A 57,671-nucleotide genomic window follows, 5' to 3' on the forward strand; every position below is an offset into this window, starting at 1 on the left:
ATGCAAAGTACAAATGTAAACAAGGGCTGTTATACTTTCAAACGTTTCAAAACGTACTAAATCTGATACTAAATCTGAACCATCGTCATATATGCCGTGTAAAATATTTACATCACTGCTCTCTGGATAGCCCTGAAGACGTCTCGCAATACTGTCACAATTAGCTACATAGTGATCTAAAAAGTCTTGGTCAATTATTTTTTTAACCCTATCACAAATTTCTTCTACTGCTTGTTTCACCGCTTCTTGAGCACTATCTTCTGATGGAAACATTTCGCTTATTATTGCTGTACCTATTGAAGAACCCAAAGAACTAGCTCCTATTTTTAATATTTTCTGCCAGTTTAACTCGTCATTTATCATAATGAACACTCCTTTATAATTAGAATGCTCACCATCATTTCAGTTTTATACATTTTTTATCCCCTTATGCATTTTGGACACAGTTTAAGATGTTTGGTGTATATCTATATATGAAATTACCAGTGTTTCAAGAATCGGCTTTACCCCTATACGATAGCCCTCTTCAAAAAATAGCTACTGTATTTGCACATGTGGACACGTGGACATTTGTACAAGTTCACATTTACACATGCACAACTGGCACAAAATGAACAAAGGTCTATGCAAAAAATCATTCGATTCATACATTTGGAGTAATAAAACATTGTTTCATCCTCCATAAACAGAACGTTTATTCTTATCATGAACCTTTTGTTTCGTGTTATACAACCATTTAGAATATATTTTTTTATTATCATTATGATACGTGAAATTATTAATTTAATTCTTCAATATTCGACGACTCAACAATATGATATCTCTTAATTTATTAAACTTGTTTTCATTGCTCCATAAATAAAAAAAAGCCTAAACCCTTGTGTGTCAATAGGTTCAAGCTTTTAAATTTATAGGAATACCCTTTGCAACAAGTTGCCATTAGGATAGTGTATCAGCAACTTGTAGCTATTACTATGAATGCTACATTCTTCAAAAATATTACACATTTTTTAGATTTTCTTTATATTATTCTATGCTTTATTTAAAATTATAATTCCATATTTATGAACAAAAGTTTAGATTTATGGAAATTTGGACAAGTTATTATTACCACAAGCTTAATTAGGGGGGATTCCGATGTTTGGGTTAGGAAAAAAAAGAACTCCATTTGGTGAATATTTAGACCGTAGAGGGATTAAACAACAATGGTTAGTACAACGAACCGGATTAAGTAAATCTTTAATAAGTGATTTAGCAAATAAGAAGGATCGAATTCCTACCTTAACATCCGCAACTAAAATCATTAAAACACTAAGGAAATTTGATAAACGTATTGATTATCATGATTTTTGGGACATAAATGCTTAAAACAACTAAAATATATCTTCCATTACAAATGTTCTCATAAACACATTTCGGTTTATAGCATATTGCTCTAACTTTGATTGTCGATAGTCTGATAATGTAAAAAACTTAATTACTGGAACAATAGCATTCTGTCTTTTATAGATATCTGTTATATGGCCATATAACTGTATTTTATGTTCGTTTGCCTTCATATGTTGCATACGATCTATTTCAACAAAATGGGGAACATTATCCTCAAAATACGTTGCGTCAGGAATAATCTGATACCGTTGACCATTAATTGAAAACTCGATAGGTCTTTCTGTTTTCCATTCTGGAAATCCAAGCCACATCCAGCTTTCGTTTCGCATTAATATGTGCTGTAATTGACTACTTTTCTTTACTTCTTTTGTAATGCCTAATAAATCCCGCCCCTTTTTATTTAAATAATATACGTGTTCACGAGCCATTTTTGTAATGTGACAATACGGGTGCAGATCCTTTAATACACGATTTTCATTTCGAATACTCCCTAGACAGTGGATGGCTTGTAATTGCCTCCTAGTTAAAAAATCCAACTTACTTAAAGTGGATAAAATCTAGATTTGTCTCGCTTTCTGTTTGAGTGTTTGATGCCTCATTTTGCTCCACCACCTTATATTGCTTTAGTAACTCCCACATATCTGTATCCTTTAAAAAAGGTACCTGAATTTCTTCTGTACGATCAGTCTTAAATAATGCTCTTCCTGGAAGGGAAGGTAAATCTTCAAGACCTGGTTCATCCAAAGCAACTTGTGAGGCGACCGCCGTTGGTAATCGAAAGCCTATTTTCGCATCAGCGTTTTGTTTAATTTGTCTTGGTAATGTATCAGAAGTAGGATATTGCGTACAAAATATGAGCCGGAATCCTAAACCACCTCCAATTCTTGCGACTTCGGACAACATCTCCTGGCACAAAAATAATACATTACGTTTTTTTTTAGGTAATCCCTGTGTAGGACATAGATTTGCTCCTTCATCTACTATGATGAAGCAACGTTCTCTAATTGATGTGTCTATGATATTGGTAAAATAGGATTTCTTCATCATTTCAATCTGTTTTACCATCTTTTCACGTACTCTTTCCAACATTTCTAATGCCTGTTCCGGGTTTTCAGCGACTTCAACAACTTGGGATAGCTCTTTGTAAGGGCTAAACTCTAGCCCTTCTTTCAAATCAATAATAAAAATTTTCACGTGTTGAGATTGTTGTAAAATTAAACTAGTCATCACATTTTTTAAGAATACTGTCTTTCCAAAACGAGTCATTCCACTTACACACATATGCGGTGTTTTCTCAAAATCATGATATACATATTTATCTAATGCTTTCCCCATCATAACTCTCCATGTATGCTCTTTTAATAGATACTTAGACCAATTCCACATTTCAAGTATTCTTTGGCTAAATACTCGAATATGAAGCTCTCTTTGGTGAAACGATATTTTAACAGGTTTATATAGACCTTCTTCTAATACTTCAGCTAACTTTTGGATTAGTTGACTAGGTACACCAAGTGGTAACTTGTAAACATAATTCATACTTATATCATCTTTAATTTCTTTTATAAAAGTGGGATATTGTAATTCACCTTTATGCTGAACACATACCTTTGTAATTTCAAAAAACGTTGCAATTTTTTTCTTATCATTCGGTCCATTAATTTGGTAAAAATAAGCTACAGTTTTGAACTACCCCCACTTTCACTTCATTTAGAAGAGGAGGATTCCTAAGTAAAGAGTTCTATCGAACTCTAATTTATTAGGCTAGCTCCACAGTCCTTGCGGTTAGAAGCCTTATCGCTTCATTCTTTAGATTGATACTTGCGTTAATATCCCTATCATGTTGTGTACGACAAGAAGGGCATTCCCATTTACGTAGGTTTAGATTTTTAACGTCTTTGTTTTGATATCCACAACAAGAACATAATTGGCTGGAAGCAAATGTTTTCGAAACGACCATGACTTGTTTGCCGTACCATTTTGCTTTGTATTCCAACATGGTTCGAAACTGTGACCATGATACTTCACTAATTGCTTTTGCTAATTTATGATTCTTTAACATATTCGATACTTGCAAATCTTCTATACCGATAACATCGTGGTTTTTGATGACTTCAGTTGAGATTTTGTCCAAGTAATCTTTTCTAGAATTTGCCATGTATTCATGAATTCTAGCCACTTTTACTCGTTGTTTATTCCAGCGAGAAGATCCTTTTGTTCTTCTAGAAAGAACACGCTGTGCTTTCGCCAACTTCTCTTCTAATGATCGAAAAAACTTCGGATTTTTATAGGTTGTCCCATCTGACAAAATGGCGAAATCTTTTAGTCCTACATCCATTCCAATGGAAGATTGTGTTTTCGGAAGTTCTTGTACTTCTGTTTCAACTAACAATGACACAAAGTATCTGCCAGAAGGATTCCGCCTAACTGTAGCATTTACAATACGTCCCTTTACTTCGCGACTCTTGGCAAATCGAACAAGACCTAGTTTCGGCAACTTTATCTTTTTTCCTACAATGGTAATGTTTTCATTTGTTTGTTTTGTGGTGTAAGATTGTACGTTGTTTTTCTTAGATTTGAAACGCGGGGCACTCGTTTGTTTTTTGAAAAAGCGTGTATAAGCATCCGCAAGGTTGCGAACAGACGACTGAATCGCAATACTATCCACTTCTTTTAGCCAAACAAACTCTTTCTTCATGGCAGGAAGTTTGGCAGAGCATGTACCATATGTCAAACCTTTTCCTGTTTTTCTGTATGCATTATCCCATAGAGATAGGAAGTGATTGAATACAAAACGAGCACAGCCAATTGTTTTATTAATTAGGGTTGCTTGTGTTTTATTTGGATAGATACGAAATTTATATGCTTTATTAATCATCATTCCTTTCACCTCCATTTCGGCATGTGTCTATTATACAACAAACATACATTCGATAGATAGTGAAGTAACAGTTTATGTATGTCGAACAATTAAGATGGCTTCCTCCCATCCCTTGTCCGAAGCCAATTCATCTCGCACCTACTCACTTCGCGTTCCTTGAGGAAGGAGCCTTCTTGGCTAAAATGATAAACGTTGCTGGGATTAATAAAAGTGACAACATTCCCTCCATACCTCCTTAAGGTAGTTGAGCCTGTATGGAAGCTTAGAAAAAGCTGTTTAAAATGCGCTATTATAATCATTTTCAACTACCGGATGTAATGCTAGCGTAGAAACACATCTAGAATATCCATTAGAACGTACCAAACGCTCCCAATTAGTAAGCATTTAAGACCCGCACGTAGCAACCAACCTGGAAGATAAAAACCTTTCTTCTTCAGCAATTTTATTCCTAAAACTGAAGCTCCCGTCACGCCATACACAATCCCTAGCTCTCCAATGATAGTCATATTAACCCCATCCTTTTGGTTTAATGGACAAATTCCCTTTATCGTCCTTAAAAAGTTGATATTCATCTAATAGCTGATTCCAGGAGACGGCCAGTTCATCACCATATAGATCCTCTTCGATTTTTTGACTTAAATAACAATACCCTCGGTATTGTCGGTCCAGGTATACTTCATGTCTTCGCATGTGTTCTTGTATAGCACATACGTTTTCTTCATTTTTAGTAGCTTTGTACATTTGTTTCAATGTTCGAGAAGAATACAGATAAGGTGTACTATAAAGCATTTGATATTGATTCATATGTCTTCACCATCCATATAGAATTCTAGATACACTAAATACATATGATAATGATATAAGTTTTCGAATTTGTCCCTAAAAAAATACGTCATTCCTATTTTGGAATGACGTTTGACAGGAATCTTAAATAGGAATGACATGTTGCTATAGCCTTAAAAAATAACTGTGAGGATGGCTATAGATTTATTTTTGAACACACAATGGTATTTAATGAATGCTATAGTTTTGTTAGTTTTTTTATAATCAATTTTTATTTTTATACTATATCAGTTTGTTTATGAATATTAGTTAATAAAATCTAATATAAATATATATCTTATATATATTTAAAATATAAAGATAAAACTTATATAGGACTGAAAAATGTAAGTATATCCTTACTGTAACAAAGCTTTTTAACAGTACATAGCGTAAAAAATCATAAATAGTAGAATTTTACAGCAGAAAAATAAACCATATTAAGCTCTAAAATCTACAAATAATCATAAATGAAACTTAGTATTTCTACATAAAAAATGAAACAAATTAATACATTATTAAACATATTTATTCAATCGTGAAATTTCATATGAATTCACGCACTCTCCACAATTTGATTATAGTTACCCACAAAAGATTCACATTATGTGTTAATTAATCAACATAATCCATATTTAGCACATAACTCACATGAATATTGATGATTTTTGATAGATGAAGGCATATAAGCTATTTATATCAATGATAATTGCACTAAATTACTCACATTATGTGTTATTTATCTACTTATCCACGAAATTTAATTTATTTCTTATGATTTCTTGTAGGTATTTGAATGTATTTAGACAACTCATAACGTCTTCTTACGAAAGTATGTGTGGAAATTGAGATAGATACCATACTATTTTTGTATATGATTGCATAAAAAAAGACTCTATTATGAATAGAATCGAGTATAGTTACTTATTATGAAGAAGGAGTAAAATTCTTTTAAATAAATGGATCAACACGAATAGCCCTCTATCTTGAATTTTTTTCAAAAATAGAGAGCTGATGATGATTAGTTCGCTTCCATTGCTGTCAGTACTTGCTCAGCTGTTGTTACTTGGATACCAGCGCGTATTAACTGTTCAAAGGCACGCATAAATGTAATTAAATTGAAGCTATCTGGTACTTCAATAACACGAAGCTTTTCTTTCGGTAATTTATCTATCTTTTCAATGAACAATTCACGAACATCACTAGGAATAATACGCTCTTTATGCCCTCTTGCTTTTAAGAGTTCACGTATTTCAATTTCTAAAGCCATATAAGCGTTTAGGTTTGTACCTTGTTCATAGGCGTACTTTCTAAACAACGTTTCTTCTTGATACTTTAGATAGTTGCGGTGATACGATTCCTCTGTAACAGGTACAGCAAATTTAGAATTTAGTAATTCATATGTTTTGCGGAACAACTTTTTGATGTTTCGCAGAGAGTACATAGAGAAATGCAATCCGAAATCAAATACAGCTTGTTCTTTTTGTTCTTTTGGAACATGCTGTGTAATAAGCGGATAGATACCTTCTTTAGCAGCTGTATCAAGAATTTTATATTGTGATGTTTGATTTAATAATTTCTTCAGTGTATATACTAACTTGCTTGGATATTCTTCATTACGATCTATCATGTCACGTAAGCTATGAATTACACTTCGAATTTGTCGATTGCATGTATGTTTTAGCACATGAATAAATTTGTTCATGTCTTGTGTAAATTCTCCAATACTCATCTCTTGTAGTACGGATTCAATAAAACGAGCTTTACGAGCATAAGTAAGCTTTGGTGTGAATGGATCACGATACTGTACTTCTCCGCTTTCTTTTGTACATAAGAAATCCGTATGTAAGGATAGATATAGAGTTGTATATCTTTTTTTATTCTTAACCCCTTTTTGTAATTTACAAATTTTGAATAGTGGAGTCCCTGTACATGGTAATGCAGTTGTTAACTCTGTTATAACCGCACGTATCTGATGTGGGTATTTTTTATGTAAGAAGCGGTACATCCCACCAAAATGAGTTCTATTCCCTCTTTCATCTTGTTTGTCTAAGGAACGTTTTAGTGTAGTTTCACTGTGCTGTTGCATTGCCATATCTAAGAATAGTTTCTTAGATGCAATTGATAACTCAAAGAAAGCTTTTGTAAATACCACTGGGCTAATATAAACATATGCATTGGCCTTTTCAGTTTCCTCATTCATAAAATGAGTTAATTTAATTGTATATCGGCCATCTAATTCATTTTCAATCGAAATAATGTTATGTATACTTAATTTCTTTAACGCAATATAGAATTGAGAATGCTGTATGTAAGCAAATTCTTCTTTATACAGTTTGTAATCTTCCCACATCATATGTATTGTTACATTTGGAATGACTCCATTTGTGTAACATTTTTTATGTAGATATAAGAAGACCTCCAGATCTGCGTTTGTAATGCCATATAATTTATGCTTTCTTCCCATTGTTTCCGAAATAGCAGATAGTGTACGACGTGAAAAAGATGGTTTAGCCTGTGCAACGAAGCCATCCACATCGGCAATACGCTCTTCGTATGTCATATGATCAACAATATCCTCAAGGTATGTATCTTTATAGCTGTAGTATTTCTCTTCGAAAGTTTCAACAAGTTTTTGCCAAGACTTCAGTGTTACTAAAACTGCATTTGTGGATTGTCCATTTAGACTACGTTGATTACGAATAATAAATGATTTTCCCATCTTTTTCACCTCCTACCTATAAATCTTGAAATAAATACCAAAAACTATAAAATATATCAATTTTGATTATATCAAATCGAAATTTGATGAAATGCGTCCCTTTAAGAGAAAAAATGAAAAGATGAAACGCCCTTTAATCCCTTGTGTATCAAGGGGTTTCAGGATTCGTTCTTTTTTTTTTATGGACATGATATAGCTATAGATTTTCATATTGGTAGAAAAGATGAAAAATAGAAAAAAAACCTTATAAGCATGATTAAATCAACAATTATATCGATTTTTAAAAAATAAAAAGGGACATGATATGGCTATAAATTTTCATATTAATAATTATGAATTGAATAGGAAAAACTCTTTAAATAGTGATGTTAATGGGCTTTATCTGTAATTTTTCAATTGAAAAAGGGACATGAATTAGCTAGGCGAGTTTTCATGTTCGGTTAAAAAAAGGAACATCATATAGCTATGGATTTTCATGTTGCATAAATACATGAAAATAGAGTTAGAAACGTGTAAATCCTTAATATGAAAGGGTTTATAGGCTTTTTATCTAAAAAGAAAGGGACATCATATAGCTATAAATTTTCATAACTAATAGTATTGCTGTAATAGAAAAGCTTATATATCAAGGTTTAAGCACTTTTAGAAAAAATTTTTCGAGTTAATAAAAAAGGGACACATAATGTTATTTTTGTTTCATGTTTTGTTAAAAAGGGACATGATATGGCTATAAATTTTCATGTTCATGAGTTTGGGATGTTCGAAGTAATCGAAAAATAAAAGCACTAAACAAGACTTGTTAAGCGTAGTTCCCCTTTTGAATATTAGGCATAAAACGATTAAACTTTATTTTCAAGCTAGAGTAACTATGTTTTTAAGGTGAAATTAGAGCAAGGTGAATAAAATGTCGAAAATATAAGAATTTTGTTATTTTTTTGTTGACTTATGTTATTTATAATGTTAAACTCATAACAACAAAGAAAGAGTAAACGAAAACCCTTAGCGATTAAATTGTCAGAATATTCACTTTTTATTGGTTACTCCATGTGATTTTCACGTTTGTGTATTGCTTTTCCACTCTTCTTTGTTCTTCCTTATAAAAGAAAACAACCTGTTTTTATCCAAGTTGTTTTCTCTTATAAAGATTTAATTTTTTTTAACATTTGGGATTACTATTTTAAAAATTATTATTGTTTAGGAGGGATAGCCAATAGCTTGGACACTTAATGAAGAGTTTTTATTACAATGGAGCGGATCCAGAAAGAGGTGAAAAACAAGAAATTTGGATATTAGTTTTTTAACTTTAGAAAAGGAAGAATAAAAATATAGTGGACATACAATTACAATAAAGGAATGCAGTATAGATTATTATACTTGCATTCCTTTGCCATGAAAATGTATGGTGTTAGTGCGTTATATAATATAAAAGTTGTCCTGAATTTTCTACCTATATTTTCTATATTGAATTTTATCAATCCTGTTTACTAGTTCATTTAATGATGATTTGTTTAGGGATTCTCACAGTTATCTTTCCTGGTTATCATAATATGTTTTATCTGCGTATTTTTTATCATTTCCTTTTAGGTAGGCTAAGATTACTTTTGGATTTTTAAGTAAAGCCCAGTCTCCATATGTATCAAATCTTCTGCATGAAGTGATCATTCCATTTTTAATTGTACCGAATTTCTTATTATTTTGCTTTCCCCATTCTTTTAACCGTTTAGCGAAATCTGCATCTTCTGCCATAAGCATGTTTTCATTAAATCCGTTGATTTCCATAAAGTCTTTTTTATAGCACCAAAAAATCCCGACAGATATAGCTCCATACTTAAAAAGTAAGGGGATTATTATTAAAATTGCGGAAAAGAATATTCCTAAAGATATTCTTTCAAACTTCCCAGTTACCCCACCACCAATGTATTTACCTGAAGCTAAATATTTATCTACATTAGATAACATAGACTCTGCCATTTGAGTATCAGCATCTATAGTAATGATTATTTCTCCACTAGCTATTTTAGCCCCTGCATTTCGGATTTTAGACAAATTTTTATCGTTATTTTTTAATGTAATACAATGATAAGATTTTGCTATTTCCTCTGTTTTATCTGTGCAACGATTTAAAACAACTATGACTTCAATTTGATCTTTATATGCTTCTGATGCCTTTGCAATTGAATCTAAACATTTTCTAATGTACTTTTCTTCATTGTGAGCAGGTATTATAATAGAAAACTTCACATCTTTTTTAAAATTGACTCCTGAAGGTTCATTTGTATCAGTCATAATATTCCCCCTTTTTATAAAGTGAATTTTAACTATACATAACATATATTAACATTTTTGAGGTTTTATTAGAGAAAGTAAAAATAAAATTTAATCGTTTTGAAAAAAGATGCCCCGTTTTATCCCTTTGGATTTTACAAATTGATTGAGTCTTGTATAATCAGTTACAGAGCGGGCTATAAGTATGCAAACTAGAGCCTTTAACATGTTAACAACGGAATAGGAATGGGAATATTCTGACTTCATTTCTAGTTTTTATAAAAAGGAACATCATATAGCTAATTATTTTCAAGTTCAGATTAAGAATAACTAAATGTATATAAGGAGCAGAATTTATATGGATGACGTTCTACAATTGTTTAGAGATGCACTATCAATAACGGAACAATTGTATAAACAAGATGAGCAATTGTGGCAAAAATGGGTGTCTTATTATGTTGAGGTTGAAGCAGATAAAAGTAAAATTGTGACTTCAGAATACCTTTCTCCATCATTTTCAATGCTCGTACAGTGGCTAGAGCAACAACAAAGAAAAGGTGTTTCTCCTCTAGATATATATAGAAATATCGATGAATATAGATTAAGCATTGATGAGACAATAGGTGTCTTTATTGAACAAGAGTTTCGTAAAAATCAGACAGTTAGTAATAAAGTGCATACAGCAACAAGTGAATCAAATGTAAGCACATTGAATGAAAACTATTTAGAAGTAAATAACTCCGCAGTATATTATAAGTTAAGGGATGGAATAGCTAAAAATCAATTTGAAGAAGATGAAAACACACGGTTAAAATCATATCCTATTGAAACAAAGGATAGTAATGGAGTGGCACAGCTTTCCTCTCATAAAGATGAAGATCTAAAATTAACGAATATTGAAGAGGCAGCAAGATGGAATACCTTAGTAGATGGTGTAATGAGTAATATGGATGATCTAACTGCAGATTGTTTAGATAGCATCACGATTCAATGGTTGAATGAAGCAAAATCGCCTGATGAATTTATTGATTTTTCATATGAACAAGTTTTAGAGATGTGCAGTATTTCAAAGGCTAAGGCAAATGGTGTTGAATACTACAGGGTAGAAGATAAAATTAAAGTAGCGAAGCGGATTGCGGCCTTAGCAAGTATTTTTATATATCTAAATGATGACAATGAAGTAGTCGTATTAAATGATCGTGCTGAAACAGGTAAGCATTATGAAGTAAAACGTGAGGTAATTAAAAGACTATTCGTATTAGATTCTGTGGTTCTATGGAGAGATAAAAATACAAACGAATACATGGGAATAGAATCATGCCGAATCAAACCGGGGAGTTTCTTATCCGGATACTTATATGGATCTAATAGTACTACCGCATTATTATCAAAAAAGGCACTTGAATATAATAGTTATAGACATAAATATCATAAAAGGTTAATTCGATATTTGACATGGCAATGGAGAATACGTCAAATGTTTTCTAGTTTACAAAGACCTTATTCCATAGGTGGAGATAAAGGTTTGTTAGCAGTTATGGGGATAAACCAGAAACAAAAACCGAATCGTATTCGCGAACAATTAGAAAATGTTCTTATGGATCTAGAAAAAGAAGAGGTAATTTCTCATTGGGAATATGATAATGGTTTAGAAGAAGAAAAACTAACAAAAAAGAATTGGTTTAAAAACTATTATTCACAGTTAGGAATAGTAATATTGCCGCCCAAAGAACTAATTAGTTCAATGGAAAACTTAGCAAAAAAGAAAACAATTGATACGATACATGAGGAAAATCAGCCAATAAAAATTGTGGAAAAACCATTAGATACAACTGAAAATGAACAAGTAATTAGAGAGAAAATAGAGTTTGTGCATATGAAAAAGAATATAACTATGCGAGAGCTTTCACTAGAGATAGGTATATCGCAGCCTACTCTTTCTAGATTTTATAATAAAAAAACAAAACGTCTCTCTAGTGCGGCGAGAAGCAAATTAAATCAATGGTATAAACGACAGTTAATCATTGATAAGATGTAAGTTGAAAATTAAACCTAAAAAAAGAGTCCTATTTCTAGGACTCTTTTTTTAGAGTATTTACATACTAATTACCAAATAAACTTGCCGTATCAAGATCATCATATTCATCATTCAAAACATTTGTTTCAGATTTAGAAACGTCTTCTTTTTTTTCATCTTCATTATCGGGCTTCTCTTCAGAAGTTCCAATTACTTCATTAGGAGATTTAATCTCATTATGGATGTTTTGATCATCATTTTTGATAATGAGTTTTGAATCATTCAATAGGACCCGTTTTACCTCATTTAAAAAATCTTTATCTTGAAGTAAGATCTCTCTTTGCATTTGTTGTTGAATCTTATAATCACCAACATCTTGTAAACCATGTTTATCAATAAAGTAACAGACAAGTTTATATAATGAATCTGCTATATTCCCTTGAGATTCAAACCATTTAAAGAACTCTTCATTCTCAATTTTTTTGAGATTCCAAAAGAAAGATTCTCTTTTCTTGTCAGCCATATTATCTCACCTTTTTTCGAGTAAGAATCTTCTTGATTACTTGCATCCCTCTAGCATTCATATCTACAGCATATTTTTCTGGTATCCATAATAAGTACATACCAACTTGCTCACAATACTCTAATAGTTGATTATATAACTCATCTTTAAAAGTAACACTTCCCCCACCGTATACACATAAAATTTCAGCTTCACTGGCGGTATTGCTTACATACTTTTCACTTGTATCTTCTAAGATAAGTTCAGCTTGTTCTACTTTTGTAATATTAAAGTACCCAGTTGCTTCTTCATAGTATTTATGATCTGGATCTTGAAGGATTTGTGAGAATTGTTGGCGTTTAATGTTTGTTCCACGTTCTTGGTTTAATAGCTTAACAGCTTCTTCTGTAGCATGCCCAACTCCACGTCTTTCGCCGCTACAAGCATCAATGACTGGATTTACACCGACTGTGTATATATACTCAGTTGTTCCATCTCCAATGTCGCTATGTAAGATTTTTTTGTTCTTAAAGAAGGGTTTTTCAACTGTCTCTACTTCAAGTTTGTCTTTATATAGTTTAATAAAATCACTAAACATATCCTCTTCGCCTTCAAGGATTGCATATAAAGGAGGAACGCCTTCCTGGGTAATGTTTGCACTGTTAAATGTTAAGCTGACTGTTACTTGTTCTTCCCCTACATAAACAACTACAACATGATTTGAATTAGTAAAACGTTGCTCTAGGTGTTTTGCATTTACTGGTGTCCATTGGCTTGCTGGAATAGCTGAAATAAGATCAACAGTCACATTAATTGATTGTGGTAGTTGTTCAGTTCTTTCCCACTCAAGCTGAACGGACTTATTTGCAATTAGTCCTAGCATATTAATTAACGGCAAATCATCGTTATATTTTTGACCTACTTTAATGTTCATGTTTTTTGGGTTCTTCCCTGTTAGCATCGCTCGATTACCAATAAAGTACATACCAGATCTTCTAATTGATTTACTAGCAATATTTACAAACATATTGTCTACTAGATTAATCACATTTTTTTGAGTGTTTGTTTCTGTTACATTTGGCATTGAGTAAACGCTTTGATATACGTTTTTCATTTTTATGTATTCACCATTAATGTAACCTTTAAAAGAATCGTTCCCAATATCGCCTTCAATGTCTATATGAAGAGTTTTCCCTTTTGAATTCTTCATTATACATCACCTCTATAAAATTTATTTTTTATTTATATTTAATAAATATATTATACCTTAAAATTAGAGTGATTACAAGGTTTTGAAAGGAATTAACCTTAATTAAATATCTATTAGATATAATTTAAATATAAAATTAATATTTAATAGAATTTGTTTGAATTTAATAGTTAATTAATCAGGTTTTTATATAAAATAAATATAAATTAGATATTTATTTTATATTTATTAGAACTAGGTTCAATTCGTTTGCTAGATTAATTGTTTTTTTAGTTAATTGTATCTTTTGTAAGGCATTTATATAAACCTTGGAGAAGTTTTCTATATGAGTTGAATGAATTCCTTTAAGATATTCTTAGGAATTAAAGTTAGAATTAATAGTTTAAATTATAATCTTTTTAAGAGAATTTGAAGTTTTCGAGGATGTATAAAATCCGCTAACAGACAAACGTTATCGAAGTGTTAATTTGGTGTTTAATAATACATAAACGCTATACGTTATTATGGCGTTTATCCCTTTAATAACAACGTTTGTAAGGTTTTTGTTAACGAATAATAAAGTTGTTTTAAAAATAAAATAGTTGTTTAAAAACAGGCTGTAAAATCGGATTTTTACAGCCTGTTTCTTGTATATATATAGCTAGAATAAAGCATGTTTGGATTTCAAATTATACTCTATCTTTATCGTTTTCCGACAGAAGACTCCTTCCTCAAAAATGTGAAGGTGTGAAACACCAATTTTAGGTGGGAGATGAATGTCGGTTGGCATAGGCCAACCTGTTTGCAATCATTTACTTGTACAGATTGCTCTTTGAAAACTGAAGATGTGAGGTTGGTTGCAGAAGAACGTTGCAACCGTAAAATCTTTAACGTTCTATCGCCCACACTTGCCGAAGTTGCGAAAACCAAGCTAAAGTAGGGAGTGTGGTGAATCAACGTACAAGATACTTTATGTTCTCACCGTAGGGACTACGGGTAGAGCCTGCTAAGATAACTGTTGGATAATTGGTGTTCGCAGGAATCTCCCACTTCAAACAGTCCGTTAGGACGTTAAGTGGTGAGTAGTTCAAAAACATCCATTACCCTAAACGTTTGAGAAATTAGCAATAAGTCTGGAGCAAAAGTAAGTCCATACGGGCTTAATTCCCAAGTGAGAAATTCAACACGCTCACTATACCAATAATCATAGCTTAAATCACCTGTACCCTCAGATCTGGAAAGATCACTTGTTACTTCATTCATTTTTAAAAAATCAATCTCTGTATATTTTATAATTGCTAATCGAGTATTGTCTCCAGCCAATACAATATCGTACTGACCAAACTTTTGAATTTCCTTTCCTTCAAGCCCGTAAACACAATGTGCAGCGTATGTTCCTGTTTTGATTCCTTTAACAATTAAACTTCTTAATTCATCTCTCATCTTCTTGGAATCATCTCCAAACACCTATGCATCTGGAACACTTATGTTTAACTCATTTTCTCTCGCGTGCATATGCCAATATTCTTCTATATTATTAACTGATATTAGTCATTCATCCCTATAATCTATCAATATTTTAGAAGAACATGTAAGCCATTAAATAGATTAATTTAGGATGTTTTGCTTTCTCTGATCCATGTATATAATGTGAGTTCACAGTTTACATAATAACATTCGGCATGACCCTCTAGATTTAGTGTAATAACTGATAGACAGCTTAAGTTATAGTGTCCAAAAGTAATAATGAAAGCATTAATTAGAGCGAGTAATTTGTATATGAACCAACCTACTTATTTAAGTTAGAATTCATTTTTTAGTAAATAAAGTATTTAGTTGGATCTGAAAGTTTAATACTTCCAAGAGGATGTGATGTTTTAGAGAATGTAACTACCCCCCCTAAGTCGTAAACGTTATCAAAGTGTTATTTTAGTGTTTAAGAATACGTAAACGCTATCCGTTTTTGTAGCGACTATCCCTTTCATATCAACGTTTATGAGGTCTCATCTATTTAGAGGGATGCGACTTGTACTAAGATTGCTTAGAGATAATGATAAAAGATTTGTTGGTAAAGCTGAAAGTTGAGGATCAAAAAGCTTTGTTTGTGAAATTTAGGGACGCGTTATTTTAAATTTGTAGTTTCATTTAAAATAAGCTAGCATTCTATATTTGTAATAAAGAAACGTAATTTAAGTATTCAATATATAATTTCATTACAACAAGATTAAAATGAATACAGAATGAACGCTTGTGAAGTGGTAAATTAACGTTCTAATGAACGTGAACGCTATGCGTTCACGTTCATTAGAACGTTAAACCCATTGTTTTATGGGGGTAAGGCATTCTTACTTAAGTTCCATGATATGAAAATATTAAGAAGTTAGGGCGTTACAGCGTCTAACCAAGATTCCCGAAAAACTGATGGAATTTTGATGATTTTGAAAATAACGATCTATACATTGATATTAATTAATACCGATTATTTTTGGGATTCATAGGTAAGGCCAAAGCAATATATAAATACTTCTAATTGTTGAAATGGTGGAAGTACCTTAAACGCAATAAAATTGAAAGTAACACTCTAAATTTTATACAAAATTAAATTTAAATTTGAGTTGAGGAATAACTATATAGAATTAAAGTATATAAAAATTAAAATTTGTCGTGAACGCTAGGCGTTTATGGTGCGTTAATCCCTTGATATTAAAAGGATTAAGATGACTTTGATATGTTTGAATTAAGAAAAGTAATTAAGAAAAGGTTGAGAAAAAGACAGGGTTTTTTGGCTTTTTCAACCAATAATATTATAATTGAAATTAAGTGTTTTTCTCTTTATTATACTTAGGCGATATGTATGAACTTTAGTAAAAAAGTATATGAACTTTTAATGAGTATTAGTTAGATGTATATTAGTAAATATACGTTTTACTTTTGAAGTTAAATAAGTATTAAAGACAGACATAAGAGGAATTCTTTTTAATGATGTATATTTAGCCTTGTGAAGGTGATTTGAAAAATAAAAAAAAGCGGTAATTACCGCTTTTTTTATTTGGGAAATGTGTTTAAAAGAAAATCGCCCAATTATTTTCGATTGAACAAACGTTGAATGAACGTTTGTTTACTGTTATCTTGTTGTTCTTGGCGATCTTCATTTAACAATTGAATGGCTTTATCCAGTTTTTCCTGTAGTAACTGGATTTGTAAATCTTTTTCTTCCTTTTCTGAGCGTTCTTGTAATAATAAATTAATAATATCTTGGTTTTGTTGTACAATTTTTTCTTGCTGGTTAAACATATAGGAAAACTTATCTTGAATTATTGAAATATCTGTTTGTGAACGTTTCTGAAGTGTTACTTCAGTTTCATTTTCTTCCTGAACACTATCCGTTTTCGGGGCGTTTTCTTCGGTTGTCTCCATGCTTCGTGTAGCGGCCTCTTCTAATTTCCAGTTTTGATTTAGGTATTCCTTCATTTGTTTTAAAATATCTATATCATTTTCATAATAAATTCTTTGGTTACGTTCATTTCTTTCAAATATGTACTCCATTTTTTCTAGTTCAATTGACCATCTACGAAGTGTATTGGTGTTTATATCCAGTTGCTTTGCTACTTCTTGTGCAAAATATCCATATTCCAAACTTCACACCTCCATTATTTGTGTGTTAGATATTCTTTCTTTATTAGAAGGATCATTCCTCTAATAATAAAAATCTTTATTGGGCCATTCGGTAAGAAGCTTTACTACCTTTAAAATGTTTTCAGTGCAGCTACTTGTGTGCTAGATTAGTCTATGTATCTAGTATTAATGTTAATTAAATTATAAAGGTTATCCGTTTTGATAACGTTCACCTTTGGAAGTAAAAAGATATTTAGTAGACAATAGAATAACTAAAGAATTACTTAAAATTTTATTATTAAAAGTTTGTTTCCAATATAAGAATTTTACTAGATATATGTGCAAGAATCAAAGTTTTCATTAATAGAATTAGTATCCAGTTAATATTCTTTTAATTCAAAATACACAAAAATTAATGAAGGGGTGTATTGAACGCTATGCGTTTAAATAGCGTTTTACTAGTAAATAATAATACTCAATGTGAAATAGAGATACTTCTAATGGAATTTTTGTTCCTCAAAATGGCTTATAAGGTGTTTTAAACTTTTACATAATCTACAAAGTATTAGAGGTATTTAATCTTAAACAAAAATAATACTACAAGGTTATATTTAATAGTTTACGTTTTTTAGTATGGCCGATCTTTTTAAAGTACATTCAATAGCTAGTGAAATTCTTTAGAAGTGGGGGAGGAAGGGGAGGCATATAGATTCCATTTGAAATGAATAGATTCTTATCAGATTTTAGGGAAGCTGATTACAGGCATCTACATAATCATTTATATATTTTGCAAGTTGAATCGGATTCCCTAAAATTAGACAAAAGAGAAAGAATTCCAGAATGCTATATTAAATAAATCTTGTTTTAAAAAGTAAAACCAATAAAAACATTAGAAAAAATAATCATGCTTTTAAACTTACTCTAGCAAGCTATTCAGCTTTTTCACTTAGTAAATTTCAAGTTTAATTTGATAGTTAAAGAAGAGCTAACTATAAATATATTATGGTTAACTGTATACGTAGATTGCCTGGAACTTTATAAAAAAATCCTATAAGATGATTTGTATTTTGAAGTTTCTTGTGTCGAAAAATAGCAAGTTTATGACCGTTTATAAGAGGATATGACAAATAGCCTTGCTACGGTTGATTTTTTTAAGCAAGGCTACAGACTAGTATGATTTTTTAAATTTAATTACTTTCTTCTAAAAAATTATAGAAAACAAATTCTCTTTTTTTATTTAAACCATGCAGTGATTTTTCTAATGCTTTTTGATTTCTTCGTTCCCAGTTTTGTTTAGATTTTTGCCCAAACATTTTTATAAAATGTGCAGGATTGCTATTTTGAGCTTCATTGTATTGGAACCATTGCACACATTCTTCAAAATCCCATCTAGCATAGCGGTCGATATAATGTGGCATCCTTAAAGCAATTGTATATGCATCTTTTTCACTAAGATGATTTAGTTCATGGCTTAAAATGTAGTAATAAGCTTTTCTCTGATCCTCACTTAGATAGTCATCTAAATCTTGTAATCTGTTATGCTTTTCTTTTAATTCACAATCCTTATCTGATTTTTCTTGTTTATTTATGTCGAAAACATCTAAAGAATTAGACGAGACTTGTATATCATTCTTTAGATTTTCAGGATTGGCTACAAAATTTTTCTTAAAGAGTTTTTCACGTAGAAATTTAGTGAAAGTAGAGCACACATCAATTGCTAAAGCCCATTTTATCTTAAAATATTCAATGATTTTTAAATAGTTGTTATGTATGGTTAATATGTAAATTGAAGGGGCGATTTTACCATGTCTACGCACTTTAATTTGTTGGCATACGCCCAGATCTTGCAGCCATGTTAACACGTAGTTAATGACTGGTTTTGAAATGCCTGATTTTTTGCTGATGTGTTCTTGCCTAACTTGACTATAGCCTTCTTGTACTAAATAAGATAAAACATTCTCTAAGGCTTCATATTTTCTTTTGGTAAGATAATCTTTAGTGGTAACACCCTCATATTCTAGGACAATATTGTCAATGTAAGTAGTAACTTTTTTTATTGAATGATTAATAGCCCCGGTTTTCTTTGATAGGTGACTGATGTGAGGACTTAGTTCGGCTTTCGCTCGACTAAGTAAAAAGTTGTGCAATAACACAGAAAAACCCTCCTAAATTTCCCACCACAAATAAATAGGAAAACAGGGGTTTTATATTCACAATGTATGCACCTTATGGTATAATTTTAATATCAAGTATGATACTAAAGAAAAACACATACATTTGTAGTGTGAATCTAAAACCCTATCCAGAGGAGTTTTTAATTAGTTCGAAGTTTGCCGACCTAGACTAATTAAAAACCATGCGGTGGGGTTTTATTTTTTTATATAAATTTAATATAAGTAGTTTGTAATGCATTTGTAACTATTTTACACAGATTTTTTTGGAATATCAACTAAGAATAGGTTAAAAGTTAGAACAATAGTGCGATTAATTAACTGAAAATTAAGTTAATTATATAGAAATATAGAAAAATTTATAATGGAACGAAAGTTTCACCGATTTCTGTTAAGATATATTTACAGAATATTCTATATGTGCAAATCTTCCTATACATTAGCATTTCAAGGGGATGTGAGAGTATACCATGATATTAGATAGAATTCATAAAGACTTAAATGATAAAGGTATTACCAATAGGCAGCTTGCAGCAATATTTGATACTAGCCATTCTAAAATAAATGATTCATTTACTAAGAAAAGAGAGTTTGACTTTTATATTTTTACTGAAATATTGAATATGTTATATCCACATGATTATAATTTTAGAAAAACGGAAGTACTGAAATATTGTGAAGAAGCAAAACGTAAAGTGAATTTAAGAATTGCTTTTGAATATTTGGACATGTGTGGAGAACTAGATTTATTACAATATTTAATTGATAAGGAAAAAGAATCTAACAATAAACTGAATCGTAAATTTGCAAATGCTTATGAATTACTTCATTTACGAAATGCTGGGAACATGAATACACAAACTTTTTTAAAAACAGTGAAAAAGAAAATGGAACAGAGAAAGAGTACAGATGATATTAGCAAAATCCCAATGGATTTTTCACTAATTTACGCTTTTTTTGATCATCGAAATTATAATTTAGTAAGTGAATATACAAATGATTTATTATCACAAATTAAAAAAATGAAAAATCCATTTTTACGTTCTTCTTATGAATTACGTACCATGGAATTGCTTGCGACAAGTTTTCATAGGAATAACGAGCTAGAAAAGGCAAGGGAATTATGTAATAAAATGATAGCTAGACAAGGTAGAGTCGCCTTAATACCCAAAGCAACAGCATATTGTATCATGGGTGAGACATATATATTAAGCGATTATGAATTATCCAAGTACTACTTGGATAAAGGATTGCAACTTATGGTAGCCCCAAATAACAAAAAGATGTTCAAGAAAAAACAAATGATACAAACTACTCTAGATTTTCTTAACATACATTTTGAAAAGGATCTAGATGATATGAAACCAAAAAATCCGGCAGAACTTGCATATTTGTATGTCAAAAAAGGGATGAATCAACAAGCAGATAATCTTATTGAAGAAATCAAAAGGGAAAATGGTTTCGTGACACCGTTACAAGTATTCATTCAGGCTCTTGCAAGAGAAGATATGATTTTAATGAGGGATGCATTATTAGCATTTGAGAGAAATAACGACTTGTTCTATGCAGAACTTCCTAAAAATGTACTAAAATTGAAGTAGGGGTGGTACAAGTGAAAAATTGGACAAAGAAAACTTATTTGCTAATTACAATAACAGCATTAACAGTGCTCCCAATGCAAGGGAGTATTGCTAAAGTTATTCAATATATGATGGTAGATCCTGGTGGCGGCGCTGGGTGATAGGCTTGTTAAAAGATGACACTACAAAACATTGTAGTGTCATTTGTTATTTAAGGAGTGGAACATTTTTTAATAATTTGTAATGTTTCGTTCCACTAATGCAAAAAAATAGGAATTTATAAAATAAAATCTATCTTATAGGAGAGTGCCAATTTAATGAAAAAGAAAAATATATGTAAACAAGTTGATTATAATTTCTTGGTATCAGTGTTGTCACAAACAAGTGATTATGTTGGACTACATAGTAAATTAAAAACGTATATACAAAAAAATAAAAGTTCAAAGCCTATCCTAAGAAAGAGAGCAAATTAAAAAAAGAGGGAATTTATTTTTTATTTTTTTTAACTTTGTACCCAAGGAATTCTATGTATTCTAATAATCCTTTTTCTATCTCTAGACGTTCATCTTGGGAGATTGAATTAAGGTCTTCATATAATTCTTTTGCCAATCTACTTATTTCATTTTTATTAGAATCATTGTCATTTCCAACTAAATAGTCAACTGAAACACCAAAAAAGCGTGAGATTTTTACTAGCATTTCATAATTTGGCTCTGCCCCTGAATTTTCCCAATTGGAAATTGTTGTTTGTGCAATCCCTAATGCTTTTCCAAGAGCAGTAGCGCTTATGTTTTTTTTATTTCTTAATTCTCTTAATCTTTGTCCAAACATGATTTTCAGCTCCTTCTAACATTTTATGTGTTATTTTTTATAAAATCTAACTTGAATAGTGTTGACTTTAGGCTTAAAGACGAATAAACTATAAATAAGGTGGTGAGATATTTGACAGTTCTAAGAGAAATTCGTGAGTCAAAGGGTTATACAATTATAGAAGTTTCAAAAGGTTCAAAAATTCCTGCAAGCACTTTATACGATGTAGAATCAGGCAGAAAAGGTTTGATTTTTAGCAGAGCAAAAAGTATTGCGGATTTTTTTGAAGAACCAATTGAGAAACTTTTTTTTGCAACTTACTTTCGGGCAAAGTTGAAATAAACTATTTTCCCCAAAAATACTTATACAGTTATATTGTAAATGAACCTTGTAGAAAAGGTACAATTTTATTGTTATTTTTTAAGTTTTTAAATCTGAAATTTCTGATTTATAGTATTTCAACGTACATGTAAAAAATCGTATTAAATGAATATTAATTTAGCAGAAACCCATTCTTGTGAAATTAAAGAAGCTGGTCAAATTTTAACCACAAAAACTAGGAATACCACAACCAAAAGTAACCGAACAACTCTTTACTCCACACATGAAGCAACCACAACAAACACCAAAGAAAATTGAAATTTATCTTCCAACAACAGGCGGAAAAGCCGAAAATCCTTACATAAGATGGATCAGTCTTGCATGTGTTGTACTTGGCTTAATTGGAGCCGTATTTGCAGTTAGAATCTGTACGAAAGCTCAATCGTGATATAAAAGAATATGAACCTCATTTTAGTGATGTAGCTGAAAATCCGTTAGGCCTCGTTATTGGATGTCGGAATGCATGTTTACTCGTCATTCCCATTTGGACAGTTATTTTTTGGATAGAGAGCAAGATATAAGAAACCGAGAGGGAGATGATATGAGATGTCAGAAATCTACGTCGGTAAAATAAAAAATTTAGGGAAACTTGGGGAAGCCGTGATGCGGTGCAAGAATGCTTGGCTTTCTAAAGAACTTATACAAGGTATTTCAATCGCTCAAACTGTAATCAAGCTGAAAGAACGGTATGATTTCTGGATAGAATCCGCTACGAACTTACTAGCAGGAATTATTTTGTACTTAAATCAACGACATGGAGATTTCTATTATTTAGATTTAGAAAAGGTTAGGGAATTTGTACAACAAGCAAAAGAAAAAGATCCCTATCTTTTGGAGTTAAGTGAGTTATTGAAGAAAGATCATCCGGCCTATCAAATGTTTAGCGTATTAGCCTTATCAGCAAAAGAAACAAGGCAAGGCACAATCAGTACAATTTTACGAATTTTAGATGAGCAGCAAGAACAATATGAAAAATTAGAGAAACAGAGAGAGTATCTTGGGTTTCAGTACTAGTTATTAGTGGAAAATGAAATAGGAAGGAGTGCAACGTATGTTAGGTGTAGCTAAGAAGTATACAAAGTTGATTAGAGTGTTGAAAGAGCTGAATGAAAGGGAAAAGGTCGCAGGCGTGATAAAAGCTCGTTTTGGGGCGTATAAATCAGTCATAGAAGGTGTGAAAGAAACAACAGATGATTTTATTTTCATTTTTGATCCGAAAGGCAACTTTTATGAAGATACTCATCATAAAAAACGAAAACAAGGGTATCACACCATCAAACATGATTTACTAGCTGGTTATGAAACGCTTGAAATGGATGTAAAGCAAAAATCGGTTGTGTATATCAGTATCGAAACGGAAACAAGTACGTATCAAGAGAGAGGAGAAGCATTATCAAATTTTCTTCAATATCTAACAGAATGCAAGAATATAAGACCGATTCACCTGGTATTTCATCAATATGATTTGTACCCGATCCCTCATATGGAGCAGTTTTTAAAAGAAAGCGCAACATACCACATTCAGCATTCAATCGTAGTTGAATCTCAATCCGCATTACAGCACATATACGGAAAAGAAGCAGCGCAACGCATCATAACCTCGTATAACACAACAATCCTAGCATGATATCAAGCACTCGTTCACTATTTCATCCTATCTAGATGGCTAGAAAACTATACAAGGAAGAAGCATTTTTCTCCCTTCTTTATCCAAAATAGGAGGCGTTCATATGGGAAAAGAACAAAGGCTCACATTCTATGATATTGCCGCATCACAAGCTCATAGTGTTAAAACTTTTGATGGAAAAACATACGAACTGAAAGGAACTATCGCAATTGAAAGTACTACAGGAAGCATCGAAAAGGTAGCTCAAATTTATTATCAAGTGCGATCCGTCAGAGACGAACATCAAAATTTGATCGCAAAACGGAAACATAAACAATCGGAATTAGTAGCTGTAAAACAAAAGTGTAAATAAAAAAGCGATTTTGAAGTGTGCTGAGAACATAGCGCAAAACAAGTTGCTCTTTGACAATTTGAATATATATATTGCGTATCTTTTTCTTTCTGTAATGATGTAGAAGGATGATATACGGCTTTCAATATATATGCGTGCCTCCCTTCGAAAGGTCACTAGAGGGGATAGGTATACGATTATCGTTGGGTGAGTAAGATCGTAAAACTCATCTGTGACCACTGGGAAATGCATTGTATCAAAGACCTGTTTGTGTCAGTACTCATGAGGAATATCCCATTTTGACATTCTGAAGAAGCGAGGAACCATACAAACAGTAGATACATAGGGTTCTACGTTCATGCCAAAATACGTAGTGCGGTATTGGGCATATAGAAGCTAGGTCGGGGTTAGTTTCTATACGCATGCCAATACAGGGTTCGTCATTCCAGCCATAAATGATATTTCCATTTTCTATCCCACTTTCCTTTAAATGTTATAAAATAAAGACAGATGTTGAAGCTAAAATGTGTCTCATCACACTTCAAAATCGCTTATAAAAATATGACATAGGGAGGAAGTAGAAAAGATTGTTATTCTGTATAAAGATCGGTTAATTCGATTCGGGTATGAATTAATCGAAAACTTATGTGATAAATATGGAACGACTATTGAGGTCATTGACCATACTGAAAAGACCGAGGAACAAGAATTAGTAGAAGATTTAATTCAGATTGTCACTGTTTTCAGTTGTAGATTGCAAGGTAAAAGAGCCAATAAAGCCAAGAGGATGATTAAGGAGTTGATGGAAAATGATACTTGCGAGGAAAGTAAGAATAAGACCAAATAAAGAACAAGAACATCAACTTTGGAAATCCGTTGGAACAGCCCGATGGGCTTATAACTGGACATTAGGTAAACAAGAAGAAAATCACAAGCACGGTGGTAAATTTCTATCTGATGGCATCCTTCGTAAAGAATTAACAGTTCTGAAACAAACAGAAGAATATGTATGGCTATACGAAGTATCCAATAACATTACAAAGCAAGCGATCAAAGATGCTTGTGAAGCATATAAGCGATTCTTCAAGGGACTGGCTGATAAACCACGTTTCAAAAGCAGAAGGAAATCCAAGCCATCTTTTTACAATGATAATGTGAAATTGAAAGTTCGAAATAACGAAGTGTTGATTGAAAAAGTTGGATGGATGAAAACTTCAGAATCATTACCAGTCGATGTAAAGTATACGAATCCACGTATTCATTTCGATGGGAAGTATTGGTATTTGTCCGTTGGCGTAGAAAACGAGTGTCCCAAAATAGAATTAACAGATGTCTCACTAGGTATTGATGTTGGTGTGAAGGAACTGGCTGTTAGCTCGGATGGAGAGAAAAAGAAAAATATCAACAAAACACAAACAGTAAAAAAGGTAGAGAAACGCCTTCGTAGGTTGCAACGTCAAGTTTCTCGCAAATATGAAATGAATAAGGAGGGAAACCGTTTCATCAAAACCGGCAACATTATAAAAGTCGAAAAGAAAATACAACACTTGCATAGAAGGTTGACCAATATCAGAACAAATTATCTTCATCAAGTCACGAAAGATATCGTGAAAACCAAGCCATATCGAATCGTGATGGAAACCTTGAACATCAAAGGAATGATGAAGAATAAGCACTTGTCTAAAGCTATTGCAAAACAATGCTTATATGAGCTTAAGCGACAAATTCGATATAAAAGCGAAAAATACGGTATTGAATTTATTGAAGCTGATAAATGGTATCCATCTTCTAAGATGTGTTCAAGTTGTGGAAGCATCAAGAAAGATCTAAAGCTATCTGATCGCATATACAAATGTACTTGTAGTCATGTCATAGATCGGGATTTGAATGCAGCCATCAACTTGTCACGTTATGAATTAGTCAATTAACACCTAAACGTTATGGCTAATATGTAGGATGCGTTGTATCCGAATTTACGCCCTCGGAGAGTTATATCAAACGGTAGTAGCTTTGGCAAAACCGGACTCGTAGAACAGGGAAATAAACAAACTTTATAGACTTTTATAAGGTTTTGGCAACGGAACATGCATGAGTCGTAAAGGGTGGATCATTTCCGCTATTGTTGGACTATTAATTGCAATTGGTATTGGTTCAACATTTGTCTTTAGTTCGGGAAAAGGGGAAGTAATGGAACTTAGTCCGTTAGAAATGAAGAAGTTCATGAGTGAGGATGGCACAGGTTTTGTAATATTAAATAATGATAAGAAAACAAGAGCAGATATACTTTTTAAAGTCGAAAAATTAGCAAAGCAAAACAATATATTGGTTAGGGAATTATTCGGAGGTAGAGAGGATGTTCCAAGAACAAGTAATCAACATGACTTCGGCTTGTCACAAAAACGTGATACTCTAGCTTACTATGAAAAAGGAGAGTTGAAGAAATCAATAAAGTTTGAAGAAATTAAACCATCTGATTTTGAAAAAGAAGTTACCTACTTTGTTCAAAATTGCAAAGAACAATATCAGAAGTAATCACATAATCATTGAAAGACCTGTGGTGTGATGTCAAGTAGGTATTTTAGCGCTCAAACCATTAAAGCTAGTATTACAGCTTAAAAAAGGCAATAGGAAACTAGACCATTAATTGATTGTAAATTAATGGAATTAGAAAAGGGAGGAAATGTTGCTAGATATCATCTATCAACGCCCCTTCCTGGCGCGTAAATTTGGTTATTGCGTAGTAGCGCATCAACCAAACGCACAAATTTTCTTGCAGTTAAGAAGAGGGCACGTTTGTGCTTATGTTTAGGAACTTCTGCAGACTTTTTCGTATAGTAATCACGATATTCAGGTACATGACGTCTTACAGAGTTGGCGGCTTCAACTAGGTAATAACGTAAGTACGGATTTCCTGATTTTGTTAAGGATGTATTTTCTGCAGTAAAGCGACCAGACTGGTATTTTTTCCAGAAGAGGCCTGCATATTTTGCGATACGTGTTTCGTCGGCAAAGCGGTCAATTTGACCAATCTCAGCGACAATACCTGCCGCGAATACAGGACCTACACCCGGAATACTTTCAAGGGTCTGCGGTAACGTTGACATCAAGCTTTCTATACCTTTCTCAATCTCTTTAATTTGAGCTTGATAGGTGCGCATAATTTGAATAGAAGTACTTAGTAAGAGATCAATAGAATCTTCTACGACCTTGCTTAATCTATACGAACCTTTAACAGCTTTTTGGATGGATTTTGCAACGTCTTCTGGATTACCAAAACGCTTTTTTCCCTTTTCCTGAAGGAAAAGGACGAGCTCTTGTAAAGGCATTTGAGCTAGTTCTTCTAAACTAAATCGTTCTAAAAATAATTCCATCATAGCGTTTCCGAATACAGAGGATTCAACGTCTTGAGTAAATTGGCTGCATTTCAATCCTAGGTGTTGAAGAAAATGTTGTTTTTCTTTCGTTAAGGCATGTACGAGTTGATAGCGAGAACGAGTTAATTGTTGTAAGGCCATATACTGTTCTTCTTTTACAATAGACATTGTATGGCGACCAAAACGAACGTAGTCTGCAATGACAAATGCATCTATGGCATCTGTTTTATCCATTTCCGGATAGCTTTTTTTAAAATTAGAAATTTGTTTTGGATTAATCATAAATACCTGAGAACCGTAGGTTCTAAGTTCCTTGTCATTATGAAGGAACATGGCTGGGTGATAACTGTAAATGGATGTAGACTCTAATCCAATCTTAATGATTTTACAATTGGATTTAGAAGCTGTGTCTAGAATTTTTTTCTTTAAAATCAAAGCACCGGGTAAATCATTTGTAATAGTGAACGATTGTAAACAATCCCCTTCACCATTTAAAAAACAAATTTTTGCATCTTGAGAGCTCACATCTAAACCTACAAATAATTTCATGAGAAAACTCCTCCTTTCTTTTAGAATCACTGGAAACTGCCTTGGACGTCTGGGGATATCCCTAGTGTGATCGCTGACCAACATCCTCGTGTATAAGAACTTATTCTTACTCCAAAAGCCGCCCTAGCGCTACTAACAGCTAGGTTTGAAGTAAGGAGAACAGCCTGTGAGTAGGAAGCATAAAGCGAACACTGGGAAACAGTCTTTCCTTGTAGTTATATCTACAGGTGGTGAAGGAATTGTCCCAAATGATCCTTACTTTCATTATCTAGGAATATCCTCGGACGTCCAAGAGAATATAGATTAAATATGTCCGACAAAAAGTAGTTAAACATAATATACGAGGTGGTGATATAGTGGCGATTACACAGAGGGAATTAAAAAAAGAAAAAGATATGGTAGCAAACCTATTAAGAGCCAATGGTCAGGATTATAACCATTGGCTTCATTTACATCATCAGAAATACATTGAAGAAAATCAAGATTTAGTAATGAAAGCTTTACAAGCTTATAAAGTAATATCAACAGAAGTAAAAGAAGACAGCAAGGCGAATGAATCAAGTCAGCTTAGTAACGTATAAGCATTTAAAAATGAAAAGGGAGTGAATGTATATGTCAATGTTGGAAACATTATCTCAAATGTTAGTGTTAGGTGATGCGATGGATGGTCTAATTAATACAGGTAATTCTTTTATTGCATGGATGCAAAGAGGGGCAATGGTTAGTACAGCGATTGTATTTTGCTGGGGCGCTTACCTATTAATTTGGGGCGGTGAAAGAGGAAGACATAAATGTATTTGGTGGTTTCTTGGTGGGGCAGCCGGACTCGTTATTGTAATGGGATGCCAATACTTAGCAGAGAGCGTAAATAGCAATGTGAAATTTGGTCAAATCTTATTCACGTTTTTCTGGATGAAATAGTGAAAAAATATAATTAAGGCAATGAGGAGGCTATGCAAAGGGTATGGCTTTTTTTGTTGCCTTTTTTTATTAGAATTTGAATTTGATACAAAAAGGAGGCTGGATTATGGGGTTTATCGTACAGTCCTTTAAAGAGTTTTATAGTAATCCAGTAGGATTCTACTTGATCGTGACACTGATAACTATGTTAGCATTTACTGTTTGTTATTTTATTTTCATGTGTATGGTGTCAACTGAGCGAGCTTTTGATTTTTTAGGAAGATTGTTAAGAGACCTTTTACCATTAGCGTTTTTATTTGCTGTCTTCCTTGTATTAGGTTCTTTTGTGTACTATGCATTTTAAGATCAATCGAAATGAAAGTAAATATAAATCAAATGGAAGAAAGGAGAAGCCATGTTTGTCATTTTTAAGAGTAGCAATGGAACTGAAATTGATTCGGGTAAGCAATATTCGTTTCATGAAGCTTATATCTTAACGAAGCGATTAGAACGAGTTTATAGAGAGGCAGGGCGGCAAGAACATATTGATTTTGATTTGTTAGATGGTCATTCTAATGAAATTTATAACGGTACGTTATCGCTTGGTTCGAGATATGCAGATCACATTTTTGATCACATTTCTAAAAAAATGAATGTGATGCAATTAGATCCGGAACAAGAGGAACAAAAAAAGGAGCTGTTAGAAACGTTAGAAAGGGAAATCAATGATTCTCCTTTTCATGAAGAATATGAATATCAAGAAAAATTACCAGTAGGAAAGGAAGAAGCCTCTTCTAGTCCATCGAATGAAATAGAGCCACAAGTAAAGCCTGGAGAGGAAAATAGAAAAGGATTTAAGATTATTGCGAGTGTTATAGGGAGCATGGTGTTAATTGGAGCTGGTGCCATATTTACCTTTAAGTTATTCTCTTCCGATCCAGTTTCGAGTGCAAATGCTGGCTCTGAACAATATGTAGTAAAAGGATTACAACAGGCAGCCATTCAACAGTATGGAGAAGCCGTTAAATACTTCGATAAGGTCAATTACACAGAATTAGATAAAGATAGTCAGAAGGCAGTTTTATTTACTTATTTATTAAATGGAAAGGCAAATAAGGCGTTACAATATGAACCGAAATTTGCAGAAAGTGTGGTTGCTTATTTTATTGGGATAGACAACATGAATAAAATCAATGAAATTGATGTCAAAAATGATGTAATCGACTTTGAAAAAGCAGCACTTAATAAGAAATATGAGGAGGTAATCAAGCTTAAAGGGAAAGTCAATATGGACGGTAGACGTGAAAAACTCATTGTTGAAGCTTTTGTAAATCTAAAAAAATATGAAGATTGTTATTCTTTTGCCAAAACGCAAGGAAATAAAAACGTAATGAAAGAGGTCAAAGAATTAGAGAAACGAGATATTCAACAATCTACGATAAGTGAAGAAGAAAAGAAAGCTAAGAGTGAAAAAATTGATAAAGATATACAGAACATCTAAGGGGGAGAGAATAACATGCCTTTAAATTATGAGAATCTGTACAAAAAAATGGGGATTGTTTTTCTTGGTGGTTCGTTGATATTGAGTACGACAGGGTGTAGTTGGTTTGGAAATAAGGAATCATCAAAAAGTAAAACAGCTATTACAAAAAAGATAGATAAGAATAAGCCAGATGAAAAGAAAGAAGATCTGAACAAACATGATTTTGAAGCAATTACAGAGAATGCAATTCAGAGTAAGGATAATGAAGTTGCTTATGTACTCGAAGAGCTGGATAAATCAAAAATTAATTTTAAAGAAAAATCTATTGTAAGTAATCTTCAAAATGGGGATGAAACCACTTCTCGTGTTCTAGCACTCTTTGATAAAGAAACAACAGATAAAACACTTCAAGATACAACAAAAGATAATGTGATTGCAGCTATTACGGATAATAAGCCACAAGTCAGCGTGAATGGAGATCATTTTGCATTTGGCGATCAAAATATTGATTCTTCAGTAGCGAGTATAGGAGATATTCTTCCACCAGAGAAGAAACCAGATACAATTGTAACCCCACCAATTATAACGGAGGGTGAGGATGGTAATACGGAAAATACAGGGACAGAAAAACCAAAGCCACCTATAGAGCCGGAAAAACCAACAAATCCAGAGAAACCGACAGAGCCGGAAAAGCCAACAAATCCAGAGAAACCAACAGAGCCGGAAAAACCAACAGATCCAGGTAAACCAACAGATCCAGAAAAACCAACAGATCCAGAAAAACCAACAGATCCAGAGAAACCAACAGATCCAGAAAAACCAACAAATCCAGAGAAACCGACAGAACCGGAAAAACCAACAGATCCAGAAAAACCAACAAATCCAGAGAAGCCAACAGATCCAGAAAAATCAACAGATCCAGAGAAACCAACAGAACCGGAAAAGCCAACAAATCCAGAGAAGCCAACAGAACCGGAAAAGCCAACAAATCCAGAGAAGCCGACAGAACCGGAAAAACCAACAAATCCAGAAAAGCCAGTTCTGAAACAAAATGAAAAGATGGTAGCGAGTAAATAAAGAAAAAAATCAACTGATATTTTCAAAAAGGTACTCAAAAAAAGAGTACCTTTTTAATTTGAGAGGGGTCATATAGATGTTTGTTAATAGTGCAAATTTAGTACAAATTTCAAGTCTAGATAAAAGTTTAATGGTGGTAGGTCGAGTGGGAACAGGGAAAACGAGGGAATTGAAGAAAATGGCTTTAAGTTTATCAAAAGTATTAGTGTTAGATCCATTTAAGGAATACGAAGAATTAGAGAAGCAAACAGAAGGGCATGTAACTTTACAATATTTAGATTGTGAATCAAATGAAGAATATAGAGATTTTAAAATTACAGATGATGTGATAAATGTAGCTAAACAATTTGAATATGTAATTGTAGATGAAACCAATTATTTATGTCAGGAAGATTTTATATACTTTCTTCAACAAATGAAGGATTCCGATATAAAAGTAATAGCGAGTTTTCAACAAATGCCATCAGATGCCCAAATTACTAAGAAATTTGGATATATCATATCTTTAGATGTAACGAATGATTTCGATAAGATAACAGAGTATGAAAAATATAATTATGATTCGGGATTTGGCTTGAAAAAGTAATACGTGTGGCTAGATTGAACAGAGGTGATGCTTTTATATGTATAGTGAAAAGATATCAATCAAATATAAATTAGCTGAAAAAGAAGTACTCATTCCATTGAGTGCTTTTTTATTTGTTGGAATGTTTTTAATCGCTAATTTTTTACTCAACTTATCTTTAGAGCTGATAGAAACAACATTTAGTGATTTATTACACCCAAAACCATTTCATATGGAGGTAGGATTTCTTTTTCAGATGCCAATTGCAGAGCATCCAATTTACTACATGCTTGTTTTCCTTGTAGTGATTGGAACTATTGCAAGAACGGTGTATAAGCTGAAATCTTCCTTTAAAAACTTAAATAATCATCAGAAAGGATCTAGTCGTTTTACAACAGTTGAAGAGTTGAAAAAGCAGTATCGAGCTGTGCCTGATCGAGAAGAATCATTTAAAGGTGGCGGTGGTGTTGTTATCTCCCGACTAGGTGACAAGGTATTCATTGATGATAGCCCCGTAAACAATTTAATTATTGGTACAACACGCTCTGGTAAAGGGGAAACCTTTGTATTTCCTACAATTGATGTCTATTCTAGGGCGGAACATAAGCCTTCATTAATAATTAATGATCCAAAAGGTGAAATTTTTAGCGCTTCCAAAGAAACTTTAGAAAAACGAGGATATCACATTGAAGTGTTAAATTTATTAAATCCATTGGATTCTATGAGTTATAACTTATTGCAGCTTGTCAAAGATGCCTATAAAGATGGGGATTATTCAACGGCCCAGGCATTATGTAAAACACTCTCGCACACTTTGTATTACAACCCAACTGTAAAAGATCCTTTTTGGCAACAGTGTGCTATGAGCTTGTGTAACGCCATGATATTAGCCGTTACAGATAAATGCATTGCGGAAGGTACAGAAGAAAAAATCACAATGTATGCAGTTGCAAATATGTTATCAGAACTTGGGTCGAAAGAGGTGATCGTAGATCCGAAAGCAGATCCACAAAATGCATTAGATTTATACTTTGAAGGTTTACCAGCGGAAAGTGTTGCGAAAATGCAATATGCAACCTCAAACTTCTCGAAAGGAACAACACGAGGTGGAATTTTCACCCAAACAATGAACGGACTTTCTATTTTTACATTTGATGAAATCGCTAAAATGACAGCAAAAAATAGTGTGGATTTAAAACGTGTCGGTTTTGGAAAAACGATAAAAGGAAAAGTGACACCTAGAAAACGAGTAGAAATTGTATTTCCAGATGGCTCAAAGGAGTCTATCAAAGTAGATATTACAGGACGTTTTTCATTAGATTTTAAGAAAGTAATAAAAGTTGGAGATACCATTCAATGTAATGAAAAGGAAAATCCTCAAACGAAAACATCTATTTCTATTACAAAAATAGATAAAAAGACAGGTCATACAGAATTTAAAGTGGTAGAAGAAAATGAAGATATGCAAGTAACAAAAGTGGATTATTTCGATAAACCCGTGGCTATTTTTATGATTACACCAGACTTTGATTCTTCGAATCATGTCATTGCTTCTATTTTTGTAAGACAGCTTTATTTTATATTGGCTAAGGGTGCATCCCTCGCTCGTGGAGGGAAATGTCACCGTGAGGTGGTTTTTTGCCTAGACGAGTATGGAAATATGCCGAGTATTGAAGGAATGGCGAATATTATCACGGTTTGTCTCGGTAGAAATGTTCGCTTTAATCTTGTCATCCAGGCATATGCACAATTAAAAAATAAGTATGGTGAGGATGCAGATACGATTGATGGAAACTGTGGGAATACCATCTACATTCTAACGAACGATCAAGAAACCGCCGAAAAAGTTTCCAAAAAACTAGGAAATCAGACAATTAATCTACCTTCCCGAAGTGGGAAAGGTCTTTCTACTGATAAAAATAAAACGGAAGGTCTAGATCAACGTCCACTGTTAACAGCAAATGAACTTATGAATTTTAAAGAAGGAGAAAGTGCCGTTATTCGTGTCATAAAACGTCAGGATAATAACAGAAAACGTATCAGACCTCGCCCAATTTATAATACGGGAGAAACAGCTTTAAAATACAGATGGGAGTACTTAGGAGTAGAGTTCGATACAGATAAATCTATTTTAGATATAGATATTGATTCTCTACATGATGATGTAAATCCAAAGTCACTTATTGTAGATTTTCTAGGACAGAGAAAAGCAGAACAAATTGAGAAAAAAACTTTAGAACCAGAACAAGTACAAGAACAAGAAGCTTCTTCCCAAATAGAGACACCGCGGCCAGTAGAAGAACCAACAATGATGGGAATTGATGAAGATATACCAGAAGAGGCGTTTCAGCAGGAAGATAGCCCGTTTGATTCCCTCACCATTGAAAATTGGAAAGAAAAAACGGTTAATGAATTTTTTGAATCTGATTTAGCGGTTTTGAAACTGGTTGATAAGTTCTTTATAGCACAGTTAGGCAAATCAATAGATGAGGTTGAAAATCAAGAAATGGGCGAGTTTTACAGTGAATTTCAAATGTTAGCTCACAATGACCACATCGACAAAAGTGTTTATCAAGCAGTCGAAAACAAGATTAATCGAATCTTGCGTGACTTAGAAGAAGAAAAAGAACAAGTAACAAGTTAGAAAGCACTCAAATGATTGAGTGCTTTTTTGAATCCAAATATAAAGGAGGAAGAGGGAATGTGTGTACCAACAATAACGGATAAAATGCAATTGATTTTAGATAGTTACTCGCCATTGGTAACAGAAGAAAATGAGGTCATTCTTGGTCTAGAAGATGCGGTTCTTTTCCTTTCAGTAGATCGGGAACAAAAAGGGAAATTGATTATTCGCATCGACAGACTAAATGAGAGAGTGAATTGGACAGCAAAAGAAGTATTAGAACAGTAATAAGCATGAGAGGAGGGTAAATAGTGAAAGATGAAGAAATTTTAAAGGTTTTAGAATCGTTCTCGGATTATCTTCAAGTAGGAGACATCGTGAATTATGTATTGCGTTGGCTAGGATGGTTCCTAATTGTAGGTTTATCTTTGGTTGTAGATGCTTTAGAAGGTGTGACAGATGCCATACTGGGGATTAAAGGATTCTTTAATTCACCGGAAATACAAAATTTTGTTGATATGTTATATCCATTGTTTGTCGTTCTTTTAGCCATTTCATTTTTATATATTGGCTACATGTTTATTATGAACAAACAAATGAACCGTTCTCAAATTATCATCAATATTTTCATAACATTGAGTGTACTTTGTTTATTAAGTACTGGTATGACAAAGGTTGATAAGTTCACCGATGATGCCATAGCAGTTGTAAAATCAGAACAAAAAGGTTCCTTAAGTGATGAAATTATTAAGAAGAACATAACGGATATTGCAGTAATAGATCAAAATGGATGGAAAAAGAAAGAAGATATGAATCCGAAAAATAATATTCCGGAAAAAAGCATTAGACAAATTGATATTACTGAAAAGATAGATAAAGATTTTGAATTTGCGAAGGATAAGGAATTATCTGAGGGTGGTCAAGATATTCTTAAGTATAAAAGGGTAATGGATGGGATGGGAGTCGCATCTTTAGCTGAATTAAAAGATGGATGGTTTGATTTCTTTCCAGAAAAGTATTATCGCTGGCATTGGAATTTCTGGAATATATTCTTTACTTTACTGATAACAGGATTAACTTTGTTATTGGTGAGTATTAAATTAGCTAGGTTATTTTATGAATTGGCATTTAACTACTTGTTAGCGAACATATTAGCACCAGCCGATGTTGCGAATGGTCAAAAGTTAAAAGCCGTGTTATCCAATATACTCAATATATTTGTAGCAACGATTATGATATTCCTATCTTTGAAGCTATATATAATGGGAACAGCGTTTCTCCATGACAAATTAGATGGTGTACCGTATCTGATTGCATTAGCCGCATTTAGTATGGCAGTTCTAGATGGCCCGGCAGTCGTAGAAAGACTATTTGGAATAGATATTGGTTTAAAGAGTAGTTGGGGCGTGTTAGTAGGTGGTTACGCACTTGGTAAAGGAATCGGTGGTCTTGCAAGTTCAAAACCAATGAAGGGTCTCGGAAATATGATTGGAAAAGGAGCGAAAGGTGCAGCGCAAGGAACTGGTGTTGCAGCGGCTAAAACCGCAAGTGCGGCAGCGATGGCAACAGGTGGAATGGCTGGTCTCATAAGTGGCTTGAAAAATGGAAATGAATCAGAAAATAAAGATTCCTTGCAAGATCAAATGAAAAAAGCTGGTGAGAAGAAAGCAAATGGAAATGATGTAGCAAATAAGGAAAAAGGTAACTTAAATAAGGAAAAAGATAAAAAGAATGGTGGTATGCCATCTATTCAAGAAGACATGAAAAAAGGAGGGAACGAAAACCCAGGGGTAGCGAATGGGCAAGAATCAGGTACTACAAGCCTTCAAGATGAAATGAAAGAAGCTGGAAAAGCAAATGGAACAAGCGCAGGAAATCAAACACTAGGAGGCGTAAGACAAGGAGCAAGTGAAGGAAATCAAACACCAGGAACAGTAAGACAAGGAACAAGTGAAGGAAGTCAAACACCAGGAGGCGTAAGACAAGGAACAAGTGAAGGAGGTCAAACACCAGGAACAGTAAAACAAGGAACAAGTGAAGGAAGTCAAACGGCAGGAACAGTAAGACAAGGAGCGAGTGAAGGAAGTCAAACACCAGGAGGCGTAAGACAAGGAGCAAGTGAAGGAGGTCAAACACCAGGAACAGTAAGACAGGGAGCAAGTGAAGGAAGTCAAACGGCAGGACTAGTACCAAGCGGAAGTAGCTCGACACCAATGGAAACAGCAAGACCAGTACCAAGCGGAAGTAGCCCGGGACCAATGGAAACAGCAAGACCAGTATCAAGTGGAAGTAGCGCGGCACCAGTAGAAACGCCAAGACCAGTGCCAAGTGGAGGAAGTCCGGCACCAGTAGAAGCATCAAGATCAGTACCAAGTGGAGGAAGCCCGGCACCAGTAGAAAGGTCAAGATCAGTACCAAGTGGAGGAAGCCCGGCACCAGTAGAAACGTCAAGACCAGTGCCAAGTGGAGGAAGTCCGGCACCAATGGAAACACCAAGACCAGTGCCAAGTGGAGGAAGCCTGGCACCAGTAGAAACGTCAAGACCAGTGCCAAGTGGAGGAAGCCCAGGACCAGTAGAAACGCCAAGATCAGTACCAAGTGGAGGAAGTCCGGCACCAGTAGAAACGTCAAGACCAGTGCTAAGTGGAGGAAGCCCGGCACCAGTAGAAACGCCAAGATCAGTATCAAGTGGAGGAAGTCCAGCACCAGTAGAAATACCAAGATCAGTACCAAGTGGAAGTAGCGCGGCACCAGTAGAAACACCAAGATCAGTACCAAGTGGAAGTAGCGCGGCACCAGTAGAAACACCAAGATCAGTACCAAGTGGAGGAAGCCAGGTATCAGCCGACATCGTAACGGTGACACATAGTAGCCCAATTATTCCTTATGAAAGCGATAAAGAAGTGGCAGCAAGTAGAAGTCAGGAAACACGTACATTAGGACAATATGCAACGGATACAGTTAAAAAAGGTTATAACTCCACTACATCATCTGTTAAGCAAACAGTAAGAGGGGTTCAAGAACGAATCAATAATTCAGACACGGTACAAAATACAAAGCGTTTTTATCAGATGGGGCAAAACACGGGTAAAAGTTGGAGAGATATTGTAAACAAAAATAAAAAGAATACAGATAAAAAATAAGCGTAATCGTACGCTTATTTTTTATTGTCGAAAAGGAGGGAATCCCGATGAGAAGCTATCGGATTCCGAAGGAAATCAGTACAGAATTACGGATTAATAAAGTGCTTTATTTAATAGATTTCTTTTTATTAATTGGCTTATTAGTTGTAACGATGATTCTTAGGAATTTTGTACATGATTCCTTTCAATTACCATTTGTTATTTTCATGGCAGTTATTGCAATTATCATGATTTGGCGACCAAGTACGAATCCTCAAAAACGAATGTATGAAGTGTTGATTATTACATTGCTAAGAAGAAAAGGTGCATATTGCGCCATTGATAACGATCAATAAGGGAGGGGTCACATATGGCGTTATTCAGCGAAAAAGATGTAGAAAAAGAGAAACCCAAACAAATAGAAAAATCGATCAAAAAGGCATTTCATTTTAACGAAAAACAGTTAGAAAAAAAACTTTCCGAGCCAAAAGATATTGGTAAGGTGGTACCAACAAAAAAGAAAGAGGAAGAAAAACCAAAGACAGAAAACAAAGCAAAAAAACAAAAAAGAGAAAAAGCAAAGAAAGATGTTTTGAAAAAGAAAAATCCAAAACTTCTAGGCTTTTTCTCTAGAAAAAAGAAAGAAGCACCACCAAAGGTAAAGAAAAGTATTGCGGAAATTATGCAAATTGTAGACATGACAGAAGATGGCATATTTGAACTAAAAAATGAGGAGTTTTTAGAAATCCTTCAAGTGGAAGGTGACGATATGTTCTCTAAGAATAGCGACGAGCAAGCGTTTGTTATTTTCTCACATGCTTATTTTTATCAAGCCTACAAACAGTCGATTAAACTTGTTTTTTTAAACTTCCCATGTCAAACAACTGAACAACAACGTTATATAGAAAAGAAAATTAAAGAATGTACTAGTCCTTTGTATGAACGGATTTTAAATCAGAAGTTAAAAGAACTTCAGTTTTTAGAATGGGGTAGAACCAATCGGGAAGCCTTCTTATTTATCTACGGAGAAACGGAATTAATCGTAAAAGAACGTGTAGATGCAGCAAAACGATATATCAAGCGCTCTACTGAACTATTAGAGGTGGATGAAGAGAAAAAGTTGGAGCTTATGTTTAAATTGTTCAATCAAAATGCAAAATTAGGAACGAAAAATATATGGTAGTAAGGGGGAAACAATATGTTTACGTTCAAAAGTAAAAAATCCAAAAAGGAAAAGCAAGAGGAACTAAAAAAGAAGAAAGGTTATAACCCTTATTTAGTGGCTAGAGTTCAGCCACAAGGGGGAATTAGTTTTAAAGAAAGTTATTTTCAAACAGGTGATGGATTAGGTACTTGTGTGCATGTTTTTGACTTTCCAACAGAGGTAAATGATTTTTGGTTAGAACAAATTATGAATATGCCAAATGTGATCACAACATTAGATGTAATGAGTGATGACCGAAGAGAGGTCGTTGAATCAATTAATAAATCCATGAGTGAACAAAGTGTTCGACATGATACAGCGAAGGATAATATAGATCGGATCGATGCAAAAAATGAATTTTTAGAGCTGGAAGCTCTCTATACGGATTTGAAACAAGGTGAGGTCATGAAACGTATTCACATTCGTATTTATGTCTCCGCTAGAACAATAGATGAGCTAGAAAAACAAGTAAAAGAGATCCTGGAAACATTAGAATCTTATAACTTTCGAGGAGCTGTCTTTTTAAATGAACAAGAGTATGAGTGGGATGCACTCGTAACGAGCTTTGATACACAAAAAAATTATGTGAACCGAAGAAAAGGGAAAGAAATTCCGGCAGTCAGTTTGGCTGGTGGGTGTCCGTTTCATTATTCTTATTTGCACGATCCATACGGTACGTATTATGGAACAACGAAAACAAAAGGAAATGTTATTTTTGATATTTTTCATAAAGACGAACAAAGAAAGTTTTATAACGGTGTAATGATTGGAAAGCCTGGTGCGGGAAAATCTACATTACTAAAAAAGAAATCAGTAGACTATGCAAGTAAAGGTCATTTTATTCGTATTTTTGATATTGTAGGTGAATTTGAGGAAACAGTACGTGATCTGAACGGGAAAACAATTGCATTAGATGGTTCACAAGGTCAAATTAACCCACTTCAAGTATATAAGACAGCAGAACTTGAAGAAGTTAGTTTCACTCAACATTTATCTAAATTGACAATTTTTTATCGATTCATTGCGCCAGAAGCAAAAGATGATGAAATTAAAGAATATGAAAATTTGCTTCGTAAATTATATATTCGAATGGGATTATGGAATGACGAAAAAGGAGCGAAAAATGAAATTACAACAAGAAAACCAAATGAGTATCCCATTTTCTCAAACTTTTTATCTTTTGTTCGTGATGAATTATATGAGAATGTAAAAAATAGAAAACACCATGAGAATTTAGGAGAAAGCAGAAAACATCGTTTAGAGTTGATTGAATTAAATCTTGTAAATTTAGTAGAAGCATATGCACAATTATTTGATGGCCATTCCACTATTGAAAACTTTAAAAAAGAACAAGTTGTATCGTTTTCCTTACGAAACATTTCAAATTTTAAACCGGAAGTATTCCAAGCGCAAATTTTTAATGTTTTTAATTTAATATGGGATGAAATGATATCCAATGGTGCGCCACAATTAGAGGCATATACTAAACAACAACTTGCTTTTGAAGATGTAATTCGTTATTTCATTATTATTGACGAGGCGCATCATATAGTAAACACGAAAAAAGAAAGCGCCCATGCTCTACAATTTTTAACGAAATTTAGCCGAGAAGATCGAAAATATTTTGCAGGGCTTTTATATGCAAGTCACACGATTCGGGATTTTGTACCGGAAGGATCATCACAAGAAATGATTGATGAAATTAAAAAGTTATTTGAACTTACACAGTACAAATTTATTATGCAGCAAGATAATAACAGTTTAGATATGTTACGAAAAGTATTTGCAGGACAGTTAAGTGAAAGTGAGATTGCAGCGATTCCACATTTGCCAACAGGGGATGTGATTTTAAGTATTGGGGCTGTAAAAAACATTCATTTCCATGTAGAAGTAACAGATGAAGAATTGATGTTATTCGGGGGAGGTGCTTAATACTATGCATCTGGTTTTAAAGATCATACCAAAGAAATGGCTCATCACTTTAGCGTTAATTGTGATGGGTCTTTTTTCTTTTCTTTTACTTGGAGTTATGAGTATTTTTATTGCGGCAATGGGTGGCGAAAGTGGAACAGACGCAGGTGATATTACGTATACAGGGGAAGGGCAAGTCATGAATGTTTCGCCTGAAGTTCTAAAATGGGAACCTACGATTCGGAAGCATGCGAAAGCTTTTGGCGTGGAACCGTTTGTCGCTTTAATGCTTGCACAAATGATGCAAGAGAGCGGAGGACGTGGTAGTGATCCGATGCAGAGTTCCGAAGGCGCTTTTAATACGAAATATTGTAAATCACCAAACTGTATTACAGATCCGGACTACAGTATTTGGGCTGGTGTACAGGAGTTTAAACATGCGATAGAAAGAGCCGGAGTAACGAGTCCTGGGGACATGGATCATATTAAAACAGCCCTTCAAGCTTACAATTTCGGGACAGGATTTTTTGATTTTGTTGGCGCAAATGGTGGCAAGTATACGAAAGAATTAGCAATTAAATTTTCACAACAACAATATCAAAAAGTGAAACATACGGGTATGTATCGTTGTGTAAGGCCAGAGATGATACCCTACTCCGCGTGCTACGGGGACGCGCTTTATGTTGATGCCGTTTTGAAGTATTATCAGCCGGGTTCTGTTGTTTCTGGTGGAGGAGGAAATCCAGGAAGTGGAGGAAGTAGCGGTTCAAAAGTTGCCGATGTAGGTCGTCAATGGATAGGGCGTTCTACCTATGTATTTGGTGGAGGACGTAACACAAATGACATCGCAAGAGGAATTTTTGATTGTTCAAGTTTTGTACGCTGGGCATTCGAACAAGTAGGGATGTATACCAGTCCGATTGGCGCTGTAAGTACGGAAACATTAAATAAAATTGGTACAAAAGTATCAGCAAATGATATGAAACCAGGTGATGTTATTTTCTTTGATACTTACAAACATGACGGACACGTTGGCATTGTAATTGATAAAAATACTTTCATTGGATGCCAAACGAATAAGGGTGTTTCCATTGAAGATCTAAATAATCCATATTGGAAAAAAGTCTTTTCTGGTCATGTAAGAAGGTTCTAAAAACCGAAAGAATAGGAGACTAAAAGAATGAAAGATAAACGGAAATTTTTGTTTATTGTACTTGCAATTTTAGTGGCTGGTGTGACAGCTTTTAATATCTATTTGAGTAAAAAGTCAATGAGTGATGGCAAAGAAAAACAGTTAAAACTTTCAAATGAATTACTAACAAAACAAAATGAAGACTTAAAAAAACGATTGGATAAGGTGCTTCCTTCCGCACAAGAACAACAAAGAAGGGCGTACTTATCGACAGCCGAAACGTTTATACAATTATCATTTCACAGAGAGAAAGAAGGGTACAGCGAGCGAAAAGAAAAGGCAAAATCCATTATGAGCGAAGAACTTTTACAACAATTTTATCCAACTGATAAATACGAATTAGGAGATACGTATAAAACGAAACCAATAGAAATGAAGTTTTATTTACAAGAAAATGAACCCGATAAAGAGGAGGTAAATGTGTTAGCTGAATTTATAAATGTCACGACAGATTCAACGCAAAACCGAGAAGAAAAAGTAAACAATGTGTTACGAATCATCATGAAAAAAGATAAGGAAACATGGCGAGTTACAAGTGTGGAAGAGTTAAATATGAAAGTTTTATAACGAAAAAGGTGGGGTGAGAGTGTGATAGATGCAATTGGTAAGAAGAGTGAAAGAATCAATCTAAGAAAAAATAAGTCGTGGATCTACCTAACAATTATCAGCTTTCTATTTTTTGGATTTTTCGCTTTCTTAACATCTAAAATTTACATGCCAAACGATGAAAAACTATTCCATACAGAGACAAATAAAGTAATTAAGTTGTCGGGTATGGGGAAATTGATTGTAGAAAAAAGGGAATACAATCCACACAAAAACTTTATACAAATTTACTTTCGATTAGAAGGATATGAGGAAACAGGATATACATTTAAGGCACAGCAAAAAGCAAATCCAGGTGTTCAGTTACCTGTCAAAGTATTGTATGAAGAGAACGGAAAATACGTTGTAGAAGTAAAAGAGTTATCTCCGAATTGGGGAGCGTTAGCTTTCGATATTTACAATAAAAACGGTGAAAAAGAACAAATGGATATTCGTAAATTCACACAAGATGTTAACGAATATGAAGAAGAAAATGCAGCAACAAAAAGTCCGAATAAATTAGTTCAGACGATTTTTACCGATCAAAGAAAAACAAAAGCAAATGATGAATTATTAGCTGAAGATAAAAAAACATATGAGCTAGATTTTATAGAAAGAGACAAAAAGGATATCGAAACAAAGATAAAAAATTACGGGAAAGCAATCAAACTGGAAGAAGAAAATGCGAAGACAGTTTATGAAAAGGTAAAAGAATTACAAAATGAAATGAAGTACCAAACGGAAGCAGAAAAAACGGAAACACAATCAAAAATAGCATCCTTAGAATCTAAAATAAAGTCATCAGAAAAGAACGTGGAATTGTTTAAAGGGGAACAAAAAATTGCACGAGATAAGATCAAAAAATTAGAAGAAAAGGCACAGGAAATTAATGAAAAGTGAAAAAAGTCGTGTCGTGAGTGAGTCTACATCAAAGGATTTTGTATCGTGAGTGAGTCCACATCACGAAAAAATGAGTCGTGAGTGAGTCTACATCAGAAGAGTTTGTGTCGTGAGTGAGTCTACACCTAGAAGGTTTTCTTGTTCCCATCGTTTCGCTAGGCTCCGCCTAGCTTCACACCTTAGGTGGGAACAAAAACCCCTTATGCTCTTCTCACTATTTTTTGATCTCTACCCAGATTTGCAGAAAGGAGAGGGAAAAGTGGAAATTAGAATTAGAGAAGTAGATCCAATTGCCGTAAAGAAAATAGATGAAATTGCAAAGAGGAAAGGATTATCCAGGCAAAAATTTTTGAAAGATCAAATTGAAATGTTGGCATTTTTTCAGCAACAAAATAAAAGGGAAATGGAATTAGAAAATCTCATTGAAAAGAACATCCATATGATGAGTGATTGTTATAGCGCAATGGAAAAAATGAATGAGTTTATTCAAATGATGATGCAGGATGTTGAAAATGAATAATGCCGTTCCTGTTCAATCTTCAGTCACACCAGGTGTTGTTTTAAAAACGAAATTTGTGTTACCAAGTTCCGATGCATTTCAGAACTATATAGAGTATGTAGATAGGGAAGAAGCGAAAAGTGAAGTGAAGCTGAATCCGAAAATGTTTGAAACGTATCAAGACTATATGGGGAATTCAGAAAAGACATCGGCACTATTTACGGAACACGCAAATCGTTTAACAGAAAGTGAAAAAAAGTCCTTAAAGGAAATGTTTAAAACCGCTCACGAAAATGGAAGTATTATGTGGCAGGATGTCATTTCTTTTCATAATCCCTGGTTAGAGGAACAAGGCATATATGATGAGAAAACTAAAACATTGGATGAAAAAAAGTTAATGGATGTGACACGGCTTGCGATGAAGGAAATGCAGAAAAGGGAGGGGTTAGAAAAAAGTTCTACCTGGTCGGCAGCCATTCATTTTAATACGGATAACATTCACATTCATGTGGCAACTGTTGAACCATTTCCAACGAGAGAACGTGGAAAAAGAAAACCCCAAACATTGGATGCGATGAGAGGAAAAGTCGTAAATAATTTGTTAGATCGTAAGCAGGAACAAAAACAAATTAATGATCTGATTCGAAACAATATGGTAGGAAGTAAAAAAGAGGATTCGGTTTTTGATTGGCGCAATCAACATTTGAAACCATTGTTTTTACAAATCTATAAACAGTTACCAAGTGATAAAAGACAGTGGCAATATAGCTACAATACGATTCAACCATTAAAGCCTGAAATTGATGAATTGAGCAGGCGATATATACAACATCATCATAAAAAAGATTACGATCAATTTCTCCAAAAGTTAGATAAAGAAGTGCAAGTTTTTAAAGAAGCATACGGGGAAGGCAAGTATGATAAGAAGCAATATGAAAATTACAAGACGAATAAAATCAATGACTTGTATAAAAGAATGGGGAATGCCTTTTTACAAGAAATGAAGGCATATGATAAAGAACAAAAGAGAATCCATCATATGAAAAAATCAAAGCCGTTTCAAAAATTTCAACAGAATGTATCTATACAGTATTCCATGAAGAAAGTGGAGCGTGCTTTTAAAAGTGAATATGAAAGTTGGAAAAACCAAAAGTATTATGAACGGATGCAAAAAGAAAGTGCATATCAAAATGAGAGGGGTTATTAAATGAAAGACTTTCGTATGCAAATTACATTGGATGAGGAAACAGATACGTATATTAAAGATTATATGGAAGAACACAATATCAGATATAACGGTGAAGCAATCGTTAGAATTTGTAGAGAACATCAAGCATCAAAAAATACAGAATGGTCATTGAATTATATTTCAGAAATTGTTTCTAAAAATCTTCATGACATATTAAAAAGTGAGCTAACAAAAATTCGTCTTGGTGCAAATAGTGCGGATAGAAATACGCAAATTTTAATTGAGTTATTAAATGGTTATTTCTTTTTAGAGGGCGTAGATAGCCTTATTACGACTGATAAACAAGAGATGGGAAGTGTGAAGATAGCAAAAGAAGTCGTAGCGGAACGGATTAGTCATGCAAGACAAAAACGTATAGATCATGAGACATCAAAGAACAATGTAACGTAAGCTACATTGTTCTTTTTTATAAAAAAAGAGGAGGTTAGTAAGATGTTATTATTTCATGAGGATATTGCATTAGGGGTCATTAAAGAGGTTGGAGAAGGTGAACTTGTTTTACTTGTAAAAGAGGAAGAACTAACAATCAAAATTACACGAGAACAAGAGGAAGAACTTGCAGTCCATGTCATGAATCAAGAAAATATGTTAGTTCCGGTTAATATAAAAACTCATGCGCTTTTCTTTGATACAGCTGAGAGATGGAATGAAGAAGACATGGAGGAATTGCAAAAAGCGAGTGAAAGAGTAGGGGAAGATCATGAGTAAAAGTTATAAGAAAAAGTATCAAACGAAATCACCAGAAGAAAAGAAAGAAGCGGTGCAAGCTTTAACAAAAAAGATGGAAAAAAGCGTAGAAGGTTATTTTCGTACACCGGGAGATTTGAAAGAGTATTTAACGTTTATGGCAAAGTTTTATCACTATTCACCATCTAATATTTCATTAATACAGAGTCAATTCGAAGGAGCCAGTGCAGTTGGTTCCTTTTCTTTTTGGAAAGAAAAAGGATTTCCGGTTAAGAAGGGTGAGAAAGGAATAAAAATCCTTGTTCCAAACCGAACTGTAGCAAAATTTAAGGACAAAGAAGGCAGTTGGAAAACAGTAACTAAAGCAAGTGAGGAAGAGAAGAAACAAATTGAATCTAAAAGCGTAGAAGTGATGCCTGGTCGCTTATATTTTGCTGTCGGTCATGTGTTTGACCTGTCTCAAACAAACGCAAAAGCGGAAGATCTACCTCGTATTTTTCCGAATCGTTGGCTAGAAGGGAGCGTTACGGATTACCAGAGTTTGTATAAAGGAATGGAAGCCATTGCGGAAAAAAACGGTGTAAAAGTTGTTGAGCCGAAGCAAGAACTTGGGGTCGCAAAGGGAGTTAGTTACACCTTAACAAAAGAGGTTGCTTTGAATCCTAGAAACAGTGAATTACAAAATGTTAAAACACTTCTTCATGAATTGGCACATGCCAAACTTCATACAGCAGAGACACATATGAATTACACAGCACCAGAAAAAGAGTTTCAAGCAGAAATGACAGCTTACGCCGTTTCTTCTTATTTTGGGATTGATACAAGCGAATATTCGTTAGGATATTTAGCGAGCTGGACACAAGGAAAAGAAATGAAGGATAAAACGAGATTATTAAAAGAAGTACATGAAACTTCGATTGAATTTATTGAGACAATTGAAAACACATTAGAAAAGGAAAAAGAACAAATAAATGAAAAAGAGGTGGAAAGTATGGCAAAAGGAAATGAAAAACAGGATGAAAAAAATATTTTATTGGTCGAATTTATGAGTTTAAGTAACACGACACAAGAACTTGTTTCTGTTGCAGAGTTAAGGGAACAAGCGGATAGAAACAGAGCGTTTGAGCCGGTAGAAGGCGCAGAAAAATTGAGTGATAAAGAATTTATTGATGCATTTAACGAAGCGAATCAAGAAAAGTATGCAGCACTAAATCAAAATGAAATAAATCGTCCAACTATGTTAGTTCAGTGGAGCGAAAACGAAAATTTTAAGGGTAGTCAGTTGATTCCATTTGGAGAGGCCAATGAAAAAATGGCAGAAGTCATTAAAAATATTGAAAAAGCAAAAGAGGAAGCAAGAGAAAGGGATGAATACGTACCATATGATAAAACTCGTTATCATATTGCCATTCCAAAAGAAGTAGATAGAGATTTTGGGAGAATGGAGCTTGTGAGTATGGATCGTTTGGATATGGGGGATGGGGACTACAAGACACCGTATGAACAAGTATTAAACGAGAAAAGGTATTTATCAGATGAAGTAAAACAAGCGTTACGAGATGAAGTGATGAATTATAGAAATAACAAGGAAATACCGATGGAAAAAGCACAAGAAAATCCATTAGAAAAACCGAAAGAGACACCCAATCACTTAGTTACAATTGAAGTATTAGCAAACAGTATACAAGATGAAGAGCAGGCAAGAATCCACATGATGGATGCCGTTACGAAAGATATAAATTATTTGTCTGTATGGAATCAAGATAAAACAAATCGGGACGATTTATACGTTTCCCTCATGGAAAAGAACGGGAAACGAGAAAATGTCTATTTAGATAACATTTTGAAACCAGATTTATATGAAAAGGTTCAAAGTTCTATCTTTGATGGAAGAGGAAATTTGTCATTTGTTGTTTATGAAAAAGATGCAAATATGAGTCTAGATGAAATCGTAAAAGATGAACGATATGGACTCTTAGTTGATAAAGCGGAGGCACAAAAAGATTACGCATTTAATGAAAAAGAAGTGGAATTATATAAAGAAATGAAGACAGATGGATATGCACCTATTGCTTCTCTAGATCAACAAATTCAGCCTTTAAAAGAAAAGGAGCCAACTACATTAGATAAAGATTTAAGCCGGAAATTCGAAGCATACAGACGTTCACAATATGAAGAAACACCAGATAATATTGATAGTATTGTCACTCGTGTAAAAGCTGAAGAACGGTATTATACAACAAAGTATGTTTCGATTGATAATGAGCTGGTAAGCCAGGAACATATAGTGAAATTAGAAAACCAGGTGGATGAGAAGCTTGGGAAAGAAGGAATAACGGTAAATCAGTCTACAACTTCAAAAGAAATAGATGTAGATAAAAAATTTCAGCCATTAAACGGAAAACAGACGAATAATAAAGAAAAAGAAAAGGAGCCAGATCCAGGTAATGTAGAACTGTCGAAGGCTACAAAGAAATCGGGTAGAAAAAAAGAAAGAATGGAAATGGAACGATGAAAAATTGTATAGCAGGAACATCAGATTAAATCATTTTTTGTTACTCAATTGAGAAAACAGAAAGTGATTTTTTTATATCTAGAAATGAAAGAGGGTAAAAGCCCTCTTTCTCATTTGTAAAACGAAAGGAGCGAATGTCATGAATGTATGGCTGTTTGCGAGCTGTATGTTCCTTGTAGCTGTCTTTTTGAACACATTGTTATTATTCGTTCACAAGGTGATGAAAAAGCGGAGAAATAAGAAATGGAAGCGTAAAACTGAAATTGCAGATTAATAGGAGGTATTATGTATGGGAAAAACATTATTTATTGCTGAAAAGCCGAAGGTAGCCGTTGAATTATTAAAATCACCTAGATTTAGAAACTGGCAAAAGCATCCAGGTAGTAAGCCGTATTATGGCTACTATGAAAATGAAAATTACATTATTAGTTGGTGCCGTGGGCATTTATTAGAGCTAAAACATCCGGAGGAAATGGATGAGCGCTACAAAGAATTCAAATTTGATCACTTGCCAATTATTTTAGAGCCGGAATATAAAGCGAAATCGGATAGTCTTGAACAAATTCAAATATTAGTTAAGCTGTTAAACCGTCCCGATGTAGATCATGTGGTCAACTCCTGTGATGCAGATAGAGAAGGTGAGCTTATCTATCGTGAGATAGTTGAGCATGCAGGTGTAAACAAGCGAGAATCGCGTCTTTTTATTTCTTCCTATGAGGCCGCAGAATTAGAAGGAGCATTGAACCGATTAGAACCAGGAACAGATTATGATGGGCTTGCACAATCCGCTAAAGCAAGGCAATACCTGGATTATATTCTAGGAATTAATGTTACAAGGGGCTGTACATCGAAACTAGCAAGAAACCAATTTTTATTGGCTTCTGGTCGTGTTCAAATGTGTATCTTAAATGAAATCCGTCAAAGGGAAATCGCTATCCAAAATTATAAAGAACAAACCTATTACAATTTAAAGCTACTAACGGAAAATGGTTTAACACCAGTAATGAAAACAGAAGATCAACTGATAGATCCATCGCCACTACAAAAGCTTGGAGATAGCTTAAAAGAAACGAATATAATCGTAACGGAATTTAAAGAAAGTCCGAGAAAAAAGAAACCAAAATTATTATATAACTTAACGGATATCTACAAAGATGCTCACGCTAAGATGAAGATAAATGCAGAAACAGCAAAAAAACATATTCAGAGTTTGTATGAAGAAGGTTTTATTACTTATCCTCGTTCTTCATCTAGGCATTTACCGACTGAGCAAGTGGAACGAGTGAAGGAAGTAATGGCAGCATTAGAAAAAAGTGTCTATGCAAATCTAGTACAACAAGTGGTTCCATCTTCTATTACAAAAAAACACTCTACATTTAATGATGAATTAGTCAGTAGTCACTTTGCCATCATCCCAACAACAAAATCATATGTCGGGACCGACCGAAATCCATTAGAAAAACAGTTATATGACTTAATTGCAAAACGATTTATCGGGAATTTTATGAAACCAGCAATCTACCTGGTAAGAGAGGTACATTTTATAGATCAAGAGGGCAACACATACAGTACAAAAGAAAAGATCCTACAAGAGAAAGGGTTTCTAAGTGTGTTTCAAGAGGATATAGAAGAGGGGTCAGTTGAGGCATTTCAAATACCCGTTTTACAGGAGGGAGATTCTTTCAGAATCGTTCAGTATGACTTGATTGAGTCTCGAACAAAGAAACCAGCTTTTCATACGGAAAGTTCCATTTTAACCTTTATGGAGACGGCAGGGCGTAAATTAGATGATGAACATTTAAAAGAACTTATGAAAGGAAAACGGATTGGGACAGTCGCAACGGAAGAAACATTTATTCCGAAACTGTTAGAGCGAAGCTATATTGATGTTACCAATAATCAAATTCGAACTACACCTATTGGTCGTGCTTTTATAGATGCTTTTCCGGTAGATGCAATTAAAAATCCAGCTTATACGGCTGAAATGGAAGGGATGATTTACATGATCGAAAAAAACGAAATGAATTATGAAGAATTTGTGGAAAAAACAAATACGTTTGTAAAAGATACGGTGGAACAATTAGGCGCAATGGATGATAAGGTGTCGGATAGTATTATTAATACTTGGAATCAACAAATTGAAGTGTGTAAATGCCCTTGTAGAAAAGGAAAAATCCTTCATAAAGGCAATTTTTATGGGTGCAGTAATTATCCGGAATGTGAAATCTCCTTACCGAAAAAAATTAAAGAAAAAGCGATTCCGGAAGCGCAAGCGAAAAAGCTGTTCGAGGATAAGAAAACAGATCTTTTAAAAGGATTTAAGTCCAATGAGAAGGAGTTTTCAGCTTATTTAGTGTTACATGAAGGGAAAGTTAAATTTCAATTTCCAACGCAAGAGGAACTGTCATTTGGCAAATGTCCAAAATGTAAAAAAGGGGATATGCTTCATCGTAAAACATTTTATGGATGCACGGAGCATAAAAACGGATGTGATTTTATGTTACCAGCCAAAATGAAAGGGAAAGCAATCCCTGGTAATCAAATGAAGAAGCTACTTCAGTATAAAACAACAGATTTTATCAACGGCTTTCAAGGAGAAAAGGGGGAATTTACAGCAGCTATCTATATGGAAGCGGACGGAAGTTTGAAATTCCGTTTTCCAACGACTGAAGATCGTACCATTGGTAAATGTCCATTGTGTAAGAGTAGGGTTCTTGTAGGGAAAAGTAACTACTTATGTGAGAAATACAAAAAAGGCTGTGACTTCATTATTTTTGGTACATTCTCTGGTAAAAATTTAAGTAGTAACCATGTGAAAAAGTTATTAGAAAAGAATGTAACGGATCAGATCAAAGGGTTTATCTCAAACAAAAACGGGAAGAAATTTGACGCTCGTTTATCATACAGCGTACAGGAGAAGCGATTAAAATTCTTATTCGGCAAATAAAAATTGAATGTATGTAAAAGAGGACTAGGAAACGGAATAGTCCTCTTTTTTATTTCATTTTATAGAGTAAAGGGGGGATTCCGTAATGGCATTTGTCAGTGCGGAGGATGCAATGAAAGCAAGAAAAGTTGACTTGATTTCATATCTGGAGGCAAATGGAGAAACGTTTAAGAAAGAAGGAAACTATTATCGTCATACGGAACATGACAGTCTCATCATTAAAGGGAATCAATACGCCTGGAATAGTCGGGGGGAAAAAGGATATGGAGCCATTAGCTTTGCGATGATGTACTATGACATGACATTTCCACAAGCTGTGATGGACATTCAGAATGGGGACTACAAAGAGTTTGATCGTTCAAAAGCTGAAGAGGATCGCAAAAAAGAACAGCAGCCTTTTAGTTATCCCAAACACCTGGAAGTAAATAAGCAAACAGAGATAAAAGAATATCTAATTCATGAACGGAAAATAGATCCTCGCTTGGTGAATTGGCTGATTAAAAAGGATCTCATTGCCCAGGATAAGAAAAATAATGTGGTGTTCAAATGGAGAGAAGAAGGAGGCAAAGGGCAAGTCATTGGAATGAACCGTCAAGGTACAGTCAAAATGGAGAATAAAAGAGGAAGCTTTAAGCAAATTGTCCCGAATTATGAAAAAATCAATGCCGGTTTTACGGTTGATGTAGGTAAACCGGATAAGATTTATTTTTATGAAGATCCAATCGACATGTTATCTCATTGGAGCATTAAACAAAATAATATCCAAAACGCTCGGCTGGTTTCTATGCATGGATTGAAGTCAAAAACAGTGATTCAATCTTTAATGGATGCGAAAAAAGAAGGGCACGATATTAAAGAGGTCATCATGGCGGTTGATAATGATAAAGCTGGGAAAGACTTCATTCAGACAATGAAATGCTTTGTCGATCTTAAAGAGGATATTCCAACGAATGAAAAAGATTGGAACGATGTCCGGAAGAAACAAGTGAATGAGCAACAGCTAAAAGAAACAGCCCAACCAAAGAAAATGAAACCAATTAAAGAGGTGGAGCGAAGTGTCTAATCTACCAGAAATGCCAAACATATTACAAATTTTGATGTATGGTTTTGTCCTTTATGTTCTTTTTCGTATTTGTAAATTCATGTACCGGAAGATCCAGGAGCGAAGAATATTAAAGCGAATTGCTAAGTCAGGTATTCGCTATATAGACAAAATGGACGGCCATCAATTCGAAGTATACCTAAAAGCTCTCTTTCGAGAGTTGGGTTATTCTCCAACAGTCACAAAGCAGTCAAATGATTTTGGAGCGGATTTGGTATTGAAGGGAAAGAATCGTATTGTAATCCAGGCGAAACGCTACGGGATGAAAAATAGAGTCGGTATTAGTGCCGTACAAGAGATATATGCAGCACAAGCCTATTACAAAGCACATGAGGGCTGGGTTGTAACAAACAGTGTATATACAAGACAAGCAAAGGAATTAGCGGAAGCTTGTCATGTAAAATTAATAGATCGTGTAGAACTTCAGAAACTGATTAATAAAATTAATCCCGAATATTCGGCTGAAGATGTATATCAAGGGGTAAAACCTGCAGAACGGAAATGTCCCACATGTAAACATGATTTAGTGATCCGTAATTCAAATAAAACCGGAAATAAGTTTTTTGGTTGTTCTCAATATCCTACATGTACACATACAGAACCAATCAATACATGAGCTGTGATGAAAATCCGGCTCTTTTTTTCATTTGCTTAAAGAATACATGAAAAAAATCAGTTTAACTAAAAAATGACCCTTCAGATTTGGTTATATGGGGTTTTGATGGAGTTGTTAATATATTAAGTCATATTTGTTATAAAAACGCATGTAAAGGGAGAGAGGGAATTTAAATGCGTTTTTAGGTTTTTTAGGAAAAATAAAAAGGGTAGCCATTATTTACGACTTAACCCTTTGTCTATAATCTGACGAATTGCTTCGTTTCGATTCTTCAGCTTATTTTCATGCCAATAATTTTCTATTTGTTCTACTTGTTCTTTTGTAAAAGTGACTAAAATTTGAGTGTACTTATCTTTATTAACAGCCATATTACAACCTCCTCTATAAAAAATATTATAAGTTATATAACTTATATTGACAACTAGAAAAATGAGTAATAGAATTGTTATATAAGTTATATATCTTTATTGAGGAGGTTATTATATGGAACGGAAAGTTAAAAAGATGATGGCTGATCTTCAATTTATTATGAATCATGGTCAAATCAGTGTAGATTTTATGGAGCAAGGATATAAAAGAATGCTTTTTAGTGCATTAGAAGCTACGGGAAAACAGTTTAATGTGCATACAAATGAACATAATGAAACAACCTTGTTCTTAGAGTTAGTTTAGTAAATTTACGCAATGAGGAGCTGTTAATAATGGAGCAGTTAACCATTTTTGACGTAATGGATGAAACTAAAAATAAGTTATATGAGGTATTAGAGAAAAATGGATTAAATCATAAGATTTATAAGTACTATTTATATTCAAATTATGAAGGAGCTGTCCAATATTACTATATAAGAACAACTGATAATACAATTATTGATTTGTGTATCTCTGATTTTCCAGAAATATTTGCTGTCCATGAAGGATTTAGCGATAAACAAATTAGAAAAATATATAACTGGAACTTATAAGTCTATTTAAATAACAAATTTAATTATTGGAGGAATGAAAAATGAAAATTAGTGTATCTGAGTGGAAAGCATTAAAAAAAGAGACAAAGTTAAAGCTATTGCGCTATGCGATGTTAGAAAGTAAGTATAAGTATGAAAAATAAAAGCTCTTCATTTGCAAAAAGCAAACAAAGAGCAAAAGTCTGAGTTACCATCTGGGAAAGAAATTGGCAGGTTTCTTTCCTCTGTATTTTAACATATACAAAGATATCAAGAAAAGGGGCATGTAGAATGGAAGAAGGTCGTACTTCCTTTCAGCAAGGGTTTAAAGAATTTCTTATTATGATGGTCTGTTTTTGGTTCATTATGTTTCTCATGTATGGTGAAAGCCTGTTACAATAGAAGGAAGTCGAAAGTCTAAATACCCTTAGGTAGCTCTCATAGGTGTACGATCTATGGGGGCTTTTATAATAAGGAAATATAAAATTTCACGTACCGTAATGTTTACTAAAAAATAATACACAAAATCAATAGTCTACATTTAATTTTGTGCTTAGTTCATCCGCTTAATGGATTCGGTCTCGTTTGTTTTGGATACTATCTTATGTGAAATGGCGATATTATTTTTATATCGGATAGATTTCTTGCGAAATATGTACCAAGAGCCGTATTTCAATTTAAATATGATAGTATTACACTTAGTATGAGCCTTATATTTTATTATTTTGTACTAATCATGGGGGTATGTATATGCGTAAATTGTTCAGTGGAAAACGTGTACTAGAAAGAGAAACAAACGAAGGTTCATCTTATTTTGTAGTACCAGAAGAGAAATTTCAGAAGTATGTGGTGCTACGGGGATATTTAATCCCACACGGAGTTTTCAATCAACCTAATAAATGGGTATTATCAATTGAAAAGTAAAACTGTTTGAAATTTGGGTGATGGACAAAAACACCCAATTCCTTAATTTAAGAACAAAGTGTGATTACTCCTAAAGCCTTTAATATAATTTTTCCAGTGCAAAATTATACAATTCTGAGATGCATTTCTATTGATATTCTGAGGTGCATTTCTATTGATATTCTGAGATGCATTTCTATTAATATTCTGAGGTGTATTTCTATTGATATTCTGAGGTGTATTTCTATTGATATTCTGAGGTGTATTTCTATTGATATTCTGAGGTGCATATGATAAGCTAATACTGTAACATTTTTATAAAGAGAAAATAAAACCCCTTTCCCCGGCAAAGGAAAGAGGTGCATTGATGCAAAAGGTCGGCAAACCTTACGCATCATAGTTATTGTTAAGCAAATTATTGTATTTTTTCTTTATAAAGTCGGCAAACCATTCATAAGTACTTTTCCACCAGGGAAAAGGAATCAGTACTAAAAGACCTAAAATACTAGCCAACATACCAAAGGATTGGAATTTTATTATAGGCCAAAATGCTGGAATAGAAAATGATGTTCCTGTATTAAATAGTGGGCAAAGTACATTGTAAATGGAATATATACTTGAACATAACCATGTAAGTAATACACTAATAATTTTCTTTCTTGTCAAAAAAGGTTTTAAAGTGTTTAATATCATTATAGTTTTTCCTTTCTATATTTAAAATATCTATATTAAACGGAGGCCCCGTGGATTTGAGCAAAACAAAAAACACTTAAGAGAACTAATTTTTCATAAAGAGGATTTTTTGATTACACTTGCAAATAAATATGTAAGTACTTAATTAGCAATATTGAGTATATTGAAGTTAGCTAACCCCTCAAATAGGGTTATTTTTTTTGGTTAAGTAATACTTCTACTTCTTTACGGACAAAAACAGGATGTTAATCAAAATGCGTGTAAAAACGTCCATATTTTAGATTTTATTTCTTTTAGTCAAATTTGCCACCTTCTCCTTAAAATATTCTACATCGTTATTTGTACCTGATAACTCAAATTTTGATACAATAGGCACTTCATATTTAGCACAAATTTTGTCAGCACTTGCACCGAACATGTCTCCCCAGTTACGATTGCCACTTGCAGATACGCCTTTTAATTTGTCATTATTGCGCTCTAAAAATTCTAAAACACGTTCTGGTACATTGCCAAAACCTGTTGTATACGTAATAAGAATAAAGTCTTCATCTATTACTAGATCTTCACCAATTTGAACGGCCGGCATATTTAATTTGTGAATGAAACGCTTCACGTTTCCTGTCATAGAATCATATGCAACTAACATTTCCGACCCTCCCTCTCCAATCTATACTCTTTGTATGTCATTTCTTAATTTCTCTATATATTGTATTACGTTTCAAAATAAGACACAAGATATATGTATAAATTCTTTCTTTTTTTAACTTTTACTTTTCGACAAGACCGCCGATTTTTTTCAATACAATGACTATGAAACAACATTCTAAAACTCATGTCAATAAAGTGCTTTTCAAAAAAGTTGTCAACGAATTTAACCTCATTTTAAAAAAAGTTAACAATATATTTTGTCATAAAACGGCAAATGCTGGAGGAATATATTTCTCCAGCATCACGCAAAAAAGAACAGACATGAAACGATAATCTGTTCTAACAAACGATTACATTTATCAATTTTACTTTATTAAATATTATACATATACTTTCGTTGCTCGTTACATACTAAAAGATAACTATTATAGAAAAAGATTATTATTATGGCGTTTCAATTTATGTATGAAAAGTTTATTCAGAGTGCTCAATACGCAAAATATCTTTTACAAATATGTGATGCGGATTCTCATCTTTATCAAGCATTGTACATACAGGAGCTTCTTCATCAAAGGATACGATCATTCCTTCTACGTACTCATATGTCTGTTGAACTTGTACAGTTACTTTAATTTCTGCCGCTTGCTCATACGCCCTTTTTATTTTCTGAAGCATTTTTGTTGAACATTTTCGTTTCTCTGGATACATAACCATTCCCATACATCTATTTCCGGCTCTATCTTTCCACATATAATCCCAATGCGGTAAAATGCCTTGTTTAAAATCGCCCATAATTCTCCTCCCCTTTATCTTCTATTTATGAACGTGGCGTTTTTGAATATGTATAAATTACCTGTCCGCCGCGTTGTGCATTCCCAATAATATGTTTAAAATCTTCTCGACTTACTACAACTTTCCTAAACGTATAAAATACATCTTTCATTGCAACATACTCCTTTATCTCACCATTTTTCAGCTGATCCAAAATTGTATTTGCTAGTTGGGCTCACCATATCAAAAAAAGAAAATTGTACGTTTAGACACAAATTGGACAGATTTTAACCAGTTCCTTGTACGTTAAGGA

The 57,671-nt window shown here is 33.6% G+C and carries 58 protein-coding genes and 2 pseudogenes (1 of these 60 only partly in view); 40 read left to right on the forward strand and 20 right to left on the reverse strand.

Annotated features, from left to right (window positions below):
• Window positions 1–363, reverse strand: partial view of a hypothetical protein gene (locus MHH42_RS30330; RefSeq protein ID WP_340895322.1) — the start only. Its footprint begins 507 nt before the window's first position; 363 of the gene's 870 nt are visible here — the first part of the coding sequence; the start codon lies at window positions 361–363; its stop codon lies off the left edge, out of view.
• A 774-nt stretch (window positions 364–1,137) separates the two neighbouring features.
• Here MHH42_RS30330 and MHH42_RS30335 point away from each other — a divergent pair.
• On the forward strand, window positions 1,138–1,368 hold the full coding sequence (locus tag MHH42_RS30335) for a helix-turn-helix domain-containing protein (protein WP_000467336.1): 231 nt from the start codon (window positions 1,138–1,140) through the stop codon (window positions 1,366–1,368).
• Window positions 1,369–1,373: 5 nt separating this feature from the next.
• Here MHH42_RS30335 and MHH42_RS30340 read toward each other — a convergent pair whose 3' ends face one another.
• The 7 genes from MHH42_RS30340 to MHH42_RS30370 form a co-directional block, all read right to left on the reverse strand.
• The gene (locus tag MHH42_RS30340; protein WP_340895421.1) at window positions 1,374–1,946 is read right to left on the reverse strand and encodes a replication-relaxation family protein; all 573 of its coding nucleotides are present in this window, start codon (window positions 1,944–1,946) and stop codon (window positions 1,374–1,376) included.
• The gene (locus MHH42_RS30345; protein WP_340895423.1) at window positions 1,927–3,051 is read right to left on the reverse strand and encodes an FtsK/SpoIIIE domain-containing protein; all 1,125 of its coding nucleotides are present in this window, start codon (window positions 3,049–3,051) and stop codon (window positions 1,927–1,929) included. The genes MHH42_RS30340 and MHH42_RS30345 overlap by 20 nt, the downstream gene beginning before the upstream one ends.
• A gap of 97 nt (window positions 3,052–3,148) precedes the next feature.
• Entirely contained in the window at window positions 3,149–4,270 is a 1,122-nt protein-coding gene (gene tnpB / locus MHH42_RS30350; RefSeq protein ID WP_340895324.1) for an IS200/IS605 family element RNA-guided endonuclease TnpB, read from the reverse strand.
• 320 nt (window positions 4,271–4,590) lie between these two features.
• A complete protein-coding gene (locus MHH42_RS30355; RefSeq protein ID WP_000152454.1) occupies window positions 4,591–4,776 on the reverse strand; it encodes a hypothetical protein in 186 nt (61 codons plus the stop codon).
• A 1-nt stretch (window position 4,777) separates the two neighbouring features.
• On the reverse strand, window positions 4,778–5,074 hold the full coding sequence (locus MHH42_RS30360; RefSeq protein WP_340895326.1) for a hypothetical protein: 297 nt from the start codon (window positions 5,072–5,074) through the stop codon (window positions 4,778–4,780).
• 1,039 nt (window positions 5,075–6,113) lie between these two features.
• Window positions 6,114–7,814, reverse strand: coding sequence for a hypothetical protein (locus tag MHH42_RS30365; protein WP_340895328.1), 1,701 nt, complete (start codon window positions 7,812–7,814; stop codon window positions 6,114–6,116).
• A gap of 1,524 nt (window positions 7,815–9,338) precedes the next feature.
• A complete protein-coding gene (locus MHH42_RS30370; RefSeq protein WP_097854456.1) occupies window positions 9,339–10,100 on the reverse strand; it encodes a glycosyltransferase in 762 nt (253 codons plus the stop codon).
• 337 nt (window positions 10,101–10,437) lie between these two features.
• Here MHH42_RS30370 and MHH42_RS30375 point away from each other — a divergent pair, with 337 nt between their 5' ends.
• Entirely contained in the window at window positions 10,438–12,117 is a 1,680-nt protein-coding gene (locus tag MHH42_RS30375) for a helix-turn-helix domain-containing protein (protein ID WP_340895330.1), read from the forward strand.
• A gap of 64 nt (window positions 12,118–12,181) precedes the next feature.
• Here MHH42_RS30375 and MHH42_RS30380 read toward each other — a convergent pair whose 3' ends face one another.
• From MHH42_RS30380 to MHH42_RS30400, 5 genes are all read right to left on the reverse strand, one after another.
• Entirely contained in the window at window positions 12,182–12,619 is a 438-nt protein-coding gene (locus MHH42_RS30380; protein WP_000763936.1) for a hypothetical protein, read from the reverse strand.
• Window position 12,620: 1 nt separating this feature from the next.
• Window positions 12,621–13,808 (reverse strand): ParM/StbA family protein, encoded by a 1,188-nt coding sequence (locus tag MHH42_RS30385; protein ID WP_340895332.1) that lies wholly within the window; start codon window positions 13,806–13,808, stop codon window positions 12,621–12,623.
• A 1,050-nt stretch (window positions 13,809–14,858) separates the two neighbouring features.
• Window positions 14,859–15,230: an ASCH domain-containing protein gene (locus MHH42_RS30390; RefSeq protein ID WP_097838235.1), complete on the reverse strand. Its 372-nt coding sequence runs from the start codon at window positions 15,228–15,230 to the stop codon at window positions 14,859–14,861.
• Between the two features lie 1,638 nt (window positions 15,231–16,868).
• The gene (locus MHH42_RS30395; protein ID WP_000455700.1) at window positions 16,869–17,423 is read right to left on the reverse strand and encodes a MerR family transcriptional regulator; all 555 of its coding nucleotides are present in this window, start codon (window positions 17,421–17,423) and stop codon (window positions 16,869–16,871) included.
• Between the two features lie 1,166 nt (window positions 17,424–18,589).
• The gene (locus MHH42_RS30400) at window positions 18,590–19,555 is read right to left on the reverse strand and encodes a Replicase RepFR55 (RefSeq protein WP_340895333.1); all 966 of its coding nucleotides are present in this window, start codon (window positions 19,553–19,555) and stop codon (window positions 18,590–18,592) included.
• Window positions 19,556–20,043: 488 nt separating this feature from the next.
• Between MHH42_RS30400 and MHH42_RS30405 the strand changes: the two genes are divergently transcribed.
• Both MHH42_RS30405 and MHH42_RS30410 read left to right on the forward strand, forming a co-directional pair.
• Window positions 20,044–21,174 (forward strand): AimR family lysis-lysogeny pheromone receptor, encoded by a 1,131-nt coding sequence (locus MHH42_RS30405; protein WP_098056157.1) that lies wholly within the window; start codon window positions 20,044–20,046, stop codon window positions 21,172–21,174.
• An 11-nt stretch (window positions 21,175–21,185) separates the two neighbouring features.
• A complete protein-coding gene (locus tag MHH42_RS30410; RefSeq protein WP_255258300.1) occupies window positions 21,186–21,314 on the forward strand; it encodes a hypothetical protein in 129 nt (42 codons plus the stop codon).
• A 325-nt stretch (window positions 21,315–21,639) separates the two neighbouring features.
• Here MHH42_RS30410 and MHH42_RS30415 read toward each other — a convergent pair whose 3' ends face one another.
• On the reverse strand, window positions 21,640–21,984 hold the full coding sequence (locus MHH42_RS30415; RefSeq protein ID WP_000467906.1) for a helix-turn-helix domain-containing protein: 345 nt from the start codon (window positions 21,982–21,984) through the stop codon (window positions 21,640–21,642).
• Between the two features lie 111 nt (window positions 21,985–22,095).
• On the opposite strand from MHH42_RS30415, the gene MHH42_RS30420 reads away from it, so the two are divergent.
• The 8 genes and pseudogenes from MHH42_RS30420 (at window position 22,096) to MHH42_RS30455 (ending at window position 26,834) form a co-directional block, all read left to right on the forward strand.
• Window positions 22,096–22,305: a helix-turn-helix domain-containing protein gene (locus tag MHH42_RS30420; RefSeq protein ID WP_000217389.1), complete on the forward strand. Its 210-nt coding sequence runs from the start codon at window positions 22,096–22,098 to the stop codon at window positions 22,303–22,305.
• 205 nt (window positions 22,306–22,510) lie between these two features.
• A pseudogene (locus tag MHH42_RS30425) lies at window positions 22,511–22,732 on the forward strand (SpaA isopeptide-forming pilin-related protein); the annotation flags it as partial.
• A gap of 158 nt (window positions 22,733–22,890) precedes the next feature.
• Complete coding sequence (locus MHH42_RS30430; RefSeq protein ID WP_001290356.1) at window positions 22,891–23,358, forward strand: hypothetical protein; 468 nt, start codon at window positions 22,891–22,893, stop codon at window positions 23,356–23,358.
• Window positions 23,359–23,395: 37 nt separating this feature from the next.
• Window positions 23,396–23,971 carry a hypothetical protein gene (locus tag MHH42_RS30435; protein ID WP_000901822.1) on the forward strand — a complete coding sequence of 192 codons (576 nt, stop codon included), beginning with the start codon at window positions 23,396–23,398 and terminating at the stop codon, window positions 23,969–23,971.
• A gap of 103 nt (window positions 23,972–24,074) precedes the next feature.
• Window positions 24,075–24,323: a hypothetical protein gene (locus MHH42_RS30440; RefSeq protein ID WP_097854443.1), complete on the forward strand. Its 249-nt coding sequence runs from the start codon at window positions 24,075–24,077 to the stop codon at window positions 24,321–24,323.
• 553 nt (window positions 24,324–24,876) lie between these two features.
• Window positions 24,877–25,149 (forward strand): annotated as a pseudogene (locus MHH42_RS30445) (IS607 family transposase); the annotation flags it as partial.
• Window positions 25,112–26,230, forward strand: coding sequence for an RNA-guided endonuclease InsQ/TnpB family protein (locus MHH42_RS30450; RefSeq protein WP_097854444.1), 1,119 nt, complete (start codon window positions 25,112–25,114; stop codon window positions 26,228–26,230). The pseudogene MHH42_RS30445 and the gene MHH42_RS30450, both read left to right, overlap by 38 nt.
• A gap of 160 nt (window positions 26,231–26,390) precedes the next feature.
• Complete coding sequence (locus tag MHH42_RS30455; RefSeq protein WP_097854445.1) at window positions 26,391–26,834, forward strand: hypothetical protein; 444 nt, start codon at window positions 26,391–26,393, stop codon at window positions 26,832–26,834.
• A 161-nt stretch (window positions 26,835–26,995) separates the two neighbouring features.
• Here the strand turns inward: MHH42_RS30455 and MHH42_RS30460 are convergent, their stop codons facing one another.
• Window positions 26,996–28,225, reverse strand: a complete 1,230-nt coding sequence (locus MHH42_RS30460; RefSeq protein WP_340895337.1) for an IS110 family transposase — start codon at window positions 28,223–28,225, stop codon at window positions 26,996–26,998.
• 166 nt (window positions 28,226–28,391) lie between these two features.
• On the opposite strand from MHH42_RS30460, the gene MHH42_RS30465 reads away from it, so the two are divergent.
• The 25 genes from MHH42_RS30465 to MHH42_RS30585 all read left to right on the forward strand — a co-directional run bounded on the left by MHH42_RS30465 (window position 28,392) and on the right by MHH42_RS30585 (window position 53,402).
• Window positions 28,392–28,532 (forward strand): hypothetical protein, encoded by a 141-nt coding sequence (locus MHH42_RS30465; RefSeq protein WP_014990590.1) that lies wholly within the window; start codon window positions 28,392–28,394, stop codon window positions 28,530–28,532.
• Between the two features lie 49 nt (window positions 28,533–28,581).
• A complete protein-coding gene (locus MHH42_RS30470) occupies window positions 28,582–28,806 on the forward strand; it encodes a hypothetical protein (RefSeq protein WP_097854446.1) in 225 nt (74 codons plus the stop codon).
• 31 nt (window positions 28,807–28,837) lie between these two features.
• Window positions 28,838–29,146: a hypothetical protein gene (locus tag MHH42_RS30475; protein WP_097854447.1), complete on the forward strand. Its 309-nt coding sequence runs from the start codon at window positions 28,838–28,840 to the stop codon at window positions 29,144–29,146.
• Between the two features lie 106 nt (window positions 29,147–29,252).
• Window positions 29,253–29,489 carry a hypothetical protein gene (locus MHH42_RS30480; RefSeq protein WP_097854448.1) on the forward strand — a complete coding sequence of 79 codons (237 nt, stop codon included), beginning with the start codon at window positions 29,253–29,255 and terminating at the stop codon, window positions 29,487–29,489.
• 51 nt (window positions 29,490–29,540) lie between these two features.
• Window positions 29,541–30,626 (forward strand): hypothetical protein, encoded by a 1,086-nt coding sequence (locus MHH42_RS30485; protein WP_340895342.1) that lies wholly within the window; start codon window positions 29,541–29,543, stop codon window positions 30,624–30,626.
• A gap of 15 nt (window positions 30,627–30,641) precedes the next feature.
• Window positions 30,642–31,685, forward strand: a complete 1,044-nt coding sequence (locus MHH42_RS30490) for a hypothetical protein (protein ID WP_340895343.1) — start codon at window positions 30,642–30,644, stop codon at window positions 31,683–31,685.
• A gap of 76 nt (window positions 31,686–31,761) precedes the next feature.
• Window positions 31,762–32,271 carry a hypothetical protein gene (locus MHH42_RS30495; RefSeq protein ID WP_098179289.1) on the forward strand — a complete coding sequence of 170 codons (510 nt, stop codon included), beginning with the start codon at window positions 31,762–31,764 and terminating at the stop codon, window positions 32,269–32,271.
• Window positions 32,272–32,308: 37 nt separating this feature from the next.
• Complete coding sequence (locus MHH42_RS30500; RefSeq protein WP_340895345.1) at window positions 32,309–34,894, forward strand: VirD4-like conjugal transfer protein, CD1115 family; 2,586 nt, start codon at window positions 32,309–32,311, stop codon at window positions 34,892–34,894.
• 57 nt (window positions 34,895–34,951) lie between these two features.
• Window positions 34,952–35,161 carry a hypothetical protein gene (locus MHH42_RS30505; RefSeq protein ID WP_340895346.1) on the forward strand — a complete coding sequence of 70 codons (210 nt, stop codon included), beginning with the start codon at window positions 34,952–34,954 and terminating at the stop codon, window positions 35,159–35,161.
• Window positions 35,162–35,184: 23 nt separating this feature from the next.
• Window positions 35,185–38,016: a pLS20_p028 family conjugation system transmembrane protein gene (locus MHH42_RS30510; RefSeq protein ID WP_340895348.1), complete on the forward strand. Its 2,832-nt coding sequence runs from the start codon at window positions 35,185–35,187 to the stop codon at window positions 38,014–38,016.
• Window positions 38,017–38,063: 47 nt separating this feature from the next.
• Entirely contained in the window at window positions 38,064–38,351 is a 288-nt protein-coding gene (locus tag MHH42_RS30515) for a DUF5592 family protein (RefSeq protein ID WP_001258275.1), read from the forward strand.
• A 14-nt stretch (window positions 38,352–38,365) separates the two neighbouring features.
• Window positions 38,366–39,178, forward strand: coding sequence for a hypothetical protein (locus MHH42_RS30520; protein ID WP_340895351.1), 813 nt, complete (start codon window positions 38,366–38,368; stop codon window positions 39,176–39,178).
• A 15-nt stretch (window positions 39,179–39,193) separates the two neighbouring features.
• On the forward strand, window positions 39,194–41,131 hold the full coding sequence (locus tag MHH42_RS30525) for a VirB4 family type IV secretion system protein (RefSeq protein ID WP_340895353.1): 1,938 nt from the start codon (window positions 39,194–39,196) through the stop codon (window positions 41,129–41,131).
• Window positions 41,132–41,135: 4 nt separating this feature from the next.
• On the forward strand, window positions 41,136–42,263 hold the full coding sequence (locus MHH42_RS30530) for a bifunctional lytic transglycosylase/C40 family peptidase (RefSeq protein WP_097838333.1): 1,128 nt from the start codon (window positions 41,136–41,138) through the stop codon (window positions 42,261–42,263).
• Window positions 42,264–42,290: 27 nt separating this feature from the next.
• Window positions 42,291–42,869 carry a hypothetical protein gene (locus tag MHH42_RS30535; protein ID WP_048567231.1) on the forward strand — a complete coding sequence of 193 codons (579 nt, stop codon included), beginning with the start codon at window positions 42,291–42,293 and terminating at the stop codon, window positions 42,867–42,869.
• A gap of 21 nt (window positions 42,870–42,890) precedes the next feature.
• The gene (locus MHH42_RS30540) at window positions 42,891–43,787 is read left to right on the forward strand and encodes a hypothetical protein (RefSeq protein WP_340895356.1); all 897 of its coding nucleotides are present in this window, start codon (window positions 42,891–42,893) and stop codon (window positions 43,785–43,787) included.
• A 259-nt stretch (window positions 43,788–44,046) separates the two neighbouring features.
• Window positions 44,047–44,307, forward strand: a complete 261-nt coding sequence (locus MHH42_RS30545) for a hypothetical protein (protein WP_002090361.1) — start codon at window positions 44,047–44,049, stop codon at window positions 44,305–44,307.
• The gene (gene mobP2, locus MHH42_RS30550) at window positions 44,300–45,493 is read left to right on the forward strand and encodes a MobP2 family relaxase (protein WP_340895358.1); all 1,194 of its coding nucleotides are present in this window, start codon (window positions 44,300–44,302) and stop codon (window positions 45,491–45,493) included. The genes MHH42_RS30545 and mobP2 overlap by 8 nt, the downstream gene beginning before the upstream one ends.
• Entirely contained in the window at window positions 45,494–45,925 is a 432-nt protein-coding gene (locus tag MHH42_RS30555) for a hypothetical protein (RefSeq protein WP_097955036.1), read from the forward strand.
• Between the two features lie 42 nt (window positions 45,926–45,967).
• Window positions 45,968–46,243 carry a hypothetical protein gene (locus MHH42_RS30560; protein WP_340895362.1) on the forward strand — a complete coding sequence of 92 codons (276 nt, stop codon included), beginning with the start codon at window positions 45,968–45,970 and terminating at the stop codon, window positions 46,241–46,243.
• Window positions 46,236–48,737 (forward strand): LPD25 domain-containing protein, encoded by a 2,502-nt coding sequence (locus MHH42_RS30565; protein WP_340895363.1) that lies wholly within the window; start codon window positions 46,236–46,238, stop codon window positions 48,735–48,737. Before MHH42_RS30560 ends, MHH42_RS30565 begins: the two co-directional genes overlap by 8 nt.
• Before the next feature lie 139 nt (window positions 48,738–48,876).
• Window positions 48,877–49,011, forward strand: coding sequence for a hypothetical protein (locus MHH42_RS30570; protein WP_340895364.1), 135 nt, complete (start codon window positions 48,877–48,879; stop codon window positions 49,009–49,011).
• Between the two features lie 15 nt (window positions 49,012–49,026).
• Window positions 49,027–51,684, forward strand: a complete 2,658-nt coding sequence (locus tag MHH42_RS30575; RefSeq protein WP_340895366.1) for a type IA DNA topoisomerase — start codon at window positions 49,027–49,029, stop codon at window positions 51,682–51,684.
• Window positions 51,685–51,769: 85 nt separating this feature from the next.
• On the forward strand, window positions 51,770–52,747 hold the full coding sequence (locus tag MHH42_RS30580) for a DUF3991 and TOPRIM domain-containing protein (protein WP_340895367.1): 978 nt from the start codon (window positions 51,770–51,772) through the stop codon (window positions 52,745–52,747).
• Window positions 52,740–53,402, forward strand: coding sequence for a restriction endonuclease (locus MHH42_RS30585; protein WP_340895369.1), 663 nt, complete (start codon window positions 52,740–52,742; stop codon window positions 53,400–53,402). The genes MHH42_RS30580 and MHH42_RS30585 overlap by 8 nt, the downstream gene beginning before the upstream one ends.
• Window positions 53,403–53,617: 215 nt before the next feature.
• Here MHH42_RS30585 and MHH42_RS30590 read toward each other — a convergent pair whose 3' ends face one another.
• Window positions 53,618–53,770 carry a hypothetical protein gene (locus tag MHH42_RS30590; protein WP_016090832.1) on the reverse strand — a complete coding sequence of 51 codons (153 nt, stop codon included), beginning with the start codon at window positions 53,768–53,770 and terminating at the stop codon, window positions 53,618–53,620.
• Between the two features lie 115 nt (window positions 53,771–53,885).
• Between MHH42_RS30590 and MHH42_RS30595 the strand changes: the two genes are divergently transcribed.
• The 3 genes from MHH42_RS30595 (at window position 53,886) to MHH42_RS30605 (ending at window position 55,267) form a co-directional block, all read left to right on the forward strand.
• Window positions 53,886–54,074 carry a hypothetical protein gene (locus tag MHH42_RS30595; protein ID WP_016130766.1) on the forward strand — a complete coding sequence of 63 codons (189 nt, stop codon included), beginning with the start codon at window positions 53,886–53,888 and terminating at the stop codon, window positions 54,072–54,074.
• A 29-nt stretch (window positions 54,075–54,103) separates the two neighbouring features.
• The gene (locus tag MHH42_RS30600; RefSeq protein ID WP_168388127.1) at window positions 54,104–54,364 is read left to right on the forward strand and encodes a hypothetical protein; all 261 of its coding nucleotides are present in this window, start codon (window positions 54,104–54,106) and stop codon (window positions 54,362–54,364) included.
• A 729-nt stretch (window positions 54,365–55,093) separates the two neighbouring features.
• A complete protein-coding gene (locus MHH42_RS30605) occupies window positions 55,094–55,267 on the forward strand; it encodes a hypothetical protein (RefSeq protein ID WP_180227879.1) in 174 nt (57 codons plus the stop codon).
• Between the two features lie 366 nt (window positions 55,268–55,633).
• Here the strand turns inward: MHH42_RS30605 and MHH42_RS30610 are convergent, their stop codons facing one another.
• The 4 genes from MHH42_RS30610 to MHH42_RS30625 form a co-directional block, all read right to left on the reverse strand.
• Entirely contained in the window at window positions 55,634–55,939 is a 306-nt protein-coding gene (locus tag MHH42_RS30610; protein ID WP_098646963.1) for a hypothetical protein, read from the reverse strand.
• 277 nt (window positions 55,940–56,216) lie between these two features.
• A complete protein-coding gene (nrdI, locus tag MHH42_RS30615; RefSeq protein ID WP_340895378.1) occupies window positions 56,217–56,585 on the reverse strand; it encodes a class Ib ribonucleoside-diphosphate reductase assembly flavoprotein NrdI in 369 nt (122 codons plus the stop codon).
• A 476-nt stretch (window positions 56,586–57,061) separates the two neighbouring features.
• A complete protein-coding gene (locus MHH42_RS30620; protein WP_340895380.1) occupies window positions 57,062–57,379 on the reverse strand; it encodes a hypothetical protein in 318 nt (105 codons plus the stop codon).
• 25 nt (window positions 57,380–57,404) lie between these two features.
• Window positions 57,405–57,575: an abortive phage infection protein gene (locus MHH42_RS30625; RefSeq protein ID WP_340895425.1), complete on the reverse strand. Its 171-nt coding sequence runs from the start codon at window positions 57,573–57,575 to the stop codon at window positions 57,405–57,407.
• Between the last annotated feature and the right edge of the window lie 96 nt (window positions 57,576–57,671).

The organism is Bacillus sp. FSL L8-0099 (assembly GCF_038006385.1).
Classification (GTDB): domain Bacteria; phylum Bacillota; class Bacilli; order Bacillales; family Bacillaceae_G; genus Bacillus_A; species Bacillus_A toyonensis.

Bases quoted from the DNA above. Each gene is read 5' to 3' on its own strand.
- MHH42_RS30335 (WP_000467336.1), top strand. From the start codon at position 1,138: ATGTTTGGGTTAGGAAAAAAAAGAACTCCATTTGGTGAATATTTAGAC.
- tnpB (WP_340895324.1), bottom strand. From the start codon at position 4,270: ATGATGATTAATAAAGCATATAAATTTCGTATCTATCCAAATAAAACA.
- MHH42_RS30355 (WP_000152454.1), bottom strand. From the start codon at position 4,776: ATGACTATCATTGGAGAGCTAGGGATTGTGTATGGCGTGACGGGAGCT.
- MHH42_RS30360 (WP_340895326.1), bottom strand. From the start codon at position 5,074: ATGAATCAATATCAAATGCTTTATAGTACACCTTATCTGTATTCTTCT.
- MHH42_RS30365 (WP_340895328.1), bottom strand. From the start codon at position 7,814: ATGGGAAAATCATTTATTATTCGTAATCAACGTAGTCTAAATGGACAA.
- MHH42_RS30370 (WP_097854456.1), bottom strand. From the start codon at position 10,100: ATGACTGATACAAATGAACCTTCAGGAGTCAATTTTAAAAAAGATGTG.
- MHH42_RS30375 (WP_340895330.1), top strand. From the start codon at position 10,438: ATGGATGACGTTCTACAATTGTTTAGAGATGCACTATCAATAACGGAA.
- MHH42_RS30380 (WP_000763936.1), bottom strand. From the start codon at position 12,619: ATGGCTGACAAGAAAAGAGAATCTTTCTTTTGGAATCTCAAAAAAATT.
- MHH42_RS30385 (WP_340895332.1), bottom strand. From the start codon at position 13,808: ATGAAGAATTCAAAAGGGAAAACTCTTCATATAGACATTGAAGGCGAT.
- MHH42_RS30390 (WP_097838235.1), bottom strand. From the start codon at position 15,230: ATGAGAGATGAATTAAGAAGTTTAATTGTTAAAGGAATCAAAACAGGA.
- MHH42_RS30405 (WP_098056157.1), top strand. From the start codon at position 20,044: ATGATATTAGATAGAATTCATAAAGACTTAAATGATAAAGGTATTACC.
- MHH42_RS30415 (WP_000467906.1), bottom strand. From the start codon at position 21,984: ATGTTTGGACAAAGATTAAGAGAATTAAGAAATAAAAAAAACATAAGC.
- MHH42_RS30430 (WP_001290356.1), top strand. From the start codon at position 22,891: ATGTCAGAAATCTACGTCGGTAAAATAAAAAATTTAGGGAAACTTGGG.
- MHH42_RS30435 (WP_000901822.1), top strand. From the start codon at position 23,396: ATGTTAGGTGTAGCTAAGAAGTATACAAAGTTGATTAGAGTGTTGAAA.
- MHH42_RS30440 (WP_097854443.1), top strand. From the start codon at position 24,075: ATGGGAAAAGAACAAAGGCTCACATTCTATGATATTGCCGCATCACAA.
- MHH42_RS30450 (WP_097854444.1), top strand. From the start codon at position 25,112: ATGATACTTGCGAGGAAAGTAAGAATAAGACCAAATAAAGAACAAGAA.
- MHH42_RS30455 (WP_097854445.1), top strand. From the start codon at position 26,391: ATGAGTCGTAAAGGGTGGATCATTTCCGCTATTGTTGGACTATTAATT.
- MHH42_RS30460 (WP_340895337.1), bottom strand. From the start codon at position 28,225: ATGAAATTATTTGTAGGTTTAGATGTGAGCTCTCAAGATGCAAAAATT.
- MHH42_RS30475 (WP_097854447.1), top strand. From the start codon at position 28,838: ATGTCAATGTTGGAAACATTATCTCAAATGTTAGTGTTAGGTGATGCG.
- MHH42_RS30480 (WP_097854448.1), top strand. From the start codon at position 29,253: ATGGGGTTTATCGTACAGTCCTTTAAAGAGTTTTATAGTAATCCAGTA.
- MHH42_RS30485 (WP_340895342.1), top strand. From the start codon at position 29,541: ATGTTTGTCATTTTTAAGAGTAGCAATGGAACTGAAATTGATTCGGGT.
- MHH42_RS30490 (WP_340895343.1), top strand. From the start codon at position 30,642: ATGCCTTTAAATTATGAGAATCTGTACAAAAAAATGGGGATTGTTTTT.
- MHH42_RS30495 (WP_098179289.1), top strand. From the start codon at position 31,762: ATGTTTGTTAATAGTGCAAATTTAGTACAAATTTCAAGTCTAGATAAA.
- MHH42_RS30500 (WP_340895345.1), top strand. From the start codon at position 32,309: ATGTATAGTGAAAAGATATCAATCAAATATAAATTAGCTGAAAAAGAA.
- MHH42_RS30505 (WP_340895346.1), top strand. From the start codon at position 34,952: ATGTGTGTACCAACAATAACGGATAAAATGCAATTGATTTTAGATAGT.
- MHH42_RS30515 (WP_001258275.1), top strand. From the start codon at position 38,064: ATGAGAAGCTATCGGATTCCGAAGGAAATCAGTACAGAATTACGGATT.
- MHH42_RS30520 (WP_340895351.1), top strand. From the start codon at position 38,366: ATGGCGTTATTCAGCGAAAAAGATGTAGAAAAAGAGAAACCCAAACAA.
- MHH42_RS30525 (WP_340895353.1), top strand. From the start codon at position 39,194: ATGTTTACGTTCAAAAGTAAAAAATCCAAAAAGGAAAAGCAAGAGGAA.
- MHH42_RS30530 (WP_097838333.1), top strand. From the start codon at position 41,136: ATGCATCTGGTTTTAAAGATCATACCAAAGAAATGGCTCATCACTTTA.
- MHH42_RS30535 (WP_048567231.1), top strand. From the start codon at position 42,291: ATGAAAGATAAACGGAAATTTTTGTTTATTGTACTTGCAATTTTAGTG.
- mobP2 (WP_340895358.1), top strand. From the start codon at position 44,300: ATGAATAATGCCGTTCCTGTTCAATCTTCAGTCACACCAGGTGTTGTT.
- MHH42_RS30555 (WP_097955036.1), top strand. From the start codon at position 45,494: ATGAAAGACTTTCGTATGCAAATTACATTGGATGAGGAAACAGATACG.
- MHH42_RS30560 (WP_340895362.1), top strand. From the start codon at position 45,968: ATGTTATTATTTCATGAGGATATTGCATTAGGGGTCATTAAAGAGGTT.
- MHH42_RS30565 (WP_340895363.1), top strand. From the start codon at position 46,236: ATGAGTAAAAGTTATAAGAAAAAGTATCAAACGAAATCACCAGAAGAA.
- MHH42_RS30570 (WP_340895364.1), top strand. From the start codon at position 48,877: ATGAATGTATGGCTGTTTGCGAGCTGTATGTTCCTTGTAGCTGTCTTT.
- MHH42_RS30575 (WP_340895366.1), top strand. From the start codon at position 49,027: ATGGGAAAAACATTATTTATTGCTGAAAAGCCGAAGGTAGCCGTTGAA.
- MHH42_RS30580 (WP_340895367.1), top strand. From the start codon at position 51,770: ATGGCATTTGTCAGTGCGGAGGATGCAATGAAAGCAAGAAAAGTTGAC.
- MHH42_RS30590 (WP_016090832.1), bottom strand. From the start codon at position 53,770: ATGGCTGTTAATAAAGATAAGTACACTCAAATTTTAGTCACTTTTACA.
- MHH42_RS30595 (WP_016130766.1), top strand. From the start codon at position 53,886: ATGGAACGGAAAGTTAAAAAGATGATGGCTGATCTTCAATTTATTATG.
- MHH42_RS30600 (WP_168388127.1), top strand. From the start codon at position 54,104: ATGGAGCAGTTAACCATTTTTGACGTAATGGATGAAACTAAAAATAAG.
- MHH42_RS30605 (WP_180227879.1), top strand. From the start codon at position 55,094: ATGCGTAAATTGTTCAGTGGAAAACGTGTACTAGAAAGAGAAACAAAC.
- MHH42_RS30610 (WP_098646963.1), bottom strand. From the start codon at position 55,939: ATGATATTAAACACTTTAAAACCTTTTTTGACAAGAAAGAAAATTATT.
- nrdI (WP_340895378.1), bottom strand. From the start codon at position 56,585: ATGTTAGTTGCATATGATTCTATGACAGGAAACGTGAAGCGTTTCATT.
- MHH42_RS30620 (WP_340895380.1), bottom strand. From the start codon at position 57,379: ATGGGCGATTTTAAACAAGGCATTTTACCGCATTGGGATTATATGTGG.